Below are 56,550 nucleotides of genomic sequence, written 5' to 3' on the forward strand. Positions count from 1 at the left end.
GGCTCCTGGCGGGGGAGGGGCAGCATCGCCCGGCCCGGGTGGCGGCGCAATCCGCAACTTGCGCTCGAATTACCGGTACAGTTGCCGCCGGCGAGCCGACCCGCAGCAGCATGCTTTCACTTCGCGCGGCCACTGGCTAAGCTCGCCATTCCGACTGATCCTCCAGAGGCTCTTCCATGCCCCAGAACTGGCCGGCCGCCGATATCGCCCGTTTGATCCTCGATGGCTTCGACGACTATCGCGCCCATTTCCACCGGATCACCGACGGCGCCCGGGCTCGCTTCGAGCAGGCGCAATGGGTGGAAACCCAGCGCGCCGCGGCGGCGCGGATCGCCCTCTATGAGGAGAAGGTCGCCGAGGTCAGCCAGCGCCTGCACGACGCCGTCAATGCGGAGGTGCTGCTCGACGTGCAGCAATGGCCGCTGGTGAAGAGTGCCTATATCGGCCTGATCGACGTACGCTTCGACGATGAACTGGCCGAGACCTGGTACAACTCGATCTTCTGCAGCCTGTTCAGCCACGACCTGATCAGCGACGGCTGCATGTTCATCCACACCACGCGACCGTCGCTGCGCTCCCACGAGCGCGCGGCGCAGACCCGCAGCTACCTGCCGCGCCTGAACCTGGCCGGCACCCTCGAACAGATCCTCGACGACTACCGCTTCAGCGTTGCCTACGACGACCTGCCGCGCGACATCGAGCGCCTCGAAGGCCAGTTGCGTGCCAGCCTGCCGGACTGGGTGTGCAAGGACCCGGAGCTGTGCATCGAGCTGTTCTCCTCGACGCTCTACCGCAACAAGGGCGCCTACCTGGTCGGCCGCATCTACACCCGCGACGAGCAGTGGCCGCTGGTCATCCCGCTGCTGCACCGCGAAGGGCACGGCATCCAGGCCGACGCGCTGATCACCGACGAGGCGGAAGTGTCGATCATCTTCTCCTTCACCCGCTCGTACTTCATGGTCGACGTGCCGGTGCCGGCGGAATTCATCGGCTTCCTCAAGCGCATCCTGCCGGGCAAGCACATCGCCGAGCTGTACACCTCGATCGGCTTCTACAAGCACGGCAAGTCGGAGTTCTACCGGTCGCTGATCAACCACCTGGCGAACACCGACGACAAGTTCATCATGGCCCCCGGCGTGCGCGGCATGGTGATGAGCGTGTTCACCCTGCCGGGCTTCAACACGGTGTTCAAGATCATCAAGGACCGCTTCGCGCCGTCGAAGAACGTCGACCGCAACACGGTGATCGAGAAGTACCGGCTGGTGAAGAGCGTCGATCGCGTCGGGCGCATGGCGGATACCCAGGAATTCGCCGATTTTCGCTTCCCCAAGGCGAAATTCGATCCAGAATGCCTGGCCGAACTGCTCGAAGTGGCGCCCTCCACGGTGGAGATCGAGAACGGCGATACCGTGCTGATCCGCCACTGCTGGACCGAGCGGCGCATGACCCCGCTGAACATCTACCTGGAACACGCCAACGAGGCCCAGGTGCACGAGGCCCTGGAGGACTACGGCCTGGCCATCAAGCAACTGGCGGCGGCCAACATCTTCCCCGGCGACATGCTGCTGAAGAACTTCGGCGTCACCCGCCACGGCCGCGTGGTGTTCTACGACTACGACGAGATCTGCTTCCTCACCGAGGTCAACTTCCGCAAGATCCCGCCGCCGCGCTACCCGGAGGACGAGATGGCCTCCGAGCCGTGGTACTCCATCGCGCCCAACGACGTGTTCCCCGAGGAGTTCCCGCCGTTCCTGTTCGCCGACCTCCAGCAGCGCCGGCTGTTCAGCAAGCTGCACGGCGACCTCTACGACGCCGAGTACTGGAAAGGCCTGCAGGAGAAGATCCGCGCCGGCAAGGTGATCGACGTCTTCCCCTACCGGCGCAAGGAAGAGCCCGAGGCGCTGCTGGCCCTGTAGGCAGGGCGCGCCGCGCGCACCGACAGGGGGAGTCGAGCGGCCAGCCAATCCACCCCGGCATGACTTAAGTCATGCCGGGGAAATCGTAACGGACGTAACCTTGTTCTACCGGGAGCGACTAAGCTCCTGTTGAGGGCGGCCCAAGAAGCAAGGGCCGCCCGACCACCGATCTCAGGAGGGGCATCATGAAACGTCGACTGAACGCATGGCTGTCGCAACTGGGCGCAGCGCTGGGCCTGATCGAGGTACCACGTCTGCAACCGGTGCCGGTTCGCAGCGACGAACAGCGCCGCCTGGCCGAGGAGCGTCGTCAGCGCTGAGGCAAGCCGCCGTCATCGCTTCACCCCGGGCACCTTCCCCAGGTGCCTGACCGCACGGCGCGATCGCTTTTTCGCGCCGGCGTTCCCGGTTCATTCCACTCTCATCCCCCCATCCGCTCGTTCCACCAGGAAGACCGTTGGTCGGTCCGGTTTCGCGTCCCCTCAAGGTTCCCGGGGGCGTGCTGATCACGTTGGTATGAGCGTTATCCTGCGCATGATGGCTTTGTGCTATTAATTGTTGGTGTCACAACCCTCGGCGCTGGAGTGGCTGAGTCATTAGCGGTTTGCAGTAAGGGCGGGACCGGGCCGGACCCATCAACCTGGGGAGGGGGATGGTGTTCCGGCCCATTTTATTGGGGAAAGGATGGGGTGAGGGAGCGTGGGTGAATTCAACTCCGAGCCCAGCGCCCGGGCACGAAACGAACTCCGTAGCCCGGATGCAATCCGGGGAGACCGGCGAGTCCATGCCCCCGGATTTCATCCGGGCTACATGCTCGACCTCATGATCGCGGCACCCTACGGTCATGACATGGCTAGGCGAATGGCGGGGCTTCCTGTACCTCGATCAGCAACGGTCGGTCGGCTGGCGCATTGCGCAGCAGTTCGGCCAGGTGGGCGTGGTCGCGGGCGCGTTCGGCGGCGCAGCCGAAGCCTCGGGCGATGGCGAGGAAGTCCGGGGTGTGGATGTCCACACCGATCGGGGTGATGTCGCGCCGCTCCATGTAGCGCTTGATCTCGCCGTAGCCCTGGTTGTTCCACAGCAGCACCACGATGCCCACCCTGGCCTCCACCGCGCTGGCCAGTTCCGGCAGGCTGAATTGCAGGCCTCCGTCGCCGATCAGGCAGACCACCGGGCGCTGCGGCTCCGCCAGCCTGGCGCCGATGGCCGCCGGCAGGCCGTAGCCGAGGGTGCCGTAGCCGGTGGAGGAGTTGAACCAGCGGCGCGGGCCGTCCAGTTCCACCAGGTGGTTGCCGCTGTACACGGTTTGCGTCGAATCGCCGACGAAGCGCGCCTGCGGCAACGCCTGGAGAATGGTGTCGAACAGCCGGCGATAGTTCGTCCAGCCCTCGAAGCTCTCGGCCAGTTGCGCCCGCGCGGTGGCGGCTCGCTGGGCGCCGGGGCTGTTCGGGCTGAGCTCGCCTGCCGGCAGGTCGGCCAGCAGCATGCGCATGGCCAGGCGCGCGTCGCCCAGGATGGCCAGGTGCGGCAGGTGGTTGCGCAGCAGTTGCTGGGCGTCGATGTCGATGCGGATCAGCGCGCCGCCGATCTCGAATCCACCGTCGAACACCACGTCGTAGTCGGTCTCGCCCAGCTCGGTGCCGATCGCCAGCACCACGTCGGCATCCCTGGCCAGGGCGCGCACCGGCGGCAGCGACTGGTTGCTGCCGAGCAGCAGCGGATGGCCCGGCGGCAACAGGCCCTTGGCGTTGATGGTCAGCGCGGTCGGGGCGTCCAGTGCCTGGGCCAGGGCGCGTGCTTCGGCGCTTGCCTCGACACAGCCGCCGCCGAGCAGCAGCAGGGGCCGCTTGGCGTTCTTCAGCAGCGTCGCCGCTTCGCGCAGCAGGCTGCGGTTGGGAGCAGGGCGGCGCAGTTCCGGTCTGTGTGCCAGGCGCAGGTGATCGGCCGGCGCGGTGATGATGTCCAGCGGCAGTTCGATGTGCACCGGGCGTGGTCGTTCGCTGGCGAACACGGCGAAGGCGCGGGCCAGCACCGCCGGCAGTGCCTCGACGCTCATCAGCGTGTGGCTGAAGGCGCTCACCCCGGAAGTCAGCCGGCGCTGGTCCGGCAGTTCGTGCAGGTAGCCGTTGCCCAGGCCGAGGCGCTCGCGCTCGTTGACGCTGGAGATCACCAGCATGGGGATGGAGTCGGCGTAGGCCTGGGCCATGGCGGTGAGGATGTTGGTCATCCCCGGCCCGGTGATGATGAAGCACACGCCGGGCTTGCCGCTGACCCGCGCGTAGCCGTCGGCCATGAAGCCGGCGCCCTGTTCGTGGCGCGGCGTGACGTGGCGGATGCGGCTGCCCGGCAGGCCACGGTACAGCTCGACGGTGTGCACGCCGGGGATGCCGAACACGGTGTCGACGCCCCGGGCTTCGAGTTGCTTGACGAGGAATTCGCCGCAGGTGGTCATCGCGATACCTTCCATATGGAGATGGAAAAAAGGCGATTCCGGCCGGGGAACCGGAATCGCCAAGGGGTGACTCAAGCCAGGCGTGCGGCCGGGACTTCCTTCCTGCGCGACAGCAGGCTGATCACCACGAAGCTCGCGACGCCCACCGCGAGGCCGTAGTAGATCGGGGTGTTGGCGTCGAGGCCGTCCTTGAGCATGAAGGCCAGCGCGACCAGGCTGCCCAGGGCCATGCTGGAGATGGCGCCGGCGGTGCTCGCGCGCTTCCAGTAGATGGCGCCCAGCAGCGGGATGAGCATGCCGCCGACCAGCAGGTTGTAGGCCATGGTCAGGGCGCTGATCACGTCGCTGACCACCAGCGCGATACCGAGGGTCGCCAGGCCCATCAGCAGGGTGAACACGCGGTTGACGTGGGCGCTGCCTTCCGCCTCGTCGCGGCCGCCGAGCAGCGGCCAGAGGTCCTGGGCGGCGGTGGTCGAGGCGGCCAGCAGGCCGGCGCTGGCGGTGGACATCAGCGCGGCCAGGGCGGCGGCCACCACCAGGCCACGGATACCGTCCGGCAGGCTGATCTGCACCACGCTGGCGAAGGCGTTGTTGACGTTGTCCAGCTCCGGCAGCAGGACCTTGGCGGCCATGCCGATCAGTGCCATGGCCAGGCCGTAGAGCACGCAGTAGATGCCGGCGGCGCTGCCGGCGACCCTGGCGATCCGCTCACTGCGCGCGGTGAACACCCGCTGCCAGATGTCCTGGCCGATGAAGATGCCGAAGAAGTAGATCAGGAAGTAGGTGACGATGGTGTCCCAGCCGATCGCGGTGAACTCGAAGGCGCTGGCCGGCAGGGCGGCGACCAGGGCGTCCCAGCCGCCGGCGTCGGCGATCGACAGGGGCATGAGGACGAACACCAGGCCGACGGTCATGATCATGAACTGCACGATGTCGGTGAGGGTCAGCGACCACATGCCGCCGATGGTCGAGTAGAGCACCACGATGCCGCCGCCGATAAGGATCGCGGTCCAGAACGGCATGCCGAACAGCACTTCCATCACCGTACCGATGGCGATGGTCGAGGTGGCGGCGATCATCAGCGCGTAGACCAGCATGATGGCCGCGCTGGCGTGGCGGGCGGTGGGGTTGTAGCGGCGTTCCAGCACCTGGGTGACGGTGTAGATCTTCAGCTTGAGCAGCGGCTTGGCGAGGAACAGGCTGATGCCGATGATGCCCAGGCCGAGCGCGGCGCACAGCCAGAAGCCGGAGATGCCGTGCACGTAGCCGAGGCGCACGGTGCCGATGGTCGAGGCGCCGCCGAGCACGGTGGCGGCCATGGTGCCCAGATAGAAGCCGGGGCCGAGGTTGCGGCCGGCGACCAGGTAGTCCTCGCGGGTCTTGGCGCGGCGCATGCCGTACCAGCCGAGCGCGAGCATGGCGGCGACGTAGAGGAGGACGACGAAGAGATCCAGAGCCATGGGGAGAGCCCTCTTGGTGTTGTAATTGTTGTCGTTGCGAGCCCGGGCCGGAGGCGGCGGCCCGGGCGGATCGTTTCCGCGTGGCGCGCTCAGTGGCGCTGCACGCCCGGCAGCACGCAGAGCATCTCGTACAGCAGGTTGGCGCCGAGCAGCGAGGTGTTGCCGGTGGTGTCGTAGGGCGGGGAGACCTCCACCAGGTCGCCGCCGACCAGGTCCAGGCCGTGGCAGCCGCGGATGATTTCCATCGCCTGGATGGTGGTCAGGCCGCCGATCTCCGGGGTGCCGGTGCCGGGCGCCCAGGCCGGGTCGATGCCGTCGATGTCGAAGGACAGGTACACCGGGCCGCCGCCGACCTTCTCGCGCACTTCGGCCATCAGCGGCTGCAGCGACTTGTGCCAGCATTCCTCGGCCTGCACCACGCGGAAGCCCTGCTTGCGGCTCCAGTTGAAGTCCTCGGCGGTGTAGCCCTGGGCGCGCAGGCCGATCTGCACCACGCGGTCGCAGTCCAGCAGGCCTTCTTCGACGGCGCGGCGGAAGGTGGTGCCGTGGGCGATCTTCTCGCCGAACATCTCGTCGTTGACGTCGGCGTGGGCGTCGACGTGGACCAGGCCGACCTTGCCGTATTTCTTGCGGATCGCCCGCAGGATCGGCAGGGTGATGGTGTGGTCGCCGCCCAGGGTCAGCGGCTTGATGCCGTGTTCGAGGATGTCGTCGTAGGACTCCTCGATGATGCGCACGGCCTCGGCCATGTTGAAGGTGTTGATCGCCACGTCGCCGATGTCGGCCACGTTGATCGAGTCGAAGGGCGCGGCGCCGGTGGCCATGTTGTAGGGGCGGATCATCACCGACTGGGCGCGGATCTCGCGGGGGCCGAAGCGGGTGCCGGAGCGCAGCGAGGTGCCGATGTCCAGCGGCACGCCGACGAAGGCGGCGTCCAGTCGGCGTTTTTCCTCGGAAGTCTGGATGTGCGGCAGGCGCATCATGGTGGCGATGCCGCCGAAGCGGGGCATCTCGTTGCCGCCCAGGGGCTGGTGGAAGGTGTTGTCCACGGCGGGCCTCACTATTGTTGTGGTTTTAATGGTGAGGTTCTGTACGAAAACTGCCTGACCTTCGCTCGGCGATTTTTCGTACGAACCTAGGTCGGTGGATTCTTGGCCGGGATGCTTCGGGGAAAAATCGCCGGAAGCAAAAAATTGGTTCAGGAATTTCTAAACTAATGCGAACCGAGTAGGGTGGGCGAAGCCCACCAAGTGGAGTGCCGGGCTGAAGCGGAGCGCCGCCCGGCCCACCCTACGCCTGGAACCATCCGATGCAGACCGCCTTGCCCGACCTGAAACTGCTGCGCATCTTCGTCAGCGTGGTGCGCAACCAGGGTTTCGCCGCCGCGCAGCAGGAACTGAACCTGTCCACCTCGGCGATCAGCACCTACATGAGCCAGTTGGAAGGGCAACTGGGCCTGACCCTCTGCCACCGTGGCCGTGGCGGCTTCAGCCTGACCAGCAAGGGCGAGCTGTTCTACCAGGAAACCCTGCGCCTGTTCGGCGAGCTGGAAGGCTTCGAGCGCTACTCGGCGGCGCTCAAGGGCGAACTGCGCGGCACCCTGAACCTCGGCGTGCTGGACGCCACGGTGAGCGACCCGGCCCTGCCGCTGGCCGAGGTGATCGGCGCCTACAACCGCGAGCATCCCGCCGTGCACCTGCACCTGGCGGTGCTGAGCCCCTACGAACTGCAACTGGCGGTGCTCGACAACCGCCTGGACCTGGCCATCGGCGCTTTCTCCACGCGCATGAACGGGCTGGTCTACCAGCCGCTGTACCGCGAGCAGCACTGGCTGTATTGCAGCGACCGCCATCCGCTGTTCGGCGAGCGGCGCATCCCGGCCGAGGTGATCACCCAGCAGCGCATGGTCGGTCGCGGCTACTGGAGCCAGGCCGAACTGGCGCGGCACGGCTTCAAGCACAGCGCGGCGACGGTGGAGAGCATGGAGGCGCAACTGATCCTGGTGCTGTCCGGCGCCTACATCGGCTACCTGCCCGAGCACTACGCGCATTCCTGGATCGAGCAGAAGCGCCTGCGCGTGCTGCTGCCGGCGACCTTCGGCTACCAGGCGCCGTTCTCGTTGATCCTGCGCCGGGGGCGCAGCCGCGAACCGCTGATCCAGACCTTCCGCGACCTGTTGAAGGCGCAGCTCAACCCGCCGCGCTAGGCCAGCCGGTGCGCCGTGCACACCGAAATATTGGCGGTATCGAACGTTCCGGTGCGCACGGCGCACCCTACGCGATACTTCAGTCCCGGCGAAACTGAGCGGAACCTTGGCGGAGCGGCCCGGTCCAGACAGGAAAGGAACAGACGCAAGGAGCAGTCCATGTGCACGCGTAATCCGATCCATTGCATCGTCCCGCCCTACATCATCGAGCGCCTGGCCCAGTCGGCCGATCCCAAGGTGCGCTGCTGGGCGATCGCCAACCTGTCGGCGGGCAGCGCCTTCCGCGCCGTACGGGCGACGGTCCAGGGCATGCCGGGGATGATCGCCAGCCGCTCGCCGGGGCCCGACCGCCACCGCCTGGTCTACGACGCCCAGCAGACCGACCGCCTGCCCGGCGTGCTGGTGCGCTCGGAGGGGCTGGCGGCCAGCGGCGACCCGGCGGTGGATGAAGCCTACGAGGGCAGCGGCGATACCTACGACTTCTTCCAGGCGCTGTTCGGCCGCAACTCACTGGATGACAACGGCATGAGCCTGGTGTCCACCGTGCACGTCGCCGAAGCGGACTATAACGGCGAGTACGCGCCGATGAACAACGCCTTCTGGAACGGCCGGCAGATGGCCTACGGGGACGGCGACGGCAGCGTGTTCCAGCGCTTCACCCGTTCCCTGGACGTGATCGGCCACGAACTGACCCACGGCGTGCAGGCATTCACCAGCAACCTGACCTATGCCGGCCAGTCGGGTGCGCTCAACGAGCACTTTTCCGATGTGTTCGGCATCCTGGTCCGGCAGTGGAAGCGCGGCGAGGCGGCGGAAAGTGCCGACTGGTTGATCGGCGCGGACGTGCTGGTCCCGGCGCCGACCCGGCGCGGCATCCGCGACATGGAGAACCCCGGCACGGCCTTCGTCGACGACCCCGAGCTGGGCACCGACCCGCAGCCGGCGCATATGTCCGGGCTCTATACTGGGCCGCGTGACAACGGCGGCGTGCACATCAACTCGGGGATTCCCAACCGGGCCTTCGTGCTCGCCGCCAAGGCGCTCGGCGGTCCCGCCTGGGAGGTCGCCGGGCGCATCTGGTACGAGACCCTGCTGCAGCTCGGCGCCAACAGCAGCTTCGAGGAGTGTGCCCGGCTCAGCGTGCAGATCGCCGGCCAGGGCAAGTACGGGGCGGCGGCGAAGAAGGCGGTCAAGGCGGCCTGGAAGCAGGTCGGCATCGCGGTGTGAGGACGAATCATGAAAGTCCGCTTTGTGCAATCCGGAGGTTTCGTCGGCGTGGTCAAGGGCTGCGTGCTCGATACCTCGAACCTGACGAAGGACGAGGCGCAGGAGCTCGAACGCCTGGTGCGCGAGAGCGGCATTTCCGCCTGCGAGACGCAGTTCTCCGCCGAGGCGCGGGACCTGCAGCAGTACGAGATCACCATCGAAGGCGAGCCGCCGGTCTCGGTCGCCTTCGATGACCGGAGCGTGCCACCGTCCGCCCGGCTGCTGGTTGGCTTCCTGAAAAAGCACGCCCGCCCGCAACCCCTCGACTGACGGCGAGGGGCCCGTAGGGTGGAAAACCGCGAAGCGTTTTCCACCGCAAGGAAGGCCACCTTGCGGGCGAAGACGTTGTGTTTGCCCATGGTCCACCCCTCACCCCAACCCTCTCCCGGGGGGAGAGGGAGCAGACCGTGCCAGCTCAACCAGCGGCGACAGCCTCAGCCCCACAGAGGCGCGGATTGAGAACAGACTTGAGCGCTACACGGAATAATCCCCTCTCCCTCCGGGAGAGGGCTAGGGTGAGGGGCGGTGCTTCGTCCTGACTCCGAACTGTCGTCTTGCCCCCTGCGGTGGAAGTGAAAAGCGACTTCCACCCTACGGTCTGGTGCTTGTCAGCCGAAGCCTCAGCCCCACAGAGGCGCGGATTGAGCACAGACTTGAGCGCTACACGGAACAATCCCCTCTCCCCCCGGGAGAGGGCTAGGGTGAGGGGCAGTGCTTCGTCCTGACTCCGAGCTATCGTCTAGCCCCCTGCGGTGGAAGTGAAAAGCGACTTCCACCCTACGGTCTGGTGCTTGTCAGCCGAAGCCTCAGCCCCACAGAGGCGTGGATTGAGAACAGACTTGAGCGCTACACGGAATAATCCCCTCTCCCTCCGGGAGAGGGCTAGGGTGAGGGGCGGTGCTTCGTCCTGACTCCGAGCTATCGTCTTGCCCCCTGCGGTGGAAGTGAAAAGCGGCTTCCACCCTACGGCTGGCGTTCGTCAGCCGAGCAGTTCGTAGGGCCCGCCCTGGTCCAGCGCCCGTTGGTAGGCCGGGCGGGCGTGGATGCGCTGGAGAAAGGCGCTGAGCCTCGGGTAGCGGCTGTCCAGCCCGCCACGGGCCTGGGCGGCTTCCAGCGGGAAGCTCATCTGGATGTCGGCGGCGCTGAATTCATTGCCGGCGAACCAGTCGCCGTCGGCCAGCGCCCCTTCGAGGTAGGCGAGGTGATTGTCGATCTGTGGCTGGATGAAGTTGCTCTTCGCCTTGCCGGCGATGAGCCTGGCGAACGGCTTGATGAAGAACGGCAGCGGGCCGTTCTCGATGCGGTCGAACACCAGCTTGAGCAGCAGCGGTGGCATCGCCGAACCCTCGGCGTAATGCAGCCAGTAGCGGTACAGCAGGCGCGCGCCGCTGTCGGCCGGTTGCAGGCGGCCGTCGCCGTAGCGCTCCACCAGGTACTCGATGATCGCCCCCGACTCGGCGAGCACCAGTTCGCCATCGTTGATCACCGGCGACTTGCCCAGCGGGTGCACGGCGCGCAGCTCCGGCGGGGCGAGCATGGTCTTCGGGTCGCGCTGGTAGTACTTGACGGTGTAGGGCAGCCCCAGCTCTTCGAGCAGCCAGAGCACGCGCTGCGAGCGGGAGTTGTTGAGGTGGTGGACGGTGATCATCGCGGCTCCTGGGGAATGTCAGCGGCTTTCCGGCCCATCCTACACACCGGGCTTCCGCGTGCGTGAGCGCGACGGGGCAGTGTGAGATGGTGTTCGCACCAGCGAGTAACCCGGTAAACAGCGTAGCGAGCTGTGCCAGAATACGCCCATGTCACGCCCATCCTGCCCTCGTTGCGCCCGCCCGCTCGACCACTGCCTGTGCGCCCTGATCCCGTCCCTGGACAGCCGCGCGCGGGTGTTGATCCTTCAGCACCCCAGCGAAACCCGCCACGCGCTGAACACCGCGCGGCTGGCGGCGCTCGGCCTGCGCAATGCCGAGTTGCTGGTCGGCGAACGTTTCGACGATCTGGAGGAGCGCCTGGCCCGGCCGGGCTACCGCTCCTGCCTGCTGTTCCCCGGCGAACAGGCACAGCCACTGGCCGGGTTCGCGGAGCAGGGCGTCGAGCCGTTGCTGCTGGTGGTGCCGGACGGCACTTGGCGCAAGGCGCGCAAGCTGCTGTACCTCAATCCGTCGCTGGAGGCGCTGCCGCGCGTCGCCCTGCCGGAGGGGCTGACCTCGCGCTACCGGTTGCGCAAGGCACCGATGGAAGGGGCGCTGTCGACCCTCGAGGCGGTCGTCGCCGCGCTGGAGATCGTCGAGGCACCACGGCGCTACGATGCCCTGCTGGCACCGTTCGAGGCGCTGATCGACGGGCAGATCGCGGCGATGGGCGAGGAGACCTTCCGGCGCAATCACGGCGAGTGAATGTCACGATGGCGTTCGTCGTATCGACGTATTGATGAACCATCACAAGGAGTCGCGTCATGAGCCATTCGCTTTTCACCCTGAACAATCCGGCCGGCCTCTACGATCCCGCGCCCAACGGCTATTCCCACGTGGCCAGCGTGGCGCCGGGCGCGCGCCTGGTGTTCGTCGCCGGGCAGGGCGGCGAGGACGAGCAAGGGCGCCTGTCGGCGGATTTCGCCACCCAGGTGCGCCAGGCACTGGGCAACCTGCGCATCGCCCTGGAATCGGCCGGCGCCAGCACCCGCGATGTGGTCAAGTTGACCGTGTTGATCGTCGATCACAGCGAGGAGCGCCTGCACATCTTTGGCGCCGAATTGCAGGCGGCCTTCGGGGCTGGTGCCAAGCCAACCTGCACGTTGATCCCCGTACCGCGCCTGGCGTTGGATGGAATGTTGTTCGAGATCGAGGCGGTGGCGGTGTTGACGGGTGGATAGGATGGGCGGTGACCCATCGGGTTGATATTGATGGGTTGTCACCCATCCTACGGTCTCTGCATGGACGAACCTTGTGCTTGACGCAACTCCGCCCCTCACCCCAACCCTCTCCCGGAGGGAGAGGGAGCTGGACGGAGTCGCGGTTTGGCTCGGAGCTAAAAACACCCTCTCCCCTGGGAGAGGGCCGGGGTGAGGGAGCGTGCCTGAACCCAACCCCGTGGCCCAAGCTCCGTAGGATGGGTGACAACCCATCAGACCGTGCCCCATCACCGCTCGCGCATCGCTTCCCAGCGTGCCTTGAGCACCGGTTTGAGCAGGTAGTCGAGCACGCTCTTCTCGCCGGTGATGATGCCGACGTTGGCGACCATGCCGGGGATGATCAGCAGCGGGTGTTCTTCGCTGCCGAGGTGGCTTTTGTCGGTGCGTACCTGGATCAGGTAGAAGCTGTTGCCCTTGTCGTCGGTGACGGTGTCGGCGCCGATCAGTTCCAGCCGGGCCTTGAGGCCGCCGTAGATGGTGTAGTCGTAGGCGGTGAACTTGACCGTGGCGCTCTGTCCCGGATGCAGGAAGGCCACGTCCTGCGGGCGTACCCGTGCCTCGATCAGCAGGTTGTCCTCCAGCGGCACGATTTCCAGCATGTCGCTGCCCGGCTGTACCACGCCGCCGATGGTGTTGATCTTGAGTTGCTTGATGATGCCGCGCACGGGGGAGGTCACCGTGGTGCGGCTGACCCGGTCCTCGATGGCGACGCTGGTGGCGGTGATCTTCTGCAGTTCGGTGCGCGCTTCGTTGAGTTCCTTGGCGGCGTCGGAGCGGAACACCAGGTCGCTTTCCTCGATCTTGCTCCGGATCTCGGCGATCGCCGCTTCGGCGCGGGGGATCGCCAGGGTGGTGGCGTCCAGCGAGCCGCGCACTTCCACGGCGCTGCGCCGCAGGCGGAGGATTTCCACCTCGGAGATGGCGCCGGCGCTCACCAGCGGGCTGGACATGTTCAGCTCCTGCTGGATCAGGCCGAGGCTGGAGCGGTACTGCGCTGCCTTGGACTTGAACTCGGCGAGTTCCTGGGTCTTCTGCCGAAGCTGTTCGTTGAGGGTGCGTTTCTCGCTGTCCAGCCGCCGTTGCCGCGAGTCGTACAGGGATAGCTCGTCGGCGGCCAGTTGCGCGGCGTCGCGCTCGACTTCCCCGGGCAGCTTCATCGGCCGGCCCTCGGCCTCCGCCGACAGGCGCTCGACGCGGGCGAGCAGCGCCAGGCGGTCGGCCTCGGTCTCGCCCTTGTTGGACTGGTAGCGGGTGTCGTCGAGGCGCAGCAGCTTGTCGCCCTTGTCCACCACCTGGCCTTCGCGCACGAATATCTCGGTGACGATGCCGCCTTCGAGGTTCTGGATCACCTGCACCTTGCTCGACGGGATCGCCTTGCCCTCGCCGGTGGTGACCTCTTCCAGCACGGCGAATTTCGCCCACAGCAGCGCCACCAGCAACACGGCGGCGACCGCCCAGACGGTGAGCCGCGCCAGCCGGGGCGTGTCCTCCCGCATGACGCCGTCCACCTCCGGCATGAACTCGGTGTCTTCGCGACGGCGGCGGAGACGGGAAAGATAATCGCGCATGGTCGCCTCCCTCAGATCGCCACCGGGCGGATGCGGCCCTTGCGCAGCGCCTCGATGACCTCGTCCTTCGGCCCGTCGGCGACCAGGTGGCCGTTGTCGAGGACCAGCAGGCGGTCGACCAGGGCGAGCATCGAGGCGCGGTGGGTGATCAGCAGCAGGGTCTTGCCCTGGCTCCAGGTCTGCAGGCGGGCGCGCAGGTTTTCCTCGCTGGTGTTGTCCATGGCGCTGGTCGGTTCGTCGAGCAGCAGGATCGGCGGATCGAGCAGCAGCGCGCGGGCCAGCAGCACGGCCTGGCGCTGGCCGCCGGAAAGCAGTTGGCCGCGCTCGCCGACCGGGCGGTCGAAGCCTTGCGGGTGCTGGCGGGCGAGTTCGCCGACGCCGGTGATCTCGGCCACTTCGAGCATGCGTGCGTCGTTGACGTAGCGGGCGCCGAGGGTCAGGTTGTCGCGCAGGCTGCCGGCCAGCAGCGGCAGGTCGTGGGCGACGTAGCCGATCTGGTTGCGCAGGTCGGCGACGTCGAGCTGGCGCAGGTCGAGGTTGTCGAGCAGGATCTGTCCTTCGTCGGGGGCGTAGAAACCCATCACCAGGCGCGCCAGGGTGCTCTTGCCGGAGCCGCTGCGGCCGATGATGCCGACCCGTTCGCCGGCCTTCAGGCGTAGGCTGACGCCCGCCAGCGCCGGGGTGGCCTGGCCGGGATAGCGGAAGGTGACCTGCGACAGGGTCAGTTCGCCGCGCAGCCAGGTGCGTTCCAGCGGCCGCTGCCGCGCCTGGCGTTCCTGGGGCAGGGCCATCAGCGCGTCGGTGCTTTCCATGGTCAGTTGCGCCTGCTGGTAGCGGGTGATCAGCCCGGCGATCTGCCCGAGCGGGGCGAGCACCCGGCTGCCGAGCATGTAGCAGGCGACCAGCGCGCCGACGCTCAGGGCGCCCTCGAAGATCGCGTAGACCCCGGCGACCAGCGTGGCCATGCCGGCGAGCTGCTGGATGAACAGGGTGCCGTTGGTGGCCAGGGCGGACAGGAAGCGGGCGTGGGTGTCGAGGCGGGTGAGGGCGCCGTGGGTCGCTTCCCAGTGGTGCTGGCGCTCGCTTTCCGCGCCGCAGGCCTTGAGGGTTTCCAGGCCGCCGAGGGTTTCGATCAGCAGCGCCTGGCGTTCGGCGGCGAGGGCCAGGCTTTTCTTCACGGTGTCGCGCAGGCGGCTCTGGATCACCACGGCGAAGATCACCGTGAGCGGAAAGGCGAGCAGCGGGATGACCACCAGCCAGCCGCCGATCAGGCCGATCACGGCGATCATCAGGATGGCGAAGGGCAGGTCGATCAGGCTGGTCAGGGTGACGGCGGTGAGGAATTCGCGCAGGCCCTGGAAGTCGTGGATGCTTTGCGCGAAACCGCCGACGCTGGCCGGCCGCGCCTTCATCGCCATGCCGGTGATGCGTTCGAACAGGGTGGCGGAGAGCACCACGTCGGTCTTCTTGCCGGCGATGTCCAGCAGGCGGGCGCGCAGCACGCGCAGCAGCAGTTCGAACAGGGTGGCGAGCAGCAGGCCGATGGCCAGCACCCAGAGTGTCGCGGTGGCCTGGTTGGGCACCACGCGGTCGTAGGTCTGCATGACGAACAGCGGCAGCAGCAGGCCGAGCAGATTGATCAGCAGGCTGGCCAGCAGCGAGTCGGCATACAGCCAGCGGGACAGCTTGAGGGTGTCGCGGAACCAGGCCTCGACCCGTGGCAGCAGCGGCGTGCGCAGCTCCTCCAGTTCGTGGCGCGGGCGGGCGAACAGGGCCTGGCCGCTGTATTCGGCGGCCAACTGGTCGCGCTCGACCCATTGCTCGCCGCCTTCCGCCTCGCAGGGCAGGATCAGCGCGCGGCTGTCGTCGGAGAGCTGGCGCAGCACCGCGCTGCGGCCGTTCTTGAGCAGCAGCAGGACCGGCAGGTTGAGCGGGGAAATGCTCTCCAGCTCGCGGCGCAGCAGGCGCGCCTGCAGGCCGGCGCGGGCCGCCGCGCGGGGCAGCAGTTCGGCGCTGAGGCGTTGCTGCGGCAGTGGCAGGCCGGCGGAAAGGCTGCCGCGGCTGACCACGCAGCCGTGCAGCCGGCAGAGGATCAGCAGGCCGTCCAGCAACGGGTCGTCGTGGTTGAGGCGCGGATCTTCGGTGGCGGCCGGTTCCATGCTGGTCACTTCACTTCCCCCCGGCTGGCTCGGCCCGTGCATGGCGGGCCGGGCCGGCCTACTTCATGTCCGGCAGGCGGGCATCGGTCTTGACCGCCGACAGGGCGTTGGCCTCGACCGGCAGGACGGTGCCCTGTTTGCGCAGCAACTCGCCCATGGCGGCCTGCACGCGGTACATGGAGAACTCCTCGGTGTAGCGCACCTCGACATAGCGGCGATTGGCGGTGAACAGCTCGTTCTCGCTGTCCAGCAGGTCGAGCAGGGTGCGCTGGCCCAGGCTGAACTGCTGCTGGTAGGCCTCGCGAACCCGCGCGGTGTAGTCGGCGTACTCGCGCGCCTTGGGCGTTTGCAGGCGGGCGTTTTCCATGGCGTTCCAGGCCAGCATGACGTTCTCGTTGATCTGCCGCAGGGCGTTGTTGCGGATGTCCATCGCCTGGTTGATCTGGTGGGCGGCGGATTGCAGGCGGGCCTTGTCGCGCATGCCGTTGAACAGGTTGTAGTTCATCGCCAGGCCGGCGCGCCATCCGGTGTCGTGGCCTTCCTGGCCGCCCATGTCGTCGTTGGCGCGGGTGGACAGTTCGGCGTCGAAGCGCGGGTAGAACGGCGACTTGGCCACCTCGTACTGCTTCTCGGCGGCGGTGACGTCGGACTGCGCGGATTTCAGCAGCGGGTTGTTGTCGATCATGGCCTGCCGGGCGTTGACCAGGTCCGACGGCATCTCGCCCCGGACGCTGGCCGGGGTGACCAGCTCGTCCGGCATGCGGCCGACCACGCTGTAGAAGTTGGCTTCGGCGTCGGCCAGGTTGACCTCTTCGGTGTAGAGGTTGTTCTGCGCCAGCGCCAGGCGCGCTTCGGACTGGTCGAAGTCGGCCGCGCTACCGACGCCGCGCTGCTTGCGCAGGCCGATCTGGTCGCTGATGCGGGTATGGGCCTGCAGGTTGTTCTTCGCCAGGGCGACCATCTCGCGGCGCTTGAGGACTTCCAGGTAGACGTCCACGGTGCGCAGCGCCAGGCTCTCCGCCGTGCCCTGGATGTAGTAGGCCCGCGAGTTGGCCACCGCCTCGGTGCGTTTCACCTCGTTGGGGGTGTTGAAGCCGTCGAACAGCATCTGTCGCAGGCGCAGCTCGGCGGCGGTGTAGTTCAGGGTTTCCTTGTGGTGGTTGCCCTGCGCCCGGGTATCCGGGTTGTCGCTGCGTTCCCGGCCGTAGCCGGCGATCACGTCGACGGTGGGCAGGTAGCCGCCCCGCGCGACCTTGATGTCCTCGTCCGAGGACAGCCGGTTGTTCACGCTGGCGCTGACTTCCGGGTGGCGTTCGACGGTGCTCTGAATGGCTTCGGCGAGGGTCATCGCCTGGGAAGAAGCGCAGGCCATCGTCAGCAGCATTCCGCTGCATATGGGGGTCAAGACGCGCATGGTACTTCTCCGTGTTAGGTGCTCTGTATCCTGTCGCCAATTTGTTGGCTATTTTTCTGGTTGCTCTATTGGCGCTTGTAACTTCACATCTAAGAACAACTTTCCGACTTGTCCTAAGAAAAAATGGCTACAAAGGCTATGCCGAAAAATTCTTATGACATTTGCGCAAAGGGGGACATTGTTTAGGGGGGAGGGGCCTGTTTCCGTGCTTTTGCGGGCGGTCCCGCAAGCAATACCGGTGGTCGAACACAGTTTTGGAGCATCTGGGCGGGGACGAATCGAGTGGAGTGGACAGTGTTCCGGCGCATGACGACTTTCTGACGCGCTGGGGATTTTCCTGAAGACGCTGTCCCTCCGCTCGATTGCCTTCTTCCCGAGCCTACGGTCTTGAAGGGTGATCCGACCTTTTGATGGAGTGCCGGCAGCAGCCGGCCGCAGTAGGAGAGGAAGGAGCGATGGCTACTTCGATCGGGGTCGTCAGGCAGGTAATCGGCGAGGTCCACGCGGTAGCGGGCGACGGAACGCGTCGGCTGCTCACGGAAGGCGACCGGGTCCATGTGGGCGAGCAACTGGTGACCGGCGCAACCGGCGCCATTGCGATCACCCTCGGCAACGGCAACGAGCTCACCCTGGGGCGCGACAGCAGCCTGCCGCTCACCCGGCAGTTGCTGGCCGGCTCGCAGGAGGCAACGCCAGCAGCGGACGCGCCGCCGGTCACGCCCAGCCAGGGTGACCTCACCGACGTCGAACGACTGCAGGCGGCCATCGAGGCGGGCGTCGACCCGACCCTGGAGGCCGAGGCCACCGCCGCTGGGCCTGGCAGCTCGGGAGGCGCGGGTGGCGCCGGTGGCGGGCATTCCTTCGTGCTGCTGAGCGAAGTGGGCGGGGCGGTCGATCCGCAGATCGGCTTCCCCACCGCGGGCTTCAACAGCGCTCCTGAGTTCCTGGTCGGCGAAGGCTTCGAACTCCCCGATCTCGAGGCGCCGCCGGTCCAGCCGATCAATGGCCTGCCGCAGGCGATCGACGACCATCTCGACGTGAACGAAGGCGAGGCCGGCGGTTCCGGCAACGTGCTGGACAACGATGACGGCGGCACCGACCTGCCGGCCAGCTTCGTCAGTTGGAACGGCATTTCCGGCACGCCCGGCGAGGGCGGCTCGCTGTGGGTCGACACGCCTTACGGCCAGGTGCGGCTGGGCCCGGACGGCAGCTACGAGTTCGTCCTGAATAACGGTTCGCCGGCCGTGGAGGGCCTGGACGACGGGGAAGAAGTCACGCTCGTCTACGACTACAGCATGCAGGACGGCAATGGCGACCAGAGCGACGCCAAGCTGATCATCACTATTCGCGGCAGCAACGATGTGCCGGAAGTCGAGATCGGCTATCACGATCCCCGTGGCGCGGGCGACCGGGCCTATGTCTACGAAGCGGGCTTGAGCCCCAACGGCTCCGATGCGGCGTCGAACAGCGAGTTCACCGGCGGCACCTTCACCCTGAGCGACCCCGATGGGCTGGACGACCTGGTGGCGGTGACCATCAACGGCACCACGGTGGCGCTGGGCAGCCTGGCGGGCACCAGCTTCGCCGGCACGTACGGCACGCTGACCGTGACCGGCTACGACCCGGCCACCGGCGTGGCGACCTACCAGTACGAACTGACCTCGCCGAGCAACGATGGCCCGGGCGCCGAGACCGACGTGTTCACCCTCACGGTGACCGACGGCACCGCGACCTCGGCGCCGGCGGCGATCACCATCGAGATCATCGACGACCTGCCCACGGCCCGCGCCGACAGCGCATCGGTCACGGAGGGCGGTTCGGTATCCGGCAACGTGGTGACCGGCGTGGGCGCCGGCTCGGTGGCCGACAGCTTCGGCGCCGACGGTCCCGGCAGCAGCGCGGTGGTCGGCGTGCGCGCCGGCAGCGACACCGGCACGCCGGCCAGCGGCGGGCTGGGCGCGAGCATCGTCGGCAGCTACGGCACCCTGGTGCTCAATGCCGACGGTTCCTACACCTACCACAGCACCGCCGACGCGCTGAGCGCCGGCGCGGTCGATGTGTTCACCTACACCATCGTCGACGCCGACGGCGACCTGAGCACCACCACCCTGACCATCGACCTGTCCAGCATCACCGTGGTGGGCGAGGTAGGGGCGGAAGCGGACACCAGCGTGCGCGAAGCGGCGCTGTCGTTCGGCAGCGACCCGGACAGCGACGACGAAATCGCCAGCGGCACCCTGGTCGGCAGTGGCGGGGTAGGCGGCTACAGCTTCAGCCTGGTGGGCAGCGCGAGCGGGGCCTACGGCACCCTGGTGCTCAATGCCGACGGCTCCTACACCTACACCCTGACCACCCCGGCCTCGATGCCGACCGGCGACAACGGCTCGAACGCGCAGGCGCAGGAGACCTTCACCTTCCAGGTCACCGACGCCAACGGCAATACCGGCACCGGCACGCTGACCATCGACATCATCGACGACGTGCCCCAGGCCCATGCCGACAGCGCGACGGTGATCGAAGGCGGCTCGGTGTCCGGCAACGTGGTGACCGGCGTGGGCGCCGGTTCGGTGGCCGACGGCTTCGGCGCCGACGGTCCTGGCAGCAGCGCGGTGGTCGGCGTGCGCGCCGGCAGCGACACCGGCACGCCGGCCAGCGGCGGGCTGGGCGGTCTGGGGATCGCTGGCGCCTACGGCACCCTCATCCTCAACGCCGACGGCTCCTACACCTACCACAGCACAGCCGACGCGCTGACTGCCGGCGCGGTCGATGTGTTCACCTACAGCATCATCGATGCCGACGGCGACCTGAGCACCACCACCCTGACCATCGACCTGACCGACATCACGGTGACCGGTGGAGTGGATGCCTGCGCGGATACCAGTGTGCGCGAGGCGGCGCTGCCGTTTGGCAGCAATCCGGGCAGCAACGATGAATTCGCCAGCGGCACCCTGGTCGGCAGCGGCGGGGTGGGTGGCTACAGCTTCAGCCTGGTGGGCAGCGCGAGCGGGACCTACGGCACCTTGCAGCTCAATGCCGATGGCACCTACACCTACACTCTGACCACCCCGGCCTCCTCGCCGACCGGCGACAACGGCCACAACCTGCAGGCGCAGGAAACCTTCATCTTCCTGGTCACCGACGCCAACGGCAACACCGGCACCGGCACGCTGACCATCGACATCATCGACGACGTACCCAAGGCCCGCGATACCTGGGCGCCCAAGGCGCTCGACGACGAGGGGCTGCCCGGCGGCATTCCCGGTGGCAGCGGCGACGCGCCGGGGCAGGCGACCAGCGTCAGCGGCCACCTCGACTACCGCGGCGGCGCCGACGGCGTGCAGTCGGTGATCCTCAGCGGGCCGAACATGCTGGGCACGGAGGTGGTCACCGGCTCGAACTGGAATGCCGCGACCCACACCCTGACCCTGTCCACCGCGCGTGGCGAGGTGATTCGCGTGCAGGTGACCGATATCGCCACGGGCGCCTATACGGTCACCCTGCTGAAACCGATCATGCACGCGCCGGGTAACCAGGAGAACGACTTCATCCTGAAGATCGGTTATCAGGTCGTCGATGGCGACGGCGATACCGACGACGCCGTGCTGAAGGTGAAGATCGACGACGACACGCCCTGTGCGGTGGACGACTACGGCCACGTGGTTGCCGGCACGTCGCACAAGATCGCCCAGGGCAATGTGCTGAGCAACGACCTGGCCGGCGCCGACGGCGGCAAGCAGTTCGTGGGCTGGGCGAACAACGCGGCCAACAACCAGGCGATCGCCGAACTGAGCCGCTACGGCACGCTGACCCTCGACCCCGTCACCGGCCAGTACAAGTTCGTGCTCGACAACAGCGACCCGGACGTCCTCGCCCTCGGCGCCACCACCATCAGCCACAGCCTGCTGTACAGCATGCGCGACGCCGACGGGGACATCTCCACCGCCAAGCTGACCATCAAGATCACCGGCCAGGACGACCCGGTGGATATCCATGGCCTGAAGGGCGACGAGGTGACCGTCTACGAAGCCCACCTGGCCGACGGCAGCAACCCGAACGCGGCGGCGCTGACCCAGACCGGTACGTTCAGCGTCAGCTCGCCGGACGGGCTGAGCAGCGTCACCGTGGCCGGGCAGACGGTGTTCGACAACGGCGTGTTCACCCCGGTGACCATCAGCGACGCCCAGGGCACCCTGAAGATCACCGCCTACAACCCGGCCACCCAGACCTTCAGCTACAGCTACAGCCTGACCGACAACGCGCTGGTCAGCGGTAGCGGCACCAGCAAGCAGTTCACCGTGGTCGCCACCGACGTCGACGGCTCCAGCGACAGCGCCAGCCTGGACGTCCGCATCGTCGACGACGCGCCCAAGGCCCACGACGACAAGGCGCCATGCATCGACGTGAGCCCGGTGCCGACCGTGCACGTCACCCTGGTGCTGGACCTATCCGGCAGCATGGCCGGCAACAAGCTGACCAGGCTGAAGGAAGCGGTCACCGAGCTGGCCAAGGCGTATGCCCAGTCCGGCGCGCAGATCCACGTCAACCTGATCACCTTCGGCACCTCGGCGAGCAATATCGGCGACTACGCCTTCGGTTCGACCCTGGACGCCGGCTACCTGTCGCTGCTGGCGAAGATCCAGCAGCTCTCGGTGTACCAGGGCAACGCCCAGTACACCAACTACGAAGCGGCGCTGGCCATGGCCAAGGCGCAGATCCAGGCGGACATCGGCCCGACCAGCGGCTCCGAGCTGCACCGGGTCTACTTCATCTCCGACGGCGAGCCCAATCGTGGTGACACCGGCAGCTCGCTGACCAACCCCTGGCGCGGCTTCATCGCCGACCCGGATGGCGACGGCAACAGCGCCACCAACCACCTGGTCGCCTACGCGATCGGCATCAACGCCTCCGGTTCGAGCTGGGCGAACCTCGACCCCATCGCCAGCAACGGCGACGCGATCACCAGTTCGCCGGAAGACCTGGCCGGCACTTTGCTCGGCCTGGTCAACGTCGGCGGTGAAGCGACGGGCAACGTGCTGGCCAACGACGTGCCCGGCGCCGACGGCATCGAGAAGATCGTCTCGGTCGAGGTGGACGGCAAGACCTACACGCTCAACGCGAGCGAAAGCGGCATCCAGGTCAGCGGTTCCGGCAGCGGCGCGAGCAGCTACAGCTACAGCAACGGCCTGCTCACCCTGGTCACCGAGTACGGCACCCTGAGCATCCAGCTCAAGGCGCACAACGGGCACCAGGCCGGTGAGTACAGCTTCAAGGCGAAGGCCAACCTGACGTTCGACGAGGACGGCAAGCTCAGCGAAATCTTCAAGTACACCGTGGTCGACGGCGATGGCGACCTTTCCAGCGCCAAACTGGAAATCTGCATCCGCAGCGACCTGTCGGTGCTGGTGGTGGGTAGCAACGCCAACGACACGGGCGGCTCGACGGTGCCGCACCACCTGCCCAGCCCGCTGGACCCGGACAAGTCGGGAATCGTCGCCGGCGCTTACGGCAAGGACGTGCTGATCGGCGACCTCGGCGGCAACCGTGTCCACGTGGTGCCGGGGCAGGATTACAACATCGCCCTGATCCTCGACCGTTCCGGCAGCATGAACGACAGCCCCGGCGGCGGTTACTCCAGCCGGCTGTCACTGCTCAAGGCGGCGGTGAAGAACTTCGTCGGCGGCCTGGAAGGGCACAGCGGGAACATCAACCTGGTGCTGATCGGCTTCAACGCCACGGCGGCGCTGCTGCTGTCCGGCACCGTGAATGAAGTCCTGGCCAAGCTCGCGCAGTCCGGCAACGCGCTCGATTCCCTGACGTCCACCGGGGCGACCAACTACGAGGCGGCCATGAAGGCGGCCAACGGCTGGTTCGCCGGCATCGAGATCAACGGCTACCAGAACCTGGCCTACTTCCTCACCGACGGCAACCCGACCGTGCATGACGCGAACCCCAGCAGCTCGGGCTCCACGGTCAACTTCAACGATGTCAACAACGCCCTCGACGATGCCGCCGCCCTGATGGCGCGCGCCGACCTGCACGCCATCGGCATGGGCAACAACGTCACCAGCAGCATCCTGCGCTTCTTCGACAACACCAACCCGAACGGAACGGCCACTTATACCAACGGGTCGTCGGTCGAGGCACCGGTCGGCCAGCCGACCATCGTCACCACGCCGCAAGCCCTGCTCGCCGAACTCGACAGCGGCGGCACCACCCAGGTGCCGGCGACCCTGGGCAACGACCACCTGGTCGGCAATGCCGGCGACGACCTGATCTTCGGCGATGCCCTGAACACCAGTTGGTTGCCGGGCAGTCATGGCAGCGCCACGCCTGGCTATCAGGTGCTGGTCGACTACCTCACCGCGCAGAAGGGCGGCGTGGCGCCGACCCAGGCCGAGCTGACGACCTTCATCTGGAACAACGCCGCGAAGCTCGGCGCCTCGGTGCCCGACTCGGGCGGCAACGACGTCCTCGAAGGCGGCGCCGGCAACGACTGGCTGTTCGGCCAGGGCGGCGACGACCTGCTGATCGGCGGACTGGGCAACGACCTGTTGGTCGGCGGACTGGGCAACGACCTGTTGGTCGGCGGCGCAGGCAAGGACGTGTTCAAGTGGCTGGCCGGCGACAGCGGTCACGACCGGGTCGCCGATTTCACCCTGAGCGGCGCGGACAAGGACGTCCTGGACCTCAGCGACCTGCTGCCGGGTAGCGGTTCGCTGGACTCGCTGCTGAGCTTCGGCATCGTCGGCGGCAACTCGCTGATCGGCGTCAGCACCGTGGCCAGCGGGCCGGTGGTGCAGACCATCGAGTTGCAGAACGTCGACCTCGCCAACCACTACGGCGTCACGCCGGGCAGCGGCGGCATCGTCTCCGCCGCGGATGCCGCGACCATCATCAATGACATGCTGGGAGACCAGTCGCTGAAGGTGGATACGGTCTGAGCCTGAATCCTCGTAGGAGCGGCCCATGGCCGCGAAAAGCATCGCGGGCATGGCCCGCTCCTACGGGGAGAGTGGGGCGTTCCGTTTCAGGGTCCATTCCCCACCCGGTCCTCCCGTAGGAGCGGCCCATGGCCGCGAAAAACAATCGCGGGAATGGCCCGCTACAGGAGAGTAGGGCGTTGCGCAGGGTCCATTCCCCACCCGATCCTTCCGTAGGAGCGGCCCATGGCCGCGAAAAGCATCGCGGGCATGGCCCGCTCCTACGGGGAGGGTAGGGCGTTGCGGTTCGGCCCGCCCATCCAGGGTTCACTCCCCGCCCGCTTCTACGGGGCGTTGTTCTTATGTCGTCTTTTGGGGCCCCGCGAGCACAGGGACCCAGAAAAGACCAAACGACTCGAGGGCCTGGCCATCCCTCGCCGGCCATGACTCACGCCTCCCTCCACGGCTCCGGTGCCCCAATCACACGCCCCATTGCGCCGTGGATGCCCAGCTCCCGCAGGGCCTGCAATTCGCCCTCGGTTTCCACCATTTCCGCGATCAGCGGCAGGTCGATGCTGTTGGTGGCGCGGAACATCGTCTCGATGAACAGGCGCTTGTCGCTTTCCTGGTCGATGGCGCGGATGTAGGTGCCGTCGATCTTCAGGTAGGCGAGGCCGAGGTGGGTCAGGTTGCCGATCAGGCTGAAGCGGCCGCCGAAGTGTTGCAGGCCGATCCGGTAGCCGGCCTCGCGGATCATCTGGCTCAGGCGCTCCAGTTCGGCGGGCGGCGGCAGGTGGCGTTCGTCGATCTCCAGGGTCAGCAGGCCGGCGAGCGAGTCGTGCTCCTTGAGCCGTGCCAGCAGGCGCTCGAGGTGGTTGGCGTCGCGCAGGGTGGCGGCCGACAGGCTGAGCGCCAGCGGTTGCGGGTGCTGCTCCAGGTGGGCGAGGCAATGTTCGAGCATCGCCAGGTCGAGGCGCGCGGCCCAGCCGAGGCGTTCGATCCAGGGCAGGAAGCGCCCGGCGGCGATGGCCTCGCCCTGCGGGTCGAGCAGGCGGGCGAGGACCTTGTAGTGCAGCAGTTCCGCCTGCTCCGAACAGGCCTTCACCGGTTGGAAATACAACTGCAACTGGCGCTTTTCGAGGGCATCGTCGATCCATTCGCGCCAGTCGCCGAGGCTTTGCGCCGGCATGGCGGTGAAGTCGTCGAGGCGTTCCCAGGGGCGCTCCGGATGGCTCTGCGCCTGGGCCAGGGCCTGGTCGGCGCGGGCGATCACCTGGGCGGCGGCCTCGCCGGGGCGGAATGCGGCGATGCCCAGGTGGGCGACCGGCGTGCAGTCGCTGGCGCCGGTCTGGCGCAGGCTTTCCAGGGCGTCGCAGAGTTGCCCGGCCAGGCGCTCGGCCTCTTCGCCGGAAAGCCCCGGGGCGAGCAGGGTGAACTCGCCGCCACGGCTGCGCGAGGCCAGCCAGCCGCCGCGACCGGCCTGTTCGAGCAACTGCCGGAGCTGTTCGCCGATGGCGACGATCAGCGCGTCGGTGCGTTGCCCGCCGAGGCGCTGGTTGAGGCCGCCGAGGTCGTTGACGCGCAGCAGCAGCAGGTAGCCCTCGGCGTTCTGTTCGTTGGCGATCAGGTGGTCGGCCAGGCTGATGTCGAACAGACGTCGGTTGGCCAGGCCGGTCAGGCTGTCCTGGTAGGCTTCCTCGCGCAGCTTCTCGCTGCGCGCGGCTTCCTCGGCGAACAGCGTCTTGAGCTTCTCGACCATCTGGTTCATCGCCAGCACCACGCGCTTCAGCTCGGGCGTGCGCGGCACCCGGGGCAGGGTCATGAACTCGCGGCGGCTGATGGCGTGGGCCTGCTGCACCATGTTGTCCAGCGGCTTGAGCTGGGTGCGCAGCAGCCAGGCGCCGAGCACCGCGCTGACCAGCCCGCAGCCGAGCAGCCAGAGCAGGCTGCCGACCGCGCTGTCCCACAGCTTGGTCAGGGCGAACTGCGGATGGCTGAGCACTTCGACCCGCGCCGCCTGTTCCCAGCCGCGCATGATCAGCGCGTCGCCGCCCTGTGGTTGCAGGTCGACCAGATCGACGAACCAGCGCGGCACCTTGTCCGAGGAGGTGGCGGTGCTGCGCTCGACGACCACCTCGTCGCCGGGGATGCGCACCACGCGGATGGTGGCGAAGTAGCCGCTGTCGAAGATCGAACTGACCATCAGCTCGATCATCGCCGGGTCGTCGACGTGCGGGGTCAGCGACAGGCCGAGGGCGGTGGCGGCGTCCTGGGCGTGGGAGCGTAACTGGCCGAGCAACTGCTCGCGCGAGTTCTCCACGCCGGATATGAAGCTGCCGGTGAAGGCCACCACCAGGAACAGGCAGATGGCGATGAACAACTGCTTTAGCAGAGACATATTCCCTCCTAGCCTTCGCCGACGGCGAAGCCTTCCGCGCGCATCTTCTTCAGCAGGTCCTGCCAGCGCGAGAGTTTCTTGGTATCGCCGGTCCTCGCCGCCTTGCCGGGCAGGTAGAGGCCTTCGGCGTTGAAGGCGTATACCGGCAGCAGGTCCTGGCGCTGCGACGCCGGGCGGATCTCGCCGACCAGGTTGTCGAGCACCAGCGGTTCGGCGCTCGGGCTGGCGTAGTAGGTCAGCACCATGTGCGCCTGGTCGTAGGCGAGCGCCTTGACGTAGGTGATGCGCAGCTTTTCGCTGGGGATGCCCAGGCGGCGCAGGGTGAAGTACTTGGCGATGGAGTAGTCCTCGCAGTCGCCGGCGCCCTTGACCAGCGCCTCCACCGGAGTGGCCCAGTAGTCGGTCTGCCGCCAGTTGCGGTCGTCGTCGACGAAGCGCAACTGGCGGTTGAAGAAGGCGTTGACGGTCCGCAGCTTGTCGGCCTCGGACAGCCCGCCGCTGGCATCGACCAGCCGGCCCCATTCCTCGATGCGTTCGCGGGCCGCGCCGAGGTCGCCGTAGCGCTTTTCCGCGTTCTGCAGGATCAGTGCGAAGTCCCAGTCGGCGGACAGCGCCGCCACGCCGAGCAGCACGGCGAGCAGCGGGCCGAGCCGCACGCCGCGCGGGCACCGAAGCCATCCATGAGCGGGTTGCCGAGCGTGCATGCGCCAATCTCTGCGGGGGATGCAGAGAGTCTAGGCAATGCGCCAGTACTCTGCTGTCTGCCTCAGCGTCTCGGCAGGGTCTTCTGCTTGAGGATGTAGACGGTGACCAGCGTTGCGCTGGTCAGCATGAAGATCCAGGCCCACGGGCGCTGCACCAGGTAGCAGGAGATGGAGATGCTGGTCCACATCAGGCCGATGGAGTAGACCTTGCCCTTGAGCGGGATGCCGTTGCCGTCGAGGTAGTCGCGGACCCACGGGCCGAGCTTGGGGTGCTCGATCAGCCAGTGGTAGAAGCGTTCCGAGCTGCGCGCGAAGCAGGCCGCCGCGAGCAGCAGGAACGGCGTGGTCGGCAGCACCGGCAGGAAGATGCCGATCACGCCGAGCAGCACGCTCAGCCAGCCGACCGCGAGCAGCGCGTAGCGCAGGCCGCGGTGTTCGCTCAGGCGCAGGGAACGCGACATGGCATCAGTGGTGGCGCGGTTTGAGCAGCGCGGGCTTTTCCTCGGGGGCATTGAGCAGCAGGAACAGCGCGGTGAGCGCTTCGGGGATCTGGTCGACCATGTCGTCGGCCAGCTCGCGGTTGCGGGCGATATCGGCGAATTCCGGCTGCTCGTCGAACAACCCGGAGCCGACCATGATCGGCAGCAGCAGCTCGCTGACCTCGTCCTCGGCGTTCTCGAACCAGATCGCTTCGCGCAGGAACACGCCTTCCATGAAGCCGATGCACCAGCCGCGAATGTCGGAATCGTCCGGGTCGTCGCCGAGGTCGAGGTCGCAGGGCAGCTCGAGATCGTCGTCGGCGGCCAGCAGGCGGGTGATGTGCGCCTTGAGCTGGACCAGGGTGGTCTCGATGGACTCGCGCTCGATGTCGTCGCGGTAGTGCGGCGGCTCGGAGAACAGCGCGTCGATCCATTCGCGCTCCGGCACCGGCTCGGAGCAGATGGACAGTGCGGTCAGGTAACCGTGGGCTGCAATGTAGTCCAGGGCCTCTTCATGCAGCTCATCGGCATCGAGAAAAGCTTGCAGGCGGGTCAATTGCTCGGCGAAGGACATCGTACGGCTACCTTGAGGAAAGTTGACAAGGCTCGATTTTAGCCCGGTTGGAGCCGCCAGCGCCCATGCCAGAGGATTTTTTTCGGGGTTTCCTGCCGTCGGCTGGGCTTCAGCCCAGCAACTTCAGGTCCGGTCCCCACTTGGTGGGCTGAAGCCCACCCTGCATTCGTCATGGCGATGGACGTCGGCCAACGCTCGCGGCGGCTCGCGTATACTGCGCAGCTTTCTGGCGGCCGCCTTGGCGAGGCGGCCGATTCATCGCTCACGGGGTTTCCATGCTCGAACCGGCTCTGCACATCCTCAAGGACGTCTTCGGCTACGACCGTTTCCGCGGTCAGCAGGGGGCGATCATCGAGCGGGTGGCCGGCGGTGGCGATGCCCTGGTGCTGATGCCCACCGGAGGCGGCAAGTCGCTCTGCTACCAGGTGCCGGCGCTGCTGCGCGACGGCCTGGCGGTGGTGGTGTCGCCGTTGATCGCCTTGATGGAAGACCAGGTCGCCACCCTCGACGAGCTGGGCGTGGCGGCGGTGGCGCTGAATTCCACGCAGAGCCTGGACGAGCAGCGCGAGATCGCCGAACGGCTGCGCAACGGCGAGATCAAGCTGCTCTACCTCGCCCCCGAGCGGCTGGTCCAGCCGCGCATGCTGGCCTTCCTGCAAAACCTGAATATCGGCCTGTTCGCCATCGACGAGGCGCACTGCGTGTCGCAATGGGGCCACGACTTCCGCCCCGAATACCTGCAGCTCGGCCAGCTCGCCGAGCTGTTCCCCAACGTGCCGCGCATCGCCCTGACCGCCACCGCCGACAAGCGCACCCGCGAGGAGATCGTCCAGCGCCTGCACCTGCAGGACGCCGAGCGCTTCCTGTCCAGCTTCGACCGGCCGAACATCTTCTACCGCATCGTCGCCAAGGATAATCCGCGCAAGCAGTTGCTCGGCTTCCTCGCCGAGCGGAAGGGCGATGCCGGGATCGTCTACTGCCTGTCGCGCAAGAAGGTCGAGGAGGTCGCCGCCTTCCTCAGCGAACAGGGCTACCCGGCGCTGCCGTACCACGCCGGGCTGTCCAACGAACTGCGTGCCTACCACCAGAAGCGCTTCCTCAACGAGGAAGGGCTGATCATGGTGGCGACCATCGCCTTCGGCATGGGCATCGACAAGCCCAACGTGCGCTTCGTCGCCCACCTCGACCTGCCCAAGTCGCTGGAGTCCTATTACCAGGAGACCGGCCGTGCCGGCCGCGACGGCCTGCCGGCGGATGCCTGGATGGCCTACGGCCTGCAGGACGTGATCTTTCTCAAACAGATGCTCAGCAACTCCGAGGGCGACGAGCGCCACAAGCGCCTGGAGCAGCACAAGCTCGACGCCATGCTGGGGCTCTGCGAGCTGGTCGCCTGCCGGCGCCAGGCGCTGCTGGCCTATTTCGACGAGGAACTGCCGCAGCCCTGCGGCCACTGCGACAACTGCGTCGACAAGGTGGAGACCTGGGACGCCACCGAGCCGGCGCGCCAGGCGCTGTCGGCGATCTACCGCAGCGGCCAGCGCTATGGCGTCGGCCACCTGGTGGACATCCTGCTCGGTCGCGACAACGAGAAGATCCGCGCCGTCGGCCACCAGCACCTTTCCGTGTTCGGCGTCGGCAAGGCGCTTTCCGAAGGCGAGTGGCGCTCGCTGTTCCGGCAACTGGTGGCGCGCGGCCTGGCCGATGTCGACCTGGAAGGCTACGGCGGCCTGCGCCTGTCCGACAGTTGCCGGCCGCTGCTGCGCGGCGAGGTGCGCCTGGAGCTGCGCCGCGACCTGAAGCCGCAACAGGCCGCCAAGGGGCAGTCGAAGAGCGCCGCCAGCCAACTGGTGCGCAGCGAGGAGCGCGAGCAGTGGGAGGCCCTGCGCGCCCTGCGCCGCAAGCTGGCCGAGGAGCACGCGGTGCCGCCCTACGTCATCTTCCCCGACGCCACCCTGCTGGAGATGCTGCGCAGCCAGCCGCGCTCGCTCTCCGAGCTGGCCCAGGTCAGCGGCGTCGGCGCGCGCAAGCTGGAGCGCTACGGCGAGGCCTTCCTCGACGTGCTCAACGGCGGCACGGCGGGCGAGGAGGCGCCGCGCCAGGTCGTCGACCTGCGCCACGAACTGGTCAGCCTGGCCCGCGCGGGGATGACCCCGGCGCAGATCGCCGGCCAGTTGCAATGCACCGAGAAGAACGTCTACGCCCTGCTGGCCGAAGCCATCGGCCAGCAGCAACTGTCGCTGGAGCAGGCGCTGGACCTGCCCGAGGAACTGCTCGGCGAAATCCAGGAAGCCTTCCTCGACGGCGACGGGGAACTGCCGCCGGTGACGGAGCTGACCGAGCTGTTCGCCGGCCGGGTGCCGGAAGGCGTGCTGCACTGCGTGCGCGCGGCGTTGGCGGTGGAGTTCGAGGCCTGAGCCCGCATCTTTCCGGACTCCCGCGTGCGCGGGAGTGACGTCCGATGTAGGGGCGAGCTCTGCTCGCGAAGCTTTTGCGGTGCCGACGTTCGCGAGCAGAGAACTGGACGTCCCCCTCGCTCCTACAGAATTCCCCCCGGCCCCGCGTCTCGCGCCCCAGGCCGCCCGCCAAACGAATGACGACAAACTTGTGACGGGTGTGCCAAGAGGATATGGTGTCACAAGGCCTCCACTAGAAGAGGTAAGCGTGACAACACACCAAGCCTGGCTGGACGACGTCCGTCCCAATCTCTATGCCGACCAGCTCGCCATCGGCTTCCGCCGCCTGCGCTTCGTCCGTTCCCTGGAGCGCGAATACCGCGAGCACATGCGTGAAGACACCTTCGAACTCAGGCGTATCGCGCTGTGCGCGGGCGTCCTGGTGTGGCTGGCGTTCGCCGCCCTGGACTTCCTGCTGGTGGCCAGCAGTGAACGCTGGTGGATGCTCGCCATCCGCCTGCTGGTGCTGGGGTTGCTGCTGGTCTGCGGGCTGTTGCTGCTGGTCCGCCGGCAGAGCCACCTCCACCTGCTGACCCCGCTCAGCCTTACCTGCATCGTGGTCCCCGGGCTGGGCGCCGCCGCCGTGGTGGCGGTGGGGCACACGGTGGACCCCGGCTATCCGTACGAAGGCCTGCTGCTGGTCTGCATGGCCGCCTACTTCCTGGCCGGCCTGCGGCTGTCCGAGGCGCTGGCCAGCTCGCTGGTGGTGCTGCTCGGCTACGTCGTCTTCGAACTGCTCGCCGGGCTGGCGATTCCGCGGCTGATCAACAACGTGCTGTTCCTGCTGTTCGGCAACCTGATGGGCCTGGTCGGCTGCTACCTGCTGGAGTACAAGTCGCGCGAGCACTTCCTGGTCAGCCGCCTGATGCGCGTGCTGGCCGACCACGACAGCCTCACCGGCCTGCACAACCGGCGCAGCTTCGACCGCCAGCTCGAGCGTCTGTGGCGCCAGGCGCAGCGCGAGAACCTGCCGTTGGCGCTGCTGCTCTGCGATATCGACCACTTCAAGGCCTACAACGACCATTACGGCCACCAGGCCGGCGACGCCGTGCTGCGCCGCGCCGGCTCGGTATTCGGCGATGCCGCCCGGCGGCCGCTGGACATGGCGGTGCGCCTGGGCGGCGAGGAATTCGCCGTGCTGCTCTACGACATCACCGGGGAACAGGCGCTACAGCGCGCCGAGGAACTGCGGGCGGCGCTGGCCGGGCTGAAGATCGAACACGCGCGCTCGGATACCGCCGATGTGGTCACCCTGTCCATCGGCGTGGCCTGCGTGACGCCGAGCGAAGACGGCGAGTTCGCGCAGCTCTACGCCCACGCCGACCGCGCGTTGTACGAGGCCAAGGCGTTCGGCCGCAACCAGGTGGTGGCCTGACCTGGGCGCGATCCCCTGCAATGCGTCGAAACATCGCATCTGGTTGCTGGCGCTTGCCTGCGAGGCGAGGTTTATGGTTAGTTGCCTAATAATTAGCCGTGGTTACCTGCTTCGAACAAGAACTACCGTATGACGACCCACCAGCTCGATAAACACCGCTTCGCCATGCAGTTGTCCCAGTTGTCGCGCGCCTGGCGCGCCGAGCTCGACCGTCGCCTGGTCGGCCTCGGCCTGTCCCAGGCCCGTTGGTTGGTGCTGCTGCATCTATCGCGCTTCGCTGCGCCGCCCACCCAGCGGGAGCTCGCCCAGAGTGTCGGCGTCGAAGGCCCGACGCTCGCCCGCCTGCTCGACAGCCTGGAAGCCCAGGGCCTGGTCAGCCGCCTGGCGGTGGAGGAAGACCGCCGGGCGAAGAAGATCAGCCTGCGGCCCAAGGCCAAGCCGCTGATCGACCAGATCGAAACCATCTCCACTCAACTGCGCGAGGAGCTGTTCTCCGGCATCGACGCGGACGACCTGGACTGCTGCCTGCGGGTGCACGCGCAGATTCTCTGCAATCTCGAACGTCGTTGAGTTGACGTCAAATCACTGACCTTTAATCGCCGCAGCGGTGCGGCGACGAGCGGGTAGTCATTTTATTGACTAGCCTGCCGATAAACCGCGTATCATGGCTCTCGTCTGGATGATGGCACACTGCCTTTAGGTGCGGCAAAACCGCAATACGCATCCATACTCAGTCATTAGCCGGGTAACAGGACGGTTCCCGCCACAGGTTTCAGACATCACTTCCGACCGCCAAGGGACTGCTGCGGGAAGGGCGGTCGTGATGTTCGAGCCGGAATACCGGGGAGGTCACATGGCTCGGGTTCACCCGATTCTCTTTACGCTCGCGTCGGGCGCCATGCTGTATTCCGGCCTGGCGCCGGCCCTCGGCCTGGGCGACATCAGCCTGCGCTCGGCGCTGAACCAGCCGCTCGACGCGGAAATCCAGCTACTCGAACCCGGTGACCTCGACAGCTACGAGGTGATCGTCCGCCTCGCTTCGCCGGAGGTCTACCAGCGCGCCGGCGTCGAGCGCTTCGCCTTCCTCAACGACCTGCGCTTCGCTCCGATCCTGAACGGTCGTGGCAGCGTGATTCGCGTGGTGTCCAACCGGCCGGTGCGCGAGCCTTACCTGAATTTCATCGTCGAAGTGGTCCGCCCCGGCGGCAGCCTGCTGCGCGAATACACCCTGCTGCTCGATCCGCCGGAGTCGGCCGCCTACCAGGCCGTCGCCGCGCAGCAGCCGATGACGCCGCGCGCGAGCCAGGCGGCGGACAGCATGGCCAGCCCGCCGCCGCGCGTCGCTCCGCCCGCCGCCGAGCTGGGCAAGCAGTACCAGGTGCAGCGCGGCGACAGCCTGTGGAGCATCGCCCGCCGCGTGCATGCGCCGGGCGGCCCGCTGTCGCTTTCGCAACTGATGCAGGGTATCCACGCCCTCAACCCGAATGCCTTCGTCGGTGGCGACAGCCACCGGCTGATCGCCGGCGCGACCTTGCGCCTGCCGGATGCCAGCGCGTTGCCGGAACAGGCCGCGCCGGCCGCCGCCGTGGCGCAGGCGAGCGAGGAGCCCACGACTCCCGCCGTTCCAGCCGCTGAAGAGACATTGAGCCTGCAACAACTGAACGACGCCCAGTTGCGGCTGGAAGCCGAGCTGAATGCGCAGGCCAGCGAGAAACTGCAGTTGCAGCAGGGCATCGCCGATCTGCAGCTCAAGCTGGACAGCCTGGAACAGCAACTGCGTGGCAAGGACCAGCAGATCGCCGACCTGCAGGAACGCCTGGCGCAGACCGAGCCAGGCGTGTCGCCGGCCGTCGCGTCCGCGGCGAAAACCCCGGCGTCCGACAGCGCCGCCGCCCCGGCGTCGGCTCCAGAGGAAAGCGATTCGCGCGGCTGGTTCAACTTCGCCTGGCAAGGTGGCCTGTTGGCACTGCTGCTGGGGGCCTTGCTGTTCCTCCTGGTCCGTCGCAATCGGCGCGAGCGCCCGCAGGAGGCAGCCGCTGCCGCCGCGCCGGAACCCGTCGCGAAGGAAGCCCCGGCCGCCGTCGCCGCCGAGGCGCAGCCAGTGCGTTCGATGACCACGCCGGGGGACGACCTGGACGGTGCCGAGTTGTACCTCGCCTACGGTCGCCATGGCGCGGCGTTGAGCATCCTGCGCAAGCTGGCGCACCGCCAGCCGCAGCGCAGCGATGTGCAACTGCGCCTGCTCGACGTGCTGGGGCTGGTGGGCGATGCCGGCGGCTTCACCCGTCAGCTCGCCGTGCTGGCCGGGCTGGGCGTTGCCGCCGAGCTGGTCGAGCCGATCAAGGCCCGTTATCCCGAACTGGCCGACAACGAGCCGGCGGAGGAGGTCGTGGCTGAGCCGGAAGAGGGGCTTGGCGTGGAACTGGGCGAGCTGGACGACGAGTCCGCCGTGCCGGTCGACGACGATTTCCAGTTGAACCTCGACGACCTGACGCTGGACGCCGACTGGGACCTGGTCAGCCCGTTCAAGGCCGGCGGCAAACCCGCGCGTGCCCCGGAGAGCGCTCCGGAAGTGCTCGATGCGGACTTCCGCTCCAACCTCGACGTGCTGCCGGAAGTCCAGGAACTGGCCGACGATGGCACGGCCTTCGGTGGTTTCGACGAGCCGCTGGTGGTCGATTCGGCGCCGCTGGACGAAACCCTCGACGAAGAGTTCCTCGACGTGTTCGACGACCCGGAACTGGAGCAGTCCCTGCGCGCCAGCGACGATCTCGCCCACCTGGCCGGCGAGCGGGCCAATGTGATCAAGCTCAACCTGGCCATGGCCTATATCGAGCAGGGCAACGTGCACAGCGCCTGCGGCATCCTCAACGAGGTGATCAGCGACGGCAGCCCGGAGGAGCAGCGCGAGGCGCGGGCGTTGCTGGCACGAATCGCCTGACCGGGTTCGCGGGCCTGAAACGCCGTGCGGGAGACCGCACGGCGTTTTTGTTGGGCAGCCCGGAACCCTTGTAGGAGCGAGGGGGACGCCTAGAACGTTTGCCCCAGGTTCAGGTATAGCGCCTGCTCGTGCTCGTCGTTCAGGCCGTAGCTGAAGTTGAGCGGGCCGAGCGGGGTATCGAAGGCGAAGAACAGGCTGGCGGCGTTGATGTAGCCGCTGTCGAATTCGTTGTCGTTGTTCCAGGCGCGGCCGCGCTCCAGGCTGCCGCCGAAGTACAGCGGGAAGTCCAGCGGCAGGAAGCTCTGCGGGGTCAGCCGGCGGTAATAGATCACCCGTGCCAGGCTGATGTTCTGTCCGGGCAGCGCGTCCTGCCGGTAGCCGGACAGTTGCAGCGCGCCGCCCAGCTCGAAGCTCGAGGTGACCACCTCGACGTCGTCCACCGTGCGCCCGTAGCGGCCGCCGATCACCCAACTGTTCGGGCCGTGGCTCAGCGCCTTGTTCAGGTTCAGTTCCCATTGCCGGTAGTCGCTGTCCGAGCCGAGCGAGCGGTCGTAGTTGCGCAGGTCGATCGAGATGTCTTCGCCGGCGTGCGGGAAGTTGATGTTGTCCAGGGTGTCGAAGGAGTACTGCAACTGGTAGAAGCCTTCGGTGAAGCTGAAGCTCGGCATCTCGGGCGGGCCGATGTTCACGTCGGCCTCGCCCCAGTTCTGGCCGATGCCGAAGCGGATCTCGCCGTTGTTGGCGATCTGCCGGCCGATGTTCAGGCCGTAGCCATAGCGCTCCAGGCGGTACTTGGCGAAGGGGTCGTTGTCGATGATGAGGTCGACGTTCCGCGCTTCGCCGAACAGGTAGGGCGCCACGAAATAGCGCGAGCCGGCGTCCAGCGGCTGGTAGAACTCGCTGTACAGCTCCTGGTGGTCGCCCAGTTGCAGTCGGGTCAGCCATTCCGCGCCGAGCCGGTTGATGCCGTTGACCCGGTAGCTGGCGCCGATGTTGAACACGCTTTCGCCCTGCATGTCGTCGGACAGGTTGAGGCCCACGCGCAGGTAGTCGGTGCCGGCGCGCTTGCCGCGCGCGTTGATCACCAGGGCGCTGCCGTCAGCCTGGTGGGCCACCCGGTACTGCACCTGCTCGAAGTAGTCGAGGCCATAGAGGGTGCCCATGTCGTCCTGCAGGCGGTCGAGGTCGAGCGGTTCGCCGAGCGGCTGGCGGATGTAGCGGCGAATGGTTTCGTCGCTGACCTTGGAGTTGTTCTCCACGCGGATCTCGGTGATCACCGGGGTGCGTGCGCCGGGAGAACGGGCGGCGCTCAGTTCGGCCGGCGGGGCGGTGGGGCGTAGTTCCGCCAGGCGCTGGGCGAGGATCTGGGTGGCACGGTAGCCGGCGTCGATCATCTCCTGCGCGCGGCCGAAGTCGGTGCCGGAGTAGCCGGCCAGCGGCGGCTGGATGAGGATGTCGTCGGTCCGCAGGGTGGCGAGCTGGGCTTCGGAGTTGCTGCGGGTCATCAAGGTGATCGACTGGTTGAGCACGTTGAGCACCGTCTTCAGGTCGCGGCGCGATTGCAGGGGCGTGCCGATGTCGACCGCGATGATCCGGTCGACGCCCATCTCGCGAGCGACGTCGATGGGGATGTTGTCGACCATGCCGCCGTCCACCAGCAGGCGGCCATCCACTTCTGTCGGGGCGAAGACCGCCGGGATCGACATGCTGGCGCGGATCGCCTGCGGCAAGTGGCCGCTTCGGAATACCACCTTGTCGCCGCTGGAGATGTCGGTGGCCACCGCGCGGAAGGGAATGCCCAGGCGGTCGAAGTTGCGGATGTCGCTGGTGTGCACCAGCAGGCTTTCCAGCAGCAGGTTGAGGTTCTGGCCCTGGATCACCCCGAGCGGCAGGCCGAGGCTGCCGTCGTCGCGGAAGCTGATCTTCTGCTTGACCAGGAAGTCACGGTCGTCCTGCTTGCGGCGGAACGGGATGTCGGTGCGTGGCGGGGCGTCGGACAGCGCCTGCTGCCAGTCGATGCCCAGGGCGAGCTTTTCCAGCTCCTCGGCCCGGTAGCCCGAAGCGTACAGCCCGCCGATCACCGCGCCCATGCTGGTGCCGGAGATGGCATCGACCTGGATGCCCTGTTCCTCCAGGGCCTTGAGCACGCCGATGTGCGCCAGGCCGCGCGCCGCGCCACCGGACAGCACCAGGCCGACCTTGGGGCGGGTTTCCTCGGCCATCGCGAAGAGGGGGAGGATCATCAGGAGCAGGCAGAGCAGGCGGCGCATGGCGCTTCTTCCTTGGGCGAGCGGGAACGTCGGGCGGCGCTATTATAGGCCTCCGCCTTCCTTGCCAGAGCCGCCCGCCATGCCCAAGCCGGAAATAGTCATCACCTACTGCACCCAGTGCCAATGGCTGCTGCGCGCCGCCTGGCTGGCCCAGGAACTGCTTTCCACCTTCGCCGGCGACCTCGGCAAGGTCAGCCTGGAGCCGGGTACCGGCGGGGTGTTCCGCATCACCTGCGACGGCGTGCAGGTCTGGGAGCGCAAGGCCGATGGCGGATTCCCCGAGGCCAAGGTGCTCAAGCAGCGGGTACGCGACCTCATCGACCCGGAACGCGACCTCGGCCACAACGACCGACGAACGGATTGATCGACCGGTCAGCTTTTGCCTTGGATCAAGAGGCGCGAGGGGATACGGAGTAGCGTGGCTGGCCTGTGAATCTTTCGGGACGGGCCATGAGCATCATCGTTACCGGTGCCGCCGGCTTCATCGGCAGCAACCTCGTCAAGGCGCTCAACGAGCGCGGTGAGACCGACATCGTCGCGGTGGACGATCTCACCGAAGGCGACAAGTTTCGCAACCTGGTCGACTGCGAGATCAGCGACTACCTGGACAAGCGTGATTTCCTCGACCGCTTCGCCCGCGGCAACTTCGGCGTGCTGCGCGCGGTATTCCACCAGGGTGCCTGCTCCAGCACCCTGGAGGGCGACGGTCGCTTCATGATGGACAACAACTACCGCTATGGCTGCGAACTGCTGGATGCCTGCCAGGCGCTCGGCGTGCCGTTTCTGTATGCCTCTTCGGCGGCCGTCTACGGCAGTGGCCGGGTGTTCCGCGAGAGCCGCGAGCTGGAGCGGCCGCTGAACATCTACGGCTATTCGAAGTTCCTCTTCGACCAGCGCGTGCGCCGCCTGCTGCCCCATGCGCGCAGCCAGGTCGTCGGCCTGCGCTACTTCAACGTCTATGGTCCGCGCGAGCAGCACAAGGGGCGCATGGCCTCGGTGGCCTTCCATTGCTTCCGGCAGTTCCGCGAGCACGGCAAGGTCCGCCTGTTCGGTGCCTACGACGGCTATGCGGGCGGCGAGCACTGCCGCGACTTCGTCTCGGTGGAGGACGTGGCCAGGGTCAACCTGCACTTCTTCGACCAGCCGCAGCGTTCAGGCATCTTCAACCTCGGCAGCGGCGTGGCGCAGACGTTCAACGACGTGGCGGTGAGCATGGTCAACGCCCTGCGCGCCCAGGACGACCAGCCGCCGCTGGACCGCGAGGCGATGGTCGCCCAGGGCCTGCTGGAATACGGCGAATTCCCCGATGCCCTGCACGGCAAGTACCAGAGCTATACGCAAGCCGACATCGAGCTGCTGCGCGAGGCTGGCTATCACCAGCCGTTCCTGCGCGTGAAACAGGGTGTCGAGCGCTATTGCCGGTGGTTGCTGGAGCAGCCGTAGCTTCTCGGTGGAAAACGCTCCGCGGTTTTCCACCCTACCCAAGTCCCTGAAACTACGCCTTGGCCGTCCCCAGTCGCGCCGACACGACGATGGCGAAGATGATCAGCGCACCGCCGGCGAGCATGCGCAGGGTCGGCTCTTCGTTGAAAAGCAGCCAGGCGATGCTGATGCCGTAGACCGGTTCGAGGGCGAGGATCACCGAGGTGCTGCGCGCCTTCAGGACCTTCAGGCTGGCGACGAACAGGCTGTGCGACAGGCCGGTGCAGAAGATCCCCAGCACGGCGATCCACAACCAGTCCATGGCGCTCACCGTCGGCAGCACCGGCCAGGCTAGGGCGGCCAGGCAGACGGCGATCGCCAGGTTCTGCCACAGCGCCGCTTGCACCGAGTCCAACCCACGGGTGCTGGCCCGGTTGAGCAGCGACAGCAGCGAGAACAGCAGACCCGAGAGGATCGCCCAGAGCAGGCCGATGGTGGCCTCGCTGGCCAGTTCGAAGTGCGGTGTGACCAGAACCAGGCCGAGGCAGACCAGGGCGACCACGAGGTATTCCTGCCAGTGCAGGCGCTCGCGGAACAGCAGGCCTTCCAGGACCAGGGTGAAGGCCGGGAAGCTGGCGAAGCCGAGCGTGGCGATCGCCACCCCGGAAACCTTCACCGCGTGGAAGAAGGTCAGCCAGTGCGCGCCCAGCAGCAGGCCGCCGAGGATCAGCAGCAGGCGCTGGCGGGGTGTCGGGCGCAGGCCGCTGGAGCCGACCAGCCGCGCGAACAGGGCCAGGGCGACCACCGCGAACAGGGCGCGGCCGAAGGTGATCATCAGCGGCGAGGTCTGCGCCAGTTTGCCGAGCACGCCGGTCAGGCCGAACAGGAGGGCGCCGAGATGGATGGCCAGAAGGGCATTGCGATGGTTCATCGGTTACAACATGTCCTTGTCGTTCAAGCGAGTCGGGCGCCATTGGGCAGCGGCTTGTCGAAGCCGGCCAGGACCACCTTGCCGTCGGCGTCGTAGACGCCGGTCACCAGCACTTCGGAGCGTATGCCGGCGATCCGCTTGGGTGCGAAATTGCACACGCAGAGCACCTGGCGGCCGGTCAGCGCGTCGGCCGCATAGTGTTCGGTGATCTGTGCGCTGGAAGTCCTGATGCCATGCTCCCCGAGGTCGACCTCCAGCACGTAGGCCGGCTTGATCGCCTTCTCGTTGGGATAGGCTCGCAGGATGGTACCAACGCGCAATTCGACGCGCTGGAAATCTTCCCATTCGATGTGGTCCATGGGCTCTCCTGGCAGTGGACGGGCTCGCCGGCAGTCTAGGCTCTGCGCGGCGGGGCGTCTGTCGCCGGGCTAGCGGATTTTGTCGCGAGCCTCGCGGCGCAACGCGCGCGGGGTGGCGCCACAGTGGCGGGCGAGGGCGGCGGTGAAGGCGCTCTGCGAGGCGTAGCCGACCTGGCTGGCGACCTCGCCGACCGCCAGGCGGGTCTCGCGCAGCAGGCGCATGCCCAGGCGCAGGCGGCGCTGGCGCACGTAGTCCATCGGCGTCTGCCCGGTCTCGGCGAGGAAGCGGGCATGGAAGCGCGCGGTGGACAGCCCGGCCAGGCGTGCCAGGTCGGCGACCTGCAGCGGATGGGCGGCGTGGCGGTCGATGTGCGTATCCAGCGCCGCCAGCGGCAGGTGCGAGGACGGTTCGGCGGCACGCTGCTCGCTGGTCAGGCTGGCCAGCAGCAGGGCGGCGCCCTGGCGGGCGATCACCGGGTCGTCGAGCGGGCTGGCGGCCAGCCAGTCGACCAGTTGCTTCTGCGCCGGGCCGAGGTCGCAGGTGGCCGCTCGTTCGAGCAGGCGCCGGCCGTTGTCGAGGTGCATGCCGAGGTTGTCGCACAGCCAGTCTTCGCCGGGCACGTCGAGTACCAGGCAATGGCTGCCGCCCCGGCTGTCGCAGGCGTGATGGGTCGCCGAGGGGATCACCGCGAGGCTGTGGCGCAGCACCCGGCTGCCGTGCCCGTCCATCTCGAAATCGAGCTGGCCGCGCAGGCCGAACACCAGTTGGGCGTGCTCGTGGCTATGGGCGATCTGGTCGTGGCTGTAATGGCGCAGGGTCAGGATGGGGTGCATGGCGGGCTCCTCGGCTGCCGGCAGTCTAAGAGCCCGTTCGGCGTCTGGCCAGAGAGAAGCGGGAGTCCAGCGGGCGATCGCGTCATGCGCTCGAAGCGTGGAAAACAGCGCTGGAAGGCCGGAGGCTGAACGACAAGCGCCCCGAGCTGCGAGGGAAACGGGCGTTTCTCGTCCAGCTTTACAGCCTCCGGCGCTTTTATCGAATGGCTGTCGCGCAATAACGCCACTGGGGTAAGCCAATGGAACGGACGGTCCATTGTCATGGGACTGTCGCCTCCCGGTCATGGTCGTTTCACCACGTAACGGCAAGCTCGGCGAAAACCGCCGGAGACCGCCCCATGACCAGCGCCGAATTCGTCAAACCCGGCCGCAAGCAGCGCGTCCGCACCTTGTGGATTTCCGATCTGCACCTGGGGACGCGGGACTGCCAGGCCGAGCACCTGGCGGCCTTCCTCAAGCGCTACCAGACCGACCGCATCTACCTGGTCGGCGACATCATCGACGGCTGGCGGCTGCGCAGCGGCATCTTCTGGCCGCAGGCCCACACCAACGTGATCCGCCGCCTGCTGACCATGAGCAAGCGCGGCACCCAGGTGATCTACGTCACCGGTAACCACGACGAGTTCCTGCGCGGCTATTCGAGCCTGCTGCTCGGCAACATCCAACTGGTCGACGAGGCCGTGCACCACACAGCCGACGGCCGCCGGCTGCTGGTGATCCATGGCGACCAGTTCGACGTGATCACCCGCTACCACAAGTGGCTGGCGTTCCTCGGCGACTCGGCCTACGAACTGACCCTGACCCTCAACCGCTGGCTGAACCACTGGCGGCGGCGCTGGGGCTATGGCTACTGGTCGCTGTCGGCCTACCTCAAGCATCGGGTCAAGACGGCGGTGAACTTCATCAGCGACTTCGAGGAAGCGATCGCCCACGAGTGCGTCAAGCGCGGGCTCGACGGCGTGGTCTGCGGGCACATCCACCATGCCGAGATTCGTCGTGTCGGCGAGGTGGAATACCTCAACTGCGGCGATTGGGTGGAGTCCTGCACGGCGCTGATCGAGCACCTCGACGGCACTATCGAGCTGTACCGGCTGGCGGAGGACCAGGCGCAGCGGGAAAGCCGCGAGGCGGTCTCGCTCGAGTCGGCGGCATGAGGATACTGATCGTCAGCGATGCCTGGCTGCCGCAGGTCAATGGCGTGGTGACCAGCCTGCAGGCGCTGGTCGGCGAGTTGCGCGAACTCGGTCATCAGGTCGAGGTGCTGGAGCCGCGGGCGTTCCGTAGCTGGCCTTGTCCGACCTATCCGGAAATCCCCCTGGCCTGGAATCTCTGGCGGGTCGGCAGGGCGATCCGCACGTTCCGTCCGGATTGCGTGCACCTGGCCACCGAGGGTCCGCTCGGCTGGGCGGCGCGGCGCTGGCTGGTCCGGCGCGGGCTGGCGTTCTCCAGCGCGATCCACACGCGCTTCCCCGAATACCTGCACGGGCGCTGGCCCTGGTTGCCGCTGAGCTGGGGCTATGCCTACCTGCGGGCCTTTCACCGGCCGAGCCAGGCGGTGCTGCTGAGCACCCAGCGGCTGTGCGACGAGTTCTCCGCCTGGGGCATGGGCAATCTGCGCGTGTGGCGCAAGGGCGTCGACTCGTACCTGTTCCGGCCGCGCCCGCGTACCGGCGTGGAAAGGCCGGTGTTCCTCTACGTGGGGCGGATCGCGCCGGAAAAGAACCTGGAAGCCTTCCTCGACCTCGATCTGCCCGGCACCAAGCGGGTGATCGGCGACGGGCCGTCGCGCGCCGAGTTGCAGGCGCGCTATCCGCTGGTGGAATTCCTCGGCTATCGGCATGGCGAGGCGCTGGCCGAGGCCTATGCGGCGGCCAGCGTGCTGGTGTTTCCGTCGCGCACCGACACCTATGGACTGGTGATGCTCGAAGCGCTGGCCTGCGGCACGCCGGTGGCGGCCCTGCCGGTGCCGGGGCCCCTGGACGTGCTGACTCCGGGTGTCACCGGCGTGCTGGACGAGGATCTGCGGCGGGCCTGCCTGCAGGCGTTGGCGCTGGATCGCAAGCGCTGCGCCGAACTGGCCGCGCAGCGTTCCTGGCGCGCTTCGGCAGTGGAGTTCCTGGCCTGCCAGCCATTGCTGGACGGCGCGCCGGCCGCCGGCACGCTACCGCTCATACAGACGCCATGAACGCTTTTGTAGGGTGCGCCGCGCGCACCAACCAGGTCCCCGCACGATGGTCCCCGGCAACCGCCTGACGCTTCGGCAGGTTCAGAGGATGATCTTGTCCCGCAGCTTCTCGGCCGCCTGGTTGAGGGCCTGGATGACCCGTTCCTTGTCGTAGTTCTGCACGCCGTTGGTGTCCAGGTACATGGAGAAGCCCGGCAACTCGTGCTCGACGTAGCTGGAGGTGGCGCCCAGGTCGCGGCGGAAGTCCACCACGTGGTAGATCTGCACCGGGCGTGTGAAGCCCTTGACGGTGATCTGGCCCTTGTCGCGGCACATGATCACGTCCTTCACCAGCGAATAGGTCTCGTGGGAAATGAGGATTTCGCCGGCTTCGGAAGCGCTTTCCAGGCGGCTGGCGAGGTTCACTTCGCGGCCGATGATGGTGTAGTCCATGCGTGTGTCGGCGCCGAAGTTGCCCACCGTGCAGTAGCCGGTGTTGATCCCCATGCGGATCTCCAGCGGCTTGGTGATGCCCTGGGCGCGCCACTGCTGGCGCAGCACCTTCATGTGCTTGCGCATGGCGATGGCCATGGACACGGCGTTCACCGCGTCCTTCTTGGCACCCTGGCTGGTGGGGTCGCCGAAGAACACCATGACGCTGTCGCCGACGAACTTGTCGATGGTGCCGCCGTGCTTGAGGGCGATCTTCGACATTTCGTTCAGGTAGTTGTTGAGCAGGTCGGTCAGCGCCTCGGCTTCCAGCTCCTCGGACAGCTCGGTGAAGCCCTTGATGTCGGAGAAGAACACCGAGAGCTTCTTGCGTTGGGTTTCCAGGCGCACGTGCTTCTTGCCGCTGAAGATCATTTCCCAGACCTGCGGGGACAGGTACTTGGCCAGGTTGCGCGCCAGCCGCGCGGCCTTTTCCTGTTCCTGCTTGATCTCGATGCGCGCCTGGGCCAGGTGCTGGCCCTGCTGGCGCATGTAGTAGGCGGTGATGGCGATGCACAGGGTGCTGAACAGGATGCACACCGAGGACACCAGCGGCGGGGCGCTGGCCTTGATCTCGGGATGCAGGAGGCTGCCGAGCAGCAGCGTGGTGCTGGTGGCGGTCAGCAGTGAAACGCCGAGGTAGCGCAGGCCGCCGCTGAGCAGAGCGGCGAAGCTGAGTAGCATCAGCAGCATCAGGCTGGGCACCACCGAGAAGCCTATCAGCACGACACAGGCGCCGACATGCAGGGCGTCGACGAACAGCAGGCCAATGCGTACCTGGTGAGGGTAGTCGCGGCGGAAGTGCAGCCCGATCTGGTGGGCCAGGTGCGGATAGAGCAGGGCGTAGGGCACCAGCCAGAGGATGTCGTAGCCGAAGAACTGCGAGTAGGTACCGGCCGCGATGGTCGCCGCCACGGTCAGGTACGCCAGTACGCGCGAGTAATACACGCGCAACGACGAGGAGGGCAAACCGCTGGACGGTGTGGCGCTGGCTGGCTTCATCGGGATTGGCTGATCCTTGTGGGCGGCGCTTCTGCGAACGCCTGGCCGGCCCGTCAAGAAAATGGGCCAAAATTTTGACTGCCGGGGATCATAACCAGCCAGCGCCCGGTCGCCAAGTGGCCTGACCGGACGCCGCGATGCGCTTGCCTACATCTGTTCCATCGCCGCCTTGTACAGCGAGTTCTTCGGCTGGGCGAACACGCGCCGCAACATCGGCTCGAAGAACTCCAGCGGCAGGCTCTCGTAGTCCGGATCGAAGGCCGCGGCGTCGTATCGGGCGCAGAACTCGACGGTGCGCAGGTACTGCGGATGGTCCTTGAATTGCTCGCGCAGGCGCCTGTCCATGCCCAGGTGATGGAAGAAGTAGTAGCCCTGGAAGATGCCGTGCTTCTCCACCATCCAGTGGTTCTCCGCGCTGACGAAAGGCTTGAGGATGGCGGCGGCGATGTCCGGGTGGTTGTACGAGCCCAGGGTGTCGCCGATGTCGTGGAGCAGGGCGCAGATCACGTACTCCTCGTCGCGGCCATCGCGGTGGGCGCGGGTGGCGGTCTGCAGCGAGTGGGTCAGGCGATCGACCGGGAAACCGCCGAAGTCGCCGTCGAGCAGTTTCAGGTGGGTGAGGATGCGGTCCGGCAGGTGCTTGGCATAGGCGGCGAAGTCCTGGGCGATGATGGCCCAGTCCTCGGCGCTGCCGTCCTCCATGTGGGTGAATCGGGCGCGAGCGTTCATCAGGAATCCTCTTGTTTTTGTTTTTTGGTTCCCCGCGTTCGCGGGGAACCACTAGAACCGTATGCGGCCCGTGAAGGCATCCTTCAGCATCACCCAGTCGCCCATCAGCGAATACAGCGGGTACTTGAAGGTGGCCGGCTTGTTCTTCTCGAACACGAAGTGCCCGACCCAGGCGAAGCCGTAGCCGGCGAAGGGCATCGCCAGCAGCCACAACCACTGCTGGGTGACCAGCGCGTAGGCGAGGATGGCCAGCACCAGCAGGCTGCCGGCGTAATGCAGGCGGCGGCAGGTGGAGTTGCTGTGTTCCTGCAGGTAATACGGATAGAAATCGGCAAAGCTCTGGAAGCGTTCGGCGGTTTGCGTGCCCATGGCACACCTCCTGTCGTTCTTATGAAGTCCTATCAGTCTAGATTCGCTGGCTTGCCGGGCCAGTGACATTGCGTGCCACTCTTGTATCCTTGCCGCCGCTGCTTCTCCTCGATAAAAAGGCGCCATGAGCGAACGTACGACTTCTTCCAGTTGGGCCATCGGGATCGTCAACGCCCTGGAAATGGGTGGTGTCGACTGCCGTACGCTGTTCTCCGAACTGGGGCTGGACTATGCCGCGCTGGGGGATGCCGACGCCCGTTTTCCGCAGGACGGCATGACCCGCCTGTGGGAGCGCGCGGTGCAGCTTTCCGGCAATCCGGCGATCGGCCTGAACATGGCCAGCGTGGTGCGTCCGGCGTCCTTCCACGTGGTCGGTTACGCGGCGATGTCCAGCCGCAACCTGAAGGAGGGCTTCGCCCGCCTGGTGCGCTACCAGCGGATCATCGCCGAGGGCGCCGATCTCAGTTTCCGTCCGGTGGACGACGGCTACGGGCTGATCCTGGCGATCCACGGCGACCGCCTGGCGCCGGCGCGGCAGAGCGCCGAAGCGTCGCTGGCCTATACCCTGGCCTTCTGCCGCTGGATGACCGGCAGGCCCTTGCAGCCGCGCGAGGTTCGTTTCCAGGGGGAGCCACCGGCCGACCTGGCGCCTTACCGGCAGGTGTTCCAGGCACCGTTGCGTTTCAACGCCGAGCACTATGCGCTGATCTTCGAACGCGCCGACCTGGAGCTGCCGCTGCCCAGCGCCAACGAGTCGCTGGCGCAACTCCACGACCGTTTCGCCGGCGAGTACCTGGCGCGTTTCTCCGGCAGCCGGGTGACCCACCAGGTGCGCCAGGTGCTCTGCCGCCTGCTGCCCCAGGGCGAACCCAAGCGCGATGCGGTGGCGCAGTCCCTGCACCTGTCGCAGCGCACCCTGCAACGGCGTCTGCAGGAGGAGGGCACCAGCTTCCAGCACCTGCTCGACGACACGCGCCGCGAACTGGCGATCCAGTACCTCGCCCAGCCGAACCTGACCCTGCTGGAGATTTCCTACCTGCTGGGCTTCGCCGATCCGAGCAATTTCTTCCGCGCCTTCCGCCGCTGGTTCGACACCACGCCGGGGGAATACCGCGCCAAGCTGTAGCTCGATGCTCCCCGTAGGGTGGGCTTCAACCCACCATCGAGCAAGGTTCGAGCACTTTCCGGTGGGCTGAAGCCCAGCCTACGAATCCGTTCATTGGGTTCCCGCGTTAGCGGCGGCCCGCGTAGGGGAACGACGGTCGGGCGTTGACGTTTCGTCCCCTGTCATCCCCGCGAATGCGGGGACCGAGTCGAAACCTCAGTGCCGCCAGAAGGTCGGGATGAACAGCACCAGCACGGTGATGATTTCCAGGCGGCCGATCAGCATGCCCAGGCACAGCAGCCACTTGGCGGCATTCGGCAGGTCGGCGTAGTTGCCGGCCGGGCCGATCATCTCGCCGAGGCCGGGGCCGACGCCGGACACCGTGGCGGCTGCGCCGGTCAGCGCGGTCATCCAGTCCAGGCCGAGCAGCGACAGGCCCAGGGCGATGGTGGCGATGGTGACGGTGAAGAAGAACGAGAAGGCCAGGATCGAGCGGACGATATCCTCGTCCAGGCGATGGCCGTTGTACTTCTGGCTGATCACCGCGCGGGGGTGGATCAGTTGCTGCAGGTTGGCCTTGAGCAGGATCCACGCCACCTGGAAGCGGAAGATCTTGATGCCGCCGGCGGTCGAGCCGGAGCAGCCGCCGATGAAGCCCAGGTAGAAGAAGATCATCAGCGAGAAGTTGCCCCACAGGCTGTAGTCGCCGAGGGCGAAGCCGGTGGTGGTGACCACCGAGGTGACGTTGACCGCCACGTGGCGCAGGGCGTCCAGCCAGGACAGGTTGGTATTCAGCCAGTACCAGACGCTCATCGCCAGGCTGGTCACCAGCAGCAGGCCGAACAGGCCCTGCACCTGGGCATCGCGGATCAGCGCCTTGCGATTGCCGCGCAGCGTCGCCACGTAGAGCACGAAGGGCAGGCTGCCGAGGATCATCACCACCACCGCGACCCAGTGCACCGCCGGCTGCTGCCACTTGGCCAGCGACTGGTCGGAAGTCGAGAAGCCGCCGGTGGAGATCGCCGACATGGCGTGGTTGATGGCATCGAACAGGTTCATCCCGGCCAGCCAGAAGGCCAGGGTGGCGAGCAGGCTGATGCCGACGTAGCTGGCGATGATGTACTTGGCGACCATGTGCGAGCGCGGCATGACCTTTTCCGAGCGGTCCGACGACTCGGTCTGGAACAGCCGCATGCCGCCGATGCGCAGCATCGGCAGGATCGCCACCGCCATGCCGATGAAGCCGATGCCGCCCAGCCAGTGCAGCATCGAGCGCCAGATCAGCACGCCCGGCGACATGCTGTCCAGGCCGTTGAGCACGGTGGCGCCGGTGGCGGTGATGCCCGACATGCTCTCGAAGAACGAGTCCGTATAGCTCATGTGCCGGGCGAACAGGAACGGCAACGCGGCGAATATGCACACCGCCACCCAACTGCTGACGGTCAGCATGTACATGTCGCGCGGGCGCAGGTGGACGTGCTCCGGACGGCCGGGCAGGACCAGCGCCAGGCCGGCAACGAAGGTGATCAGGCTCGACCAGAGGAAGGTGTTGATCTCGCTGGCGCGGTGGAAGGCCAGCAGGGTGACCATCGGCACGATCATGCTGACGGCGAGGGTGATCAGGAAGATGCCGATGATGAAACCGATGATGCGCAGCGTCGGCAGGGACATGAAGTCGTGGCTCTAGGGCGGATGGCCGCCATTCTAGCCGCGCCGGTGGGCCAGGCAAGCGGCATCGGCCGCTTTCCGTTGGCCTCCCGGAGGGAGCGAGTCGGCTATCATGGCTGCTTCGTTCGTTTCAGGAGGTGGCCGATGGAGGCACTCGACGTTCTGCTCAACCGCGTATCCCTGGCCCGCTTGCAGGCCCCGGCCCCTTCGGCCGAGCAGCGCGAGATCCTCTTCCGCGCCGCCTTGCGGGCCCCGGACCACGGCTACATGCGGCCCTGGCGCTTCCTCTGCGTCGAAGGAGAAGGGCGGGAGCGGCTTGGCGAACTGTTCGCCTCGGCGCTGCTGAACAAGAACCCCGAGGCGGCCCCGGAAGCCCAGGCCAAGGCCCGCGCCATGCCGCTGCGCGCCCCCTTGCTGGTGGTGGTGATCGCCCGGGTACAGGCCAATCCCAAGGTGCCGGAGATCGAGCAACTGCTGTCCGCCGGCTGCGCGGCACACGGCATCCTGCTCGCCGCCCATGCCCAAGGACTCGGCGCCATCTGGCGCACGGGCGAGATGGCCCACGACCGCTTCGTCGCCGATGGACTGGGCCTGGAGGCGAACGAACAGATCGTCGGCTTCCTCTACCTGGGTAGTGTCGAAGGCGAACGGCGCAGCCCACCGGAGCTGAAGACGGCGGATTTCGTCAGCAACTGGTGAGGCCGCGAAAAGGCGGCTTTTGTAGGAGCGCGCCATGCGCGCGATTCGCGGCGACGCAAAAGCTTCGCGAGCAGGGAACCAGGTGTCCCCCTCGCTCCTACATGATGTTTATTGACGTCATGCTCATTGGATTACTCGCTTCGCTCGCCCTTCGGGCCGCCCTGAAGGCCGTTCGGTGCAAGCACCGTCCCGCGTTAGCGGCGGCCCGCGTAGGGGAATGACAGTCTGGCGTTGGGGTTTCGTCCCCCATCATCCCCGCGAACGCGGGGACCCAGTAAATAGCATTGCCGCTAATCGCGCGCTCCTGCAGAAAGGCCTCCTGCCTCCTAGACCGGCAATTCCACCCGGGCGACGAAGCCCCCTTCGGGATGGTTGCCCAGCAGCAGCTTGCCGCCGTGCCGTTCGATGGCGCGGCGGGCGATGGCCAGGCCGAGGCCGTGTCCGGGCGTGGTCTGTTGCGGGGCGCGGAAGAAGGGTTCGCCGAGCTGGGGCAGGTGCTCGGCCGCCACTCCGGGGCCGTGATCGCGAATGCGGATGGAGAGCCAGCCGGCTTCCTTGCCGACCTCGATGTCCACCGGCTGGCCTTCCGGGCTGAAGCGCAGGGCGTTGCGCAGCAGGTTGTCCAGGGCGCTACTGAGCATGTCCGGCCAGCCCTGCAATTCCATGCCTTCGCCCCCGACGATGCGGATTTCCTGCTGCGGCGCGATCAGCCGGGCGTCCTCGCGCAATTGTTCGAGCAGTGGGCGCAGGGCGATCGGCTGGCGGGCGCCGGGCTCGGCGTCCAGGCGGGCGAGGGCCAGGATCTCGGCGATCAGCGCCTCCAGGCGGTCGCACTCCTGGCCGAGGCGCGGCCACAGCACTTCGCGCTCCCTGGGCGAGGCCCGTTCGGCCAGCGCCAGGGCGACGCGCAGGCGGGCCAGGGGAGAGCGCAGTTCGTGGGAGACGTCGCGCAGCAATTGGCGCTGGCTGCCGATCAGGTCCTGCAAGCGCTGGCCCATGCGGTTGAAGTCGCTGGCCAGCACGCCCAGTTCGTCGCGCCGGCGGGACAGTTGTTCCAGGCTGTTCTGCTGGTAGGCGGTGCGGCCGAGGTCGTGCACGGCGCGGCGCAGGCGGTCCAGCGGACGGGTGATGGACAGGGTCAGCAGCAGGCTGAAGACGGTCAGCACCACCAGGGCGATGACCAGGGCGGCGAACGGCCAGAGCAGGCTGCTGCGGTGCCAGGCAGCCAGCTCCGGGTAGGGGATCCGGTAGATGAACAGGTAGGACTCGCCGTCCGGGCCGTTGTATTCGGCGGTCAGCCGGCGCCAGGGCAGGCGCTCCTGGTGGCGGGCCTCGAACGCAGCGGCACGTGGCGGGAAGGTGCCGCGCACCAGCGGTTCGCCGCTGTCGTCAAGCACCTGGGTGTCGACGCGGAAACGACGCTTGTGTTGTTCCAGCATCTGTTGCGCCGCCTTGGGGCCTTGTTGCCGGTAGGTCGCGACCCACTTGTCCGGCAGCTCCTTGATTGCCGGATGGCGGGCGATGATCCAGGCGTCCTGGTTCAGTGCATGGCCGAACAGCAGCGATAGCCCGGCGACCAGGGCGATGGCCAGCCAGAAGCTGGCGAAGATGCGCCAGAACAGTGAACGCACGGCGGCTCCTTGGATATGACGAAGCCCGCCAGGCCGGAGCCTGGCGGGCGGTGGTTATGGAACGGGGTTACTGGGCCTTGGCCTTTTCGGCCTTCCAGGCTTCGAACTCGGCGCGTTCGGCGCGTTTCTCGGCCATTTTCTTCTGGTGCTCGTCGAAGCGCTTCTGCTGTTCCGGGCTCAGCAGGGCGCGGATGTCCTTCTGGGTCTTGTCCCGGTTGGCCTGGAGTTCGTTCTCCAGGGCTTTCTTTTCGTTGGCGGGCAGCTTGTCGAGGTAGCGCTGGGTGATCTCGCGATGGCTCTTCATCTGCTCGCCCATCAGTTTGCCGATCTCGCGGCGCTGCTCCTTGCTCAGGTCCAGGTCGCGGTAGACGCGCGGGCCGTGGTCGCCACCATGGTGGCCGGGGTGCCCGAACGGGGCGGCCAGGGCGATGGCCGGCAGGGTGGCGGCGAAGAGGGCAGCGATAAGGGTCTTGCGCATGGGTATCTCCTTGTCTCGATTCCGGCCGGTTGCCGGATGAGCCCAGTCTAGGGAGGGCAAGGTCAAGCGCGGTCAGGCATGGGTAAAGGTAGGGTAAAGATACGTTGGGCTTGAGGTTAGGTTCTGGTCCCGCCCCTCACCCTAACCCTCTCCCGGAGGGAGAGGGGACTGTTCGGAGTACAGCCATGCCTCGGAGTCCAAAGCTCCCTCTCCCCCTGGGAGAGGGCTGGGGTGAGGGACGGAGGTTGGCGCAAACGAGAAAACCCCATAGCGAGTAGCGACAGGCTACGGCGCGTAGTAATACCCCCGGCTACGCAATGCCAGAATACGCGGCCGACCATCCGGGTGCGGGCCGATCTTCTTGCGCAGGTTGCTGACGTGCATGTCCAGGCTGCGGTCGTAGAGGGTCAGCTTGCGACCCAGTGCCAGTTGCGCCAGTTCCTGCTTGTCCAGCGGCTCGCCGGGCTGGCGCAGCAGCGCTTCGAGGATGCGTCCCTCGGACAGGGTGAGCAGCACTTCATGGTCGCCGATATTGGCCACGCCGCGCGCCGGGCTGAAGCACAGGTCGCCCACCTCCAACTGGCCGGAGGCCGTCGGCGGCTGGCTGCGGCGCAGCACGGCGCGCAGGCGGGCGGTCAGCTCGCGTGGGTCGCAGGGCTTGGCCAGATAGTCGTCGGCGCCGAGTTCCAGGCCGATGATGCGGTCCAGCGGTTCGCCGCGCGCGGACAACATCAGCACCGGCAGTTCCGGGTGTTCGTTGCGCAACTGCTTGAGCAGTTCCAGTCCGCTGCCGTCGGGCAACATCACGTCGAGGACCACCGCCGCCGGCGGGTTGGCCGCCAGTTCGGCGCGGGCCGAGGCGCCTTCGTGGCAGGCGCGGACGTGGAATCCTTCCTGGGTCAGCCAGGCGACCAGCAGCTCGCACAGCTCGCGGTCGTCGTCGATCAGCAGCAGGTCACTCATGGTCGCTTCAATTCAGCCATTCCCGGCGAGCCTTGCGGCGGCCACGCAACAGGGAACCGAACAGCACGCCGAGCAGGGCCACACCGCCACCGGCGGCGAACCACTGTTGCTGCTCGTCGAGCCATTGCGGCTGTTGCTCGGCCAGGGCCTTGTTGAGTTGCAGTTTCAACCGCTGGTTTTCCTGGCGCAGGCGTGTCAGCAGCGCGCCGTCGCGCTCGCCGCCATCGCTCAGGTTCTGCAACTGGTCGGCCAGTTCGGTGCGCAGGCGCTCGCTTTCCGCCAGGCGCTGCTCCAGGGCGGCGAGCTGCGTGTCGGTGGAGGCCGGGGCGGTGGGCGCCACGGCTTCCTCGGCCATCAGGGACGGAGCGATCAACAGGGTAGCGAACAACAGGGACAACGGACCTTGACGCATTGGAACTCCTATTTCCTGCAGGTTGTCATCGACTCTCGCAATGGGGGGAACGCTCCGTGAGCGTGCTCGTCAGGGCAGCACTTTCTTGAACGGCTTGACCACGACCTCGCCGTAGACGCCAGCGGCGCGGTAGGGATCGGCCTCGGCCCAGCGCTGGGCGGCCTCCAGCGACTCGAACTCGGCCACGACCAGGCTGCCGGTGAAGCCGGCGGCGCCCGGGTCGTTGCTGTCCACTGCCGGGTGCGGGCCAGCCAGGACCAGGCGGCCTTCTTCCTTCAGTTGCTCGAGGCGGGCGAGGTGCGCCGGGCGGGCGGCGAGGCGGTTTTCCAGGGAGTTGGCGACATCGGTGGCAATGATGGCGTAAAGCATGTCAGTCCTTCTTGTTGGCGGTGGGAACGGCTTCTGCGTCGCCGTCGTGGATATGGCGGGCCAGGAAGATACCCTGGCCGATCAGGAACAGCAGGGTCATGCCCAGGCTGCCGAACACCTTGAAGTCGACCCAGATGCTCTCGAAGGTGAAGGCGACGAACAGGTTGGCCGCGCCGCTGACCAGGAAGAACACGATCCAGGCGATGTTCAGGCGTACCCAGACCGGCTGCGGCAACTGGATGGCGTGGCCCATCATCCGCTGGATCAGCGGCTTGTCGCCGATGAAATGGGTGGCGGCGAAACCGAGGGCGAACAGCCAGCTCACCACGGGGGCCTTCCACTTGAGGAAGGTTTCGTTGTGGAACAGCAGGGTCAGGCTGCCGAATGCCAGGCAGGCGACCAGGGTCAGCCACTGGCCCTTGTCGAGCCTGCGCTGGACCAGGAGCATGCCGCCGTAGACCAGCACCGAGCTGAGGATCAGTACGGCGGTGGCACTGAATATGCCGCCGAAGGGCAGGCTGTGGCCGGCCAGTTCGATGGTGCGAGGATCGATTTTGTAGACGATGAAGAACAGGATGAGAGGAATGAAATCGATGAATTGTTTCACAGTGGCAGCCAGGTACGGGATGTGCCGGCATAATAACAAACAACCCTGATCGGAATACTGTCCCATGTCCGTCGATCTGCACTGTCACAGCACCGCCTCGGACGGCGCCCTGGCGCCCGCCGCGGTGGTCGCGCGCGCCCATGAACGCGGTGTGCGCCTGCTGGCGCTGACCGACCACGATACCGTCGAGGGGCTGGACGAGGCGCACGCCGCAGCCAAGGCGCTGGACATGCGCCTGGTCAACGGCGTGGAGCTGTCCTGCACCTGGGGCGGGGCGACCATCCATGTGCTTGGCTATGCCTTCGCCGCCGACGCGCCGGCCCTGCGCCGGGCGCTGGCCGACCTGCACGACGGCCGCTGGCAGCGCGCCGAGGAGATCGGCCGGCGGCTGGAGGCCAAGGGCATGCCCGGCGCCTTCTTCGGCGCGCGGGCGATCCAGCGGGAACTGGGCGACAGCGGCAACGCGCCGGCACGTCCGCATTTCGCCGAGTTCCTGGTACGCGCCGGGCACGTACGCGACCGCGCCGAGGCGTTCCGTAAATGGCTGGGCGCTGGAAAACTGGGCGATGTGAAGCAACATTGGCCGACGCTCGAGCAGACGGTTGCTACGCTGAAAGAGGCGGGCGCCTGGATCAGTCTGGCGCACGCCTGGCATTACGATTTCACCCGCAGCAAGCGGCGCAGGCTGGTCGCTGATTTCGTCGCCGCGGGTGGTCACGCGCTGGAGGTGGTCAACGGTATGCAGCCGGCCGAGCAGGTCGGCAGCCTGGCGATTCTGGCGCGGGAATTCGGTCTGCTGGCGAGTGCCGGCAGTGACTTCCATGCGCCGGGAGACTGGTCTGAGCTGGGCATGTACCGCCCCTTGCCGGATGATCTGCCGCCGCTCTGGACGCGCTTCGATCATGGCTACCGCACTTTTGCTGCACGCTGAACAGGGAGTCAACGTGAGTCAATTCTTCCAGGTCCACCCGGAAAATCCCCAGGCGCGCCTGATCAAGCAGGCTGTCGAAATCGTCAGGGCCGGTGGCGTGATCGTCTACCCGACCGACTCGTCCTACGCGATAGGCTGCCGGATCGGCGAAAAGAACGCCGTAGAGCGCATCCGCCGCCTGCGCCGGCTGGACGACAAGCACAATTTCACCCTCGTGTGCCGCGACCTCTCGCAACTGGGCGTGTTCGCCAAGGTCGACACCGTCGCCTTCCGCCTGCTCAGGGCCTACACCCCGGGGCCCTACACCTTCATCCTCAATGCCACCCGCGAAGTGCCGCGCATGCTGCTGCACCCCAAGCGGCGCACCATCGGCCTGCGCGTGCCCGAACACCCGATTGCCCAGGCGCTGCTCGCCGAACTGGACGAGCCGCTGATCAGCAGCAGCCTGATCCTGCCCGGCGAGCAACTGCCGATGAGCGATCCCTACGAAATGCGCCAGGTGCTGGAGCACCACGTCGACCTGATCATCGACGGCGGCTTTGGCGGGCTGGAGGCCTCGACGGTGATCGGCCTGGTCGATGACGAGGTCGAGGTGATCCGCGTCGGTTGCGGGGACCCGGCGCCCTTCACCGAGCTGGCGTAGGGCGCGGAGCATTCCATCCCTAGAGGATCAGCACCACCAGGATGGCGACCAGCAGGATGATGATCACGTCCGTGCCGCTGAGTGCGCCACCGGCCGGCAGTGTGTCGATGCGCTGTGCCAGGCTGGCGACTTCCTGGGCAGTCAAGGCATCGACACGGCTCCTGGCCAGCGCCGCATCCACACCCAGCACCTTCATCTGTTCTTCCACGCTGGCGCGGCCAAGGAATTCGCGGACCTTGTCGCGATCGGCCTGTTCCTGCTGGCTGGCCACCACCTCGCCGGTGGAGATCATCGCGGCCTGCGCTGGCACCTGGGCCAGGCTGGCCATTAGCAGCAATGCGCTGAATATCGTCATCAGGGCTTTCATCGGGCTCTCCCTCGGGTCCCTGGGGACTCGATCTGCCGATCAGGTATGCTCCGAGCTGCGGCGGCAGCACTGCACTCACTCGATATAGAATGCCGAGGCGGCTCTCATTGGCTTCGACCCGCCCGGCGAATGACCGGTTCCTCCCAACAGCGGCGCATGAGGACTCCATGCACGACAGCACCCCCGAAGACGCTTCCGCCGGCCAGCCCGGTGCCCAGCAGGAGCTGCCGTTCGCCCTGGTCTACGGCCAGGCGGTCACCGAGCTGCCGCTCGACCTGTACATCCCGCCGGATGCCCTGGAAGTGTTCCTCGAGGCCTTCGAGGGGCCGCTCGACCTGCTGCTCTACCTGATCCGCAAGCAGAACATCGACATCCTCGACATCCCGGTGGCGGAGATCACCCGCCAGTACATGGGCTACGTCGAGCTGATGAAGTCGGTACGCCTGGAGCTGGCCGCCGAGTACCTGGTGATGGCCGCCATGCTCGCCGAGATCAAGTCGCGCATGCTGCTGCCGCGCTCGGCGGAAGCCGGGGAGGAAGAGGAGGACCCGCGCGCCGAGCTGATCCGCCGCTTGCAGGAATACGAACGCTACAAGCAGGCCGCCGAGGATCTCGACGAACTGCCGAGGGTTGGCCGCGACATCGTGGTGCCGCGCCTGGATGCCCCGGAGGCGCGGGCGCGCAAGCTGCTGCCGCAGGTCAGCCTGGAGGAGTTGCTGGTGTCGATGGCCGAAGTACTGCGCCGCGCCGACATGTTCGAGAGCCATCACGTGACCCGCGAGGCGCTGTCGACCCGCGAGCGCATGAGCGAGGTGCTGGAGCGCCTCAAGGGCGGCGGTTTCGTGCCGTTCGTCGAACTGTTCCGCGCCGAGGAAGGCCGGCTCGGCGTGGTGGTGACCTTCATGGCGGTGCTCG

At 67.0% G+C, this 56,550-nt stretch carries 47 protein-coding genes (1 of these 47 only partly in view); 21 read left to right on the forward strand and 26 right to left on the reverse strand.

The features are described 5' to 3' along the window. Positions 1 to 176 precede the first annotated feature (176 nt). Together aceK and PSEWESI4_RS25305 are read left to right on the forward strand one after the other, a co-directional pair. Complete coding sequence (gene aceK / locus PSEWESI4_RS19845) at positions 177 to 1,916, forward strand: bifunctional isocitrate dehydrogenase kinase/phosphatase (protein WP_187672955.1); 1,740 nt, start codon at positions 177 to 179, stop codon at positions 1,914 to 1,916. Positions 1,917 to 2,101: 185 nt separating this feature from the next. After that, positions 2,102 to 2,236, forward strand: a complete 135-nt coding sequence (locus PSEWESI4_RS25305; protein ID WP_268960806.1) for a PA1414 family protein — start codon at positions 2,102 to 2,104, stop codon at positions 2,234 to 2,236. A gap of 533 nt (positions 2,237 to 2,769) precedes the next feature. On the opposite strand, the gene PSEWESI4_RS19850 is transcribed toward PSEWESI4_RS25305, so the two are convergent. The 3 genes from PSEWESI4_RS19850 to speB all read right to left on the reverse strand — a co-directional run bounded on the left by PSEWESI4_RS19850 (position 2,770) and on the right by speB (position 6,877). Then, a complete protein-coding gene (locus PSEWESI4_RS19850) occupies positions 2,770 to 4,368 on the reverse strand; it encodes a 5-guanidino-2-oxopentanoate decarboxylase (RefSeq protein WP_187672956.1) in 1,599 nt (532 codons plus the stop codon). A gap of 71 nt (positions 4,369 to 4,439) precedes the next feature. Further along, positions 4,440 to 5,828 carry a sodium:solute symporter gene (locus PSEWESI4_RS19855; protein ID WP_187672957.1) on the reverse strand — a complete coding sequence of 463 codons (1,389 nt, stop codon included), beginning with the start codon at positions 5,826 to 5,828 and terminating at the stop codon, positions 4,440 to 4,442. A gap of 89 nt (positions 5,829 to 5,917) precedes the next feature. Next, complete coding sequence (gene speB / locus PSEWESI4_RS19860) at positions 5,918 to 6,877, reverse strand: agmatinase (RefSeq protein WP_187672958.1); 960 nt, start codon at positions 6,875 to 6,877, stop codon at positions 5,918 to 5,920. Between the two features lie 260 nt (positions 6,878 to 7,137). On the opposite strand from speB, the gene PSEWESI4_RS19865 reads away from it, so the two are divergent. The 3 genes from PSEWESI4_RS19865 (at position 7,138) to PSEWESI4_RS19875 (ending at position 9,570) form a co-directional block, all read left to right on the forward strand. Then, positions 7,138 to 8,034, forward strand: coding sequence for a LysR family transcriptional regulator (locus PSEWESI4_RS19865; protein ID WP_187672959.1), 897 nt, complete (start codon positions 7,138 to 7,140; stop codon positions 8,032 to 8,034). Positions 8,035 to 8,193: 159 nt separating this feature from the next. Further along, entirely contained in the window at positions 8,194 to 9,261 is a 1,068-nt protein-coding gene (locus tag PSEWESI4_RS19870; RefSeq protein ID WP_187672960.1) for a M4 family metallopeptidase, read from the forward strand. A gap of 9 nt (positions 9,262 to 9,270) precedes the next feature. After that, positions 9,271 to 9,570 carry a protealysin inhibitor emfourin gene (locus tag PSEWESI4_RS19875; protein WP_187672961.1) on the forward strand — a complete coding sequence of 100 codons (300 nt, stop codon included), beginning with the start codon at positions 9,271 to 9,273 and terminating at the stop codon, positions 9,568 to 9,570. Between the two features lie 709 nt (positions 9,571 to 10,279). On the opposite strand, the gene PSEWESI4_RS19880 is transcribed toward PSEWESI4_RS19875, so the two are convergent. Further along, positions 10,280 to 10,948 carry a glutathione S-transferase family protein gene (locus PSEWESI4_RS19880; RefSeq protein WP_187672962.1) on the reverse strand — a complete coding sequence of 223 codons (669 nt, stop codon included), beginning with the start codon at positions 10,946 to 10,948 and terminating at the stop codon, positions 10,280 to 10,282. A 148-nt stretch (positions 10,949 to 11,096) separates the two neighbouring features. Here PSEWESI4_RS19880 and PSEWESI4_RS19885 point away from each other — a divergent pair, with 148 nt between their 5' ends. Together PSEWESI4_RS19885 and PSEWESI4_RS19890 are read left to right on the forward strand one after the other, a co-directional pair. After that, complete coding sequence (locus PSEWESI4_RS19885; RefSeq protein ID WP_187672963.1) at positions 11,097 to 11,693, forward strand: tRNA-uridine aminocarboxypropyltransferase; 597 nt, start codon at positions 11,097 to 11,099, stop codon at positions 11,691 to 11,693. 59 nt (positions 11,694 to 11,752) lie between these two features. Further along, positions 11,753 to 12,169, forward strand: coding sequence for a RidA family protein (locus PSEWESI4_RS19890; protein ID WP_187672964.1), 417 nt, complete (start codon positions 11,753 to 11,755; stop codon positions 12,167 to 12,169). A 266-nt stretch (positions 12,170 to 12,435) separates the two neighbouring features. On the opposite strand, the gene PSEWESI4_RS19895 is transcribed toward PSEWESI4_RS19890, so the two are convergent. The 3 genes from PSEWESI4_RS19895 to PSEWESI4_RS19905 are packed head-to-tail and all read right to left on the reverse strand — an operon-like array spanning position 12,436 to position 17,349. Further along, the gene (locus tag PSEWESI4_RS19895) at positions 12,436 to 13,776 is read right to left on the reverse strand and encodes an HlyD family type I secretion periplasmic adaptor subunit (protein ID WP_187672965.1); all 1,341 of its coding nucleotides are present in this window, start codon (positions 13,774 to 13,776) and stop codon (positions 12,436 to 12,438) included. Between the two features lie 11 nt (positions 13,777 to 13,787). Next, positions 13,788 to 15,944 (reverse strand): type I secretion system permease/ATPase, encoded by a 2,157-nt coding sequence (locus PSEWESI4_RS19900; protein ID WP_187672966.1) that lies wholly within the window; start codon positions 15,942 to 15,944, stop codon positions 13,788 to 13,790. Positions 15,945 to 15,993: 49 nt separating this feature from the next. Then, a complete protein-coding gene (locus PSEWESI4_RS19905; protein ID WP_187672967.1) occupies positions 15,994 to 17,349 on the reverse strand; it encodes a TolC family outer membrane protein in 1,356 nt (451 codons plus the stop codon). Positions 17,350 to 17,804: 455 nt separating this feature from the next. Here PSEWESI4_RS19905 and PSEWESI4_RS19910 point away from each other — a divergent pair, with 455 nt between their 5' ends. Further along, the gene (locus tag PSEWESI4_RS19910; protein ID WP_187672968.1) at positions 17,805 to 24,290 is read left to right on the forward strand and encodes a retention module-containing protein; all 6,486 of its coding nucleotides are present in this window, start codon (positions 17,805 to 17,807) and stop codon (positions 24,288 to 24,290) included. Positions 24,291 to 24,717: 427 nt separating this feature from the next. Here the strand turns inward: PSEWESI4_RS19910 and lapD are convergent, their stop codons facing one another. The 4 genes from lapD to PSEWESI4_RS19930 form a co-directional block, all read right to left on the reverse strand. Continuing rightward, entirely contained in the window at positions 24,718 to 26,667 is a 1,950-nt protein-coding gene (gene lapD / locus PSEWESI4_RS19915) for a cyclic di-GMP receptor LapD (protein ID WP_187672969.1), read from the reverse strand. Between the two features lie 8 nt (positions 26,668 to 26,675). After that, complete coding sequence (lapG, locus tag PSEWESI4_RS19920) at positions 26,676 to 27,371, reverse strand: cysteine protease LapG (RefSeq protein ID WP_187672970.1); 696 nt, start codon at positions 27,369 to 27,371, stop codon at positions 26,676 to 26,678. Positions 27,372 to 27,433: 62 nt separating this feature from the next. Continuing rightward, entirely contained in the window at positions 27,434 to 27,832 is a 399-nt protein-coding gene (locus PSEWESI4_RS19925) for a YbaN family protein (protein WP_187672971.1), read from the reverse strand. A 4-nt stretch (positions 27,833 to 27,836) separates the two neighbouring features. Further along, positions 27,837 to 28,424 (reverse strand): UPF0149 family protein, encoded by a 588-nt coding sequence (locus PSEWESI4_RS19930; protein WP_187672972.1) that lies wholly within the window; start codon positions 28,422 to 28,424, stop codon positions 27,837 to 27,839. A gap of 275 nt (positions 28,425 to 28,699) precedes the next feature. On the opposite strand from PSEWESI4_RS19930, the gene recQ reads away from it, so the two are divergent. From recQ to PSEWESI4_RS19950, 4 genes are all read left to right on the forward strand, one after another. After that, entirely contained in the window at positions 28,700 to 30,838 is a 2,139-nt protein-coding gene (gene recQ / locus PSEWESI4_RS19935; protein WP_187672973.1) for a DNA helicase RecQ, read from the forward strand. Between the two features lie 247 nt (positions 30,839 to 31,085). After that, positions 31,086 to 32,252, forward strand: coding sequence for a GGDEF domain-containing protein (locus tag PSEWESI4_RS19940; RefSeq protein WP_187672974.1), 1,167 nt, complete (start codon positions 31,086 to 31,088; stop codon positions 32,250 to 32,252). A gap of 129 nt (positions 32,253 to 32,381) precedes the next feature. Then, positions 32,382 to 32,822 (forward strand): MarR family transcriptional regulator, encoded by a 441-nt coding sequence (locus PSEWESI4_RS19945; protein ID WP_187672975.1) that lies wholly within the window; start codon positions 32,382 to 32,384, stop codon positions 32,820 to 32,822. Positions 32,823 to 33,105: 283 nt separating this feature from the next. Beyond that, complete coding sequence (locus PSEWESI4_RS19950; RefSeq protein WP_187672976.1) at positions 33,106 to 35,193, forward strand: FimV/HubP family polar landmark protein; 2,088 nt, start codon at positions 33,106 to 33,108, stop codon at positions 35,191 to 35,193. Positions 35,194 to 35,282: 89 nt separating this feature from the next. Here PSEWESI4_RS19950 and PSEWESI4_RS19955 read toward each other — a convergent pair whose 3' ends face one another. Then, positions 35,283 to 37,463: a patatin-like phospholipase family protein gene (locus PSEWESI4_RS19955; RefSeq protein WP_187672977.1), complete on the reverse strand. Its 2,181-nt coding sequence runs from the start codon at positions 37,461 to 37,463 to the stop codon at positions 35,283 to 35,285. 79 nt (positions 37,464 to 37,542) lie between these two features. Between PSEWESI4_RS19955 and PSEWESI4_RS19960 the strand changes: the two genes are divergently transcribed. Then, positions 37,543 to 37,827: a SelT/SelW/SelH family protein gene (locus tag PSEWESI4_RS19960; RefSeq protein WP_187672978.1), complete on the forward strand. Its 285-nt coding sequence runs from the start codon at positions 37,543 to 37,545 to the stop codon at positions 37,825 to 37,827. Positions 37,828 to 37,913: 86 nt separating this feature from the next. Further along, the gene (gene rfaD, locus PSEWESI4_RS19965; RefSeq protein WP_187672979.1) at positions 37,914 to 38,906 is read left to right on the forward strand and encodes an ADP-glyceromanno-heptose 6-epimerase; all 993 of its coding nucleotides are present in this window, start codon (positions 37,914 to 37,916) and stop codon (positions 38,904 to 38,906) included. Positions 38,907 to 38,958: 52 nt separating this feature from the next. Here rfaD and PSEWESI4_RS19970 read toward each other — a convergent pair whose 3' ends face one another. From PSEWESI4_RS19970 to PSEWESI4_RS19980, 3 genes are all read right to left on the reverse strand, one after another. Next, positions 38,959 to 39,816, reverse strand: a complete 858-nt coding sequence (locus tag PSEWESI4_RS19970) for a DMT family transporter (RefSeq protein WP_187672980.1) — start codon at positions 39,814 to 39,816, stop codon at positions 38,959 to 38,961. A gap of 23 nt (positions 39,817 to 39,839) precedes the next feature. Next, positions 39,840 to 40,175, reverse strand: a complete 336-nt coding sequence (locus PSEWESI4_RS19975; protein WP_187672981.1) for a tRNA-binding protein — start codon at positions 40,173 to 40,175, stop codon at positions 39,840 to 39,842. A gap of 69 nt (positions 40,176 to 40,244) precedes the next feature. Further along, positions 40,245 to 41,009 carry a helix-turn-helix domain-containing protein gene (locus PSEWESI4_RS19980; RefSeq protein ID WP_187672982.1) on the reverse strand — a complete coding sequence of 255 codons (765 nt, stop codon included), beginning with the start codon at positions 41,007 to 41,009 and terminating at the stop codon, positions 40,245 to 40,247. Positions 41,010 to 41,347: 338 nt separating this feature from the next. Between PSEWESI4_RS19980 and PSEWESI4_RS19985 the strand changes: the two genes are divergently transcribed. Both PSEWESI4_RS19985 and PSEWESI4_RS19990 read left to right on the forward strand, forming a co-directional pair. Then, entirely contained in the window at positions 41,348 to 42,163 is an 816-nt protein-coding gene (locus PSEWESI4_RS19985; protein ID WP_187672983.1) for a UDP-2,3-diacylglucosamine diphosphatase, read from the forward strand. Beyond that, positions 42,160 to 43,194, forward strand: a complete 1,035-nt coding sequence (locus PSEWESI4_RS19990) for a glycosyltransferase family 4 protein (protein WP_187672984.1) — start codon at positions 42,160 to 42,162, stop codon at positions 43,192 to 43,194. Before PSEWESI4_RS19985 ends, PSEWESI4_RS19990 begins: the two co-directional genes overlap by 4 nt. Positions 43,195 to 43,275: 81 nt before the next feature. Here PSEWESI4_RS19990 and PSEWESI4_RS19995 read toward each other — a convergent pair whose 3' ends face one another. From PSEWESI4_RS19995 to PSEWESI4_RS20005, 3 genes are all read right to left on the reverse strand, one after another. Next, complete coding sequence (locus tag PSEWESI4_RS19995; protein ID WP_187672985.1) at positions 43,276 to 44,664, reverse strand: adenylate/guanylate cyclase domain-containing protein; 1,389 nt, start codon at positions 44,662 to 44,664, stop codon at positions 43,276 to 43,278. 147 nt (positions 44,665 to 44,811) lie between these two features. Beyond that, positions 44,812 to 45,393, reverse strand: a complete 582-nt coding sequence (locus PSEWESI4_RS20000; RefSeq protein ID WP_187672986.1) for an HD domain-containing protein — start codon at positions 45,391 to 45,393, stop codon at positions 44,812 to 44,814. 51 nt (positions 45,394 to 45,444) lie between these two features. Next, positions 45,445 to 45,762 (reverse strand): Mpo1-like protein, encoded by a 318-nt coding sequence (locus PSEWESI4_RS20005; protein WP_187672987.1) that lies wholly within the window; start codon positions 45,760 to 45,762, stop codon positions 45,445 to 45,447. A gap of 124 nt (positions 45,763 to 45,886) precedes the next feature. On the opposite strand from PSEWESI4_RS20005, the gene PSEWESI4_RS20010 reads away from it, so the two are divergent. Continuing rightward, the gene (locus PSEWESI4_RS20010; protein ID WP_187672988.1) at positions 45,887 to 46,888 is read left to right on the forward strand and encodes an AraC family transcriptional regulator; all 1,002 of its coding nucleotides are present in this window, start codon (positions 45,887 to 45,889) and stop codon (positions 46,886 to 46,888) included. 195 nt (positions 46,889 to 47,083) lie between these two features. Here PSEWESI4_RS20010 and PSEWESI4_RS20015 read toward each other — a convergent pair whose 3' ends face one another. Beyond that, on the reverse strand, positions 47,084 to 48,538 hold the full coding sequence (locus PSEWESI4_RS20015; RefSeq protein ID WP_187672989.1) for a TrkH family potassium uptake protein: 1,455 nt from the start codon (positions 48,536 to 48,538) through the stop codon (positions 47,084 to 47,086). 141 nt (positions 48,539 to 48,679) lie between these two features. Between PSEWESI4_RS20015 and PSEWESI4_RS20020 the strand changes: the two genes are divergently transcribed. After that, on the forward strand, positions 48,680 to 49,234 hold the full coding sequence (locus PSEWESI4_RS20020; protein WP_187672990.1) for an NAD(P)H nitroreductase: 555 nt from the start codon (positions 48,680 to 48,682) through the stop codon (positions 49,232 to 49,234). 326 nt (positions 49,235 to 49,560) lie between these two features. Here the strand turns inward: PSEWESI4_RS20020 and PSEWESI4_RS20025 are convergent, their stop codons facing one another. The 6 genes from PSEWESI4_RS20025 to PSEWESI4_RS20050 form a co-directional block, all read right to left on the reverse strand. After that, positions 49,561 to 50,865, reverse strand: coding sequence for a sensor histidine kinase (locus PSEWESI4_RS20025; protein ID WP_187672991.1), 1,305 nt, complete (start codon positions 50,863 to 50,865; stop codon positions 49,561 to 49,563). 67 nt (positions 50,866 to 50,932) lie between these two features. Beyond that, on the reverse strand, positions 50,933 to 51,343 hold the full coding sequence (locus tag PSEWESI4_RS20030) for a Spy/CpxP family protein refolding chaperone (protein ID WP_187672992.1): 411 nt from the start codon (positions 51,341 to 51,343) through the stop codon (positions 50,933 to 50,935). A 285-nt stretch (positions 51,344 to 51,628) separates the two neighbouring features. After that, positions 51,629 to 52,306 (reverse strand): response regulator transcription factor, encoded by a 678-nt coding sequence (locus tag PSEWESI4_RS20035; protein ID WP_187672993.1) that lies wholly within the window; start codon positions 52,304 to 52,306, stop codon positions 51,629 to 51,631. Positions 52,307 to 52,313: 7 nt separating this feature from the next. Beyond that, positions 52,314 to 52,718: a hypothetical protein gene (locus PSEWESI4_RS20040; protein WP_187672994.1), complete on the reverse strand. Its 405-nt coding sequence runs from the start codon at positions 52,716 to 52,718 to the stop codon at positions 52,314 to 52,316. Between the two features lie 69 nt (positions 52,719 to 52,787). Further along, positions 52,788 to 53,087, reverse strand: a complete 300-nt coding sequence (locus PSEWESI4_RS20045; protein ID WP_187672995.1) for a YciI family protein — start codon at positions 53,085 to 53,087, stop codon at positions 52,788 to 52,790. Position 53,088: 1 nt separating this feature from the next. Next, the gene (locus tag PSEWESI4_RS20050) at positions 53,089 to 53,694 is read right to left on the reverse strand and encodes a septation protein A (protein WP_187672996.1); all 606 of its coding nucleotides are present in this window, start codon (positions 53,692 to 53,694) and stop codon (positions 53,089 to 53,091) included. Between the two features lie 64 nt (positions 53,695 to 53,758). On the opposite strand from PSEWESI4_RS20050, the gene PSEWESI4_RS20055 reads away from it, so the two are divergent. Together PSEWESI4_RS20055 and PSEWESI4_RS20060 are read left to right on the forward strand one after the other, a co-directional pair. Then, positions 53,759 to 54,625 (forward strand): PHP domain-containing protein, encoded by an 867-nt coding sequence (locus tag PSEWESI4_RS20055; RefSeq protein ID WP_187672997.1) that lies wholly within the window; start codon positions 53,759 to 53,761, stop codon positions 54,623 to 54,625. Between the two features lie 13 nt (positions 54,626 to 54,638). After that, complete coding sequence (locus PSEWESI4_RS20060; RefSeq protein ID WP_187672998.1) at positions 54,639 to 55,268, forward strand: L-threonylcarbamoyladenylate synthase; 630 nt, start codon at positions 54,639 to 54,641, stop codon at positions 55,266 to 55,268. Positions 55,269 to 55,287: 19 nt separating this feature from the next. Here the strand turns inward: PSEWESI4_RS20060 and PSEWESI4_RS20065 are convergent, their stop codons facing one another. Next, on the reverse strand, positions 55,288 to 55,635 hold the full coding sequence (locus PSEWESI4_RS20065) for a PA2779 family protein (protein ID WP_187672999.1): 348 nt from the start codon (positions 55,633 to 55,635) through the stop codon (positions 55,288 to 55,290). Positions 55,636 to 55,802: 167 nt separating this feature from the next. Between PSEWESI4_RS20065 and PSEWESI4_RS20070 the strand changes: the two genes are divergently transcribed. Then, positions 55,803 to 56,550, forward strand: partial view of a segregation and condensation protein A gene (locus tag PSEWESI4_RS20070; RefSeq protein WP_456243225.1) — the 5' portion only. Its footprint extends 80 nt past the window's final position; only the first 748 of its 828 coding nucleotides appear in the window; it begins with the start codon at positions 55,803 to 55,805; the stop codon falls past the right edge of the window.

Origin of the sequence: Zestomonas carbonaria (genome assembly GCF_904061905.1) — a bacterium.
Classification (GTDB): domain Bacteria; phylum Pseudomonadota; class Gammaproteobacteria; order Pseudomonadales; family Pseudomonadaceae; genus Aquipseudomonas; species Aquipseudomonas carbonaria.

Excerpts from the sequence above, each read along its gene's own strand:
- PSEWESI4_RS19950 (WP_187672976.1), top strand. The coding sequence starts at position 33,106 with ATGGCTCGGGTTCACCCGATTCTCTTTACGCTCGCGTCGGGCGCCATG.
- PSEWESI4_RS19970 (WP_187672980.1), bottom strand. The coding sequence starts at position 39,816 with ATGAACCATCGCAATGCCCTTCTGGCCATCCATCTCGGCGCCCTCCTG.
- PSEWESI4_RS19870 (WP_187672960.1), top strand. The coding sequence starts at position 8,194 with ATGTGCACGCGTAATCCGATCCATTGCATCGTCCCGCCCTACATCATC.
- PSEWESI4_RS19865 (WP_187672959.1), top strand. The coding sequence starts at position 7,138 with ATGCAGACCGCCTTGCCCGACCTGAAACTGCTGCGCATCTTCGTCAGC.
- lapG (WP_187672970.1), bottom strand. The coding sequence starts at position 27,371 with ATGCACGCTCGGCAACCCGCTCATGGATGGCTTCGGTGCCCGCGCGGC.
- PSEWESI4_RS19885 (WP_187672963.1), top strand. The coding sequence starts at position 11,097 with ATGTCACGCCCATCCTGCCCTCGTTGCGCCCGCCCGCTCGACCACTGC.
- PSEWESI4_RS19875 (WP_187672961.1), top strand. The coding sequence starts at position 9,271 with ATGAAAGTCCGCTTTGTGCAATCCGGAGGTTTCGTCGGCGTGGTCAAG.
- PSEWESI4_RS19990 (WP_187672984.1), top strand. The coding sequence starts at position 42,160 with ATGAGGATACTGATCGTCAGCGATGCCTGGCTGCCGCAGGTCAATGGC.
- aceK (WP_187672955.1), top strand. The coding sequence starts at position 177 with ATGCCCCAGAACTGGCCGGCCGCCGATATCGCCCGTTTGATCCTCGAT.
- PSEWESI4_RS19925 (WP_187672971.1), bottom strand. The coding sequence starts at position 27,832 with ATGTCGCGTTCCCTGCGCCTGAGCGAACACCGCGGCCTGCGCTACGCG.
- PSEWESI4_RS19955 (WP_187672977.1), bottom strand. The coding sequence starts at position 37,463 with ATGCGCCGCCTGCTCTGCCTGCTCCTGATGATCCTCCCCCTCTTCGCG.
- PSEWESI4_RS19930 (WP_187672972.1), bottom strand. The coding sequence starts at position 28,424 with ATGTCCTTCGCCGAGCAATTGACCCGCCTGCAAGCTTTTCTCGATGCC.
- PSEWESI4_RS19855 (WP_187672957.1), bottom strand. The coding sequence starts at position 5,828 with ATGGCTCTGGATCTCTTCGTCGTCCTCCTCTACGTCGCCGCCATGCTC.
- rfaD (WP_187672979.1), top strand. The coding sequence starts at position 37,914 with ATGAGCATCATCGTTACCGGTGCCGCCGGCTTCATCGGCAGCAACCTC.
- recQ (WP_187672973.1), top strand. The coding sequence starts at position 28,700 with ATGCTCGAACCGGCTCTGCACATCCTCAAGGACGTCTTCGGCTACGAC.
- PSEWESI4_RS19985 (WP_187672983.1), top strand. The coding sequence starts at position 41,348 with ATGACCAGCGCCGAATTCGTCAAACCCGGCCGCAAGCAGCGCGTCCGC.
- PSEWESI4_RS19890 (WP_187672964.1), top strand. The coding sequence starts at position 11,753 with ATGAGCCATTCGCTTTTCACCCTGAACAATCCGGCCGGCCTCTACGAT.
- PSEWESI4_RS20005 (WP_187672987.1), bottom strand. The coding sequence starts at position 45,762 with ATGGGCACGCAAACCGCCGAACGCTTCCAGAGCTTTGCCGATTTCTAT.
- PSEWESI4_RS19880 (WP_187672962.1), bottom strand. The coding sequence starts at position 10,948 with ATGATCACCGTCCACCACCTCAACAACTCCCGCTCGCAGCGCGTGCTC.
- PSEWESI4_RS19850 (WP_187672956.1), bottom strand. The coding sequence starts at position 4,368 with ATGACCACCTGCGGCGAATTCCTCGTCAAGCAACTCGAAGCCCGGGGC.
- PSEWESI4_RS19975 (WP_187672981.1), bottom strand. The coding sequence starts at position 40,175 with ATGGACCACATCGAATGGGAAGATTTCCAGCGCGTCGAATTGCGCGTT.
- PSEWESI4_RS20035 (WP_187672993.1), bottom strand. The coding sequence starts at position 52,306 with ATGAGTGACCTGCTGCTGATCGACGACGACCGCGAGCTGTGCGAGCTG.
- PSEWESI4_RS20065 (WP_187672999.1), bottom strand. The coding sequence starts at position 55,635 with ATGAAAGCCCTGATGACGATATTCAGCGCATTGCTGCTAATGGCCAGC.
- PSEWESI4_RS19910 (WP_187672968.1), top strand. The coding sequence starts at position 17,805 with ATGGCTACTTCGATCGGGGTCGTCAGGCAGGTAATCGGCGAGGTCCAC.
- PSEWESI4_RS20040 (WP_187672994.1), bottom strand. The coding sequence starts at position 52,718 with ATGCGTCAAGGTCCGTTGTCCCTGTTGTTCGCTACCCTGTTGATCGCT.
- PSEWESI4_RS19945 (WP_187672975.1), top strand. The coding sequence starts at position 32,382 with ATGACGACCCACCAGCTCGATAAACACCGCTTCGCCATGCAGTTGTCC.
- PSEWESI4_RS19960 (WP_187672978.1), top strand. The coding sequence starts at position 37,543 with ATGCCCAAGCCGGAAATAGTCATCACCTACTGCACCCAGTGCCAATGG.
- PSEWESI4_RS19995 (WP_187672985.1), bottom strand. The coding sequence starts at position 44,664 with ATGAAGCCAGCCAGCGCCACACCGTCCAGCGGTTTGCCCTCCTCGTCG.
- PSEWESI4_RS25305 (WP_268960806.1), top strand. The coding sequence starts at position 2,102 with ATGAAACGTCGACTGAACGCATGGCTGTCGCAACTGGGCGCAGCGCTG.
- PSEWESI4_RS20045 (WP_187672995.1), bottom strand. The coding sequence starts at position 53,087 with ATGCTTTACGCCATCATTGCCACCGATGTCGCCAACTCCCTGGAAAAC.
- PSEWESI4_RS20030 (WP_187672992.1), bottom strand. The coding sequence starts at position 51,343 with ATGCGCAAGACCCTTATCGCTGCCCTCTTCGCCGCCACCCTGCCGGCC.
- PSEWESI4_RS20055 (WP_187672997.1), top strand. The coding sequence starts at position 53,759 with ATGTCCGTCGATCTGCACTGTCACAGCACCGCCTCGGACGGCGCCCTG.
- PSEWESI4_RS20010 (WP_187672988.1), top strand. The coding sequence starts at position 45,887 with ATGAGCGAACGTACGACTTCTTCCAGTTGGGCCATCGGGATCGTCAAC.
- PSEWESI4_RS19905 (WP_187672967.1), bottom strand. The coding sequence starts at position 17,349 with ATGCGCGTCTTGACCCCCATATGCAGCGGAATGCTGCTGACGATGGCC.
- PSEWESI4_RS20020 (WP_187672990.1), top strand. The coding sequence starts at position 48,680 with ATGGAGGCACTCGACGTTCTGCTCAACCGCGTATCCCTGGCCCGCTTG.
- PSEWESI4_RS20000 (WP_187672986.1), bottom strand. The coding sequence starts at position 45,393 with ATGAACGCTCGCGCCCGATTCACCCACATGGAGGACGGCAGCGCCGAG.
- PSEWESI4_RS19980 (WP_187672982.1), bottom strand. The coding sequence starts at position 41,009 with ATGCACCCCATCCTGACCCTGCGCCATTACAGCCACGACCAGATCGCC.
- PSEWESI4_RS19895 (WP_187672965.1), bottom strand. The coding sequence starts at position 13,776 with ATGCGCGATTATCTTTCCCGTCTCCGCCGCCGTCGCGAAGACACCGAG.
- PSEWESI4_RS20015 (WP_187672989.1), bottom strand. The coding sequence starts at position 48,538 with ATGTCCCTGCCGACGCTGCGCATCATCGGTTTCATCATCGGCATCTTC.
- lapD (WP_187672969.1), bottom strand. The coding sequence starts at position 26,667 with ATGTCTCTGCTAAAGCAGTTGTTCATCGCCATCTGCCTGTTCCTGGTG.